This is a genomic window from Marinomonas posidonica (assembly GCF_043643765.1).
GTDB classification, from domain to species: Bacteria; Pseudomonadota; Gammaproteobacteria; order Pseudomonadales; family Marinomonadaceae; genus Marinomonas; species Marinomonas posidonica_A.
In genome coordinates this window covers 171186-228856 of record NZ_JBHZSP010000005.1, presented here as the reverse complement: position 1 = coordinate 228856, position 57671 = coordinate 171186, and the positions used below count along the sequence as shown (strand labels likewise).

The following is a 57671-nucleotide window of genomic DNA, read 5'->3' as shown; positions in this document are numbered from 1 at the left end:
GATGTCTTTAGCGGCAGCCTCAACTTGCTCTTCCTTACGAAACAACTGTAAAGTCCCGCCTTGACCATTATCGTAACGAATACCAAGTTCCTTACGCAAAGCAATAAATTGATCGCGACTGTACTCAGCAAGAGCCATCATACGGGATTTATTAGTGTTGTATGCTCCCTCAGTACACTGCGACAGCATCTTCCCCATCCACAGTAGCTTTTTCATTTCTGGATCAGGACTAATTTTCAGCGGCGCGTGTTTTTGCATTAACCATTTAATGGCTTTAAGCGGCACTCCTGGCGCCGCCCAAGGCGCAGAATACCCTGGCGAAATTTGCCCCGCATTCGCAAAACTGGTTTCCAATGCCACACTAGGCTGACGATCAATTACCGTCACCTCAAACCCTTTTTTCGCCAAAAAATACGCAGATGTTAAGCCAACAACACCCGCACCTAATACGCAGACCTGCATACCGCCTCCAATAAATCAATAAGTCGTTTAGACTATAATCACACACAAAAAGCAGTTTTATAATCCATTTTAATAGCAAATTAAAGACAAAAGAACCAAAAAAACAATAATTAAAAGACATATAAACTATTATATTAAGTGAATTTAGTTGATGACAATGGCACAATGCCAAAAACACAGAAGACAAGACTATGAACACGCCACAATTAACGACTTATGACCATGCCTTACTCTTATTAAATCAGAGAGAGCACGCTTGTGCCGAGGTCGCCGCTAAACTAAAACAAAAAGGACATTCAGAAGAAGATATTGATAACGTCATTAAGCAATTAAAAGAATTGAACTATTTAAATGACGAACGATTTGCGGAAATTTATGTGAGAAGCAAAGCCAACCGATCGCTTGGCCCCACTCGAATCAGACAAGAGTTAATACAAAAAGGGCTTTCTAATGAGATCGCTAAAAATGCCCTAGAAGAAGCAGAATGCGATTGGTACGAATTAGCCAAAGACGCAAAAATTCGAAAATTTGGCGAACAACCACCTCAAGACTTTAAAGAAAAATCAAGGCAAATGCGCCACTTACAATACAGAGGCTTCGATTATGACCAAATACAATATGCAATGTCATAATCCGATCTAGAAAACTAGCAATCAAAGACGCTAAAGGAGCTTTCAAAAATAGCACTAGAGAACCAGAAACCTAGAAACCTAGAAACCTAGAAACCATCTTCACCGGCCATAATCGCATTGAGGTATTTTTCCTCCATCTCGACATAACTTTGTTGAACTGAATCAATTTTTTTGTCCAGCTCATCTACCTTATGACGTAATTTAGAGAACTCTTCCGTTTGTGCCTGTCCATCATACAGCTCGGTAATTAAGCGTTTTCGCTCGACTTCAAGCTCGTCATTTATTTCTCGAAGGTTCTCAAGCTCTTCTAGCTCTTTTTCTAATAGAATATCGCTATCCTGAAATTCTGGATTTACCAGTGACTCAGGGTGACTCAATTTATACTCAAGGTTTTCGCGAAGCACTCGTGCCTTCTCTAAATCCCGCTCCAAAACCTCAACATAAAGCTCTGAATCATTTACCATTTGCCGTAGCTCTTTAATTTTTAAAGCTTGCTCCGTTGCGAACGCATCGGATACTTCCGTTAAGTCCCCTTGTGAAAGCAAGTCTTCCATATTTCTCATGGTGCTTAGCTCTTCATCGATGACACTGTAAATATCAGTTCCACTCGATTCACTCCCTGCTAACTGAGCTGTCTTCTGCGCCAGCGCTTCATCTCGCTTAACAAGATCAATATTTAAGTTATGTTTGATATTATGTAGATTTTCAAGCTTTGACTCTAAACGCTTAATCACTCGACTACTTTCCAGCAGAGACTTCTCAAGTCTAGCCATAGCAATATCATACTCACCAATATGGTGATCTCCATTGCCTTTAAGCTGACGCATTTGTGCTTTCAATTCTTCAATAATGGCTTTCTGGTTAACAGCAAGCAGCTTAAGATCCGCCACCTTGTCATCCATTTCAGAACCGACTGCATTCAGAAACTGCGATTCATCAACACCACCTAAAAAGTCCTCCAGAGCCTCTATGTATTCAGGCGCAACACCACTTTTTTTCACATCTTCTAGGTGATGTTTTAGACGCTCGGCCAACTCAAACATACTGGCAATCTCAGATCGTAATAAACCTAAAGATTCATCTAACTCCGCTTCTTTTGCGAGTTGTGCCTGTAACTTATCCAGTTGAGCGTTTAAATCAGCGGTAATATTGACATGATTAAAAATTTTATCACCAGTTCGTTGAATAACTTTATTCAGCTCACGTAGGACGGTTTGATTCACTTTGAGGGATTTCAATAAAGCATCAATCTCTTGAGCCTTGTCTATCTTATCGAGGATATTCTTGAAAGCACTAAGTAAGGTGGTGACCTCTATATCATCCAACCCTTCTTCGATAATTTTAATTTCTACATCTAAAAAAATCGACCAACAGGATAAAGAAGCTCGTCCTTGAAAATCCTCTTTCGCCAACTTAGTTAACAACTGGCCACAGATTAATTTTTGCTGATTCAGTAACGCCAACCACTGTTCTTTTTCTGAAGCTTGAGCAGGATCTGAGGGCAACATGATATCACTTTCATTATCCCCCTCCCCTTCATTGACATTGTCAGTATTTAGTTGCTTTTTTAGTGATAAATAGCGAACCACAAGCACCACAAAAGCCACCGCGAACATCACACTGGTTGCAATTAATCCCCACTGCCAAACCAACATAGCACAATCTTCCTATTTATCAGTGAATAACCCCTATTACTTATCATAGAAGTTTATGACTCATGACACCATAAAACCTACATTTCTTAACTCATCTACCGTAAAAAACAAAAAAGCAGGCACTTGGGCCTGCTTTTCTTAACAATACTCAAACTTCACACTAGAAATCGAGCTGTTCTGCTTCCTCTTTTTCACTGGTCGCATCTTCTGCTTTAGTACGTTTTGGCAGCAACTCTTCACGAATCTTAGCTTCAATTTCTGCCGCAACCTCAGGATTGTCAGATAAATATTGCGCCGCATTCGCTTTACCTTGACCGATTTTATTCCCACCGTAAGCATACCAAGCACCAGATTTATCCACCAAACCTTGTTTAACACCAAGATCAATAACTTCACCCATACGATAAATACCGGCACCGTACATAATCTGGAATTCTGTTTGTTTAAATGGCGGAGCTATTTTATTTTTCACTACCTTCACACGGGTTTCATTACCAATGACTTCATCACCCTGTTTAACAGAACCAATACGACGAATATCCAAACGAACAGAAGAGTAGAATTTCAGCGCATTACCACCCGTCGTCGTTTCAGGCGAACCAAACATCACACCGATCTTCATGCGAATTTGGTTAATGAAGACCACCAAGCAGTTAGCGTTCTTAATAGAACCCGTCAATTTACGCATGGCTTGAGACAATAGACGTGCTTGAACACCAACGGATGAGCTACCCATTTCACCTTCGATTTCAGATTTCGGCACCAAAGCCGCGACCGAATCGACAATCACCACGTCAACACTGTTTGAACGCACTAACATGTCAACGATTTCAAGTGCTTGCTCACCAGTATCAGGCTGGGAAATCAACAAGTCTTCCAGATTAACACCCAGTTTTTCAGCATAAGAAGGATCCAAGGCGTGCTCAGCATCAATAAAGGCACACGTCTTACCTTGTTTTTGCGCTTCGGCAATCACACTTAGTGTTAATGTGGTTTTACCAGAGGACTCTGGACCATAAATTTCACAAATTCGACCAAAAGGAAGACCACCAGCCCCCAAGGCAATATCCAAACCCAAGGATCCAGTTGACACTGTCTCGATGTCCATCTTAGTGCCTTCACCCATTTTCATGATGGCACCTTTACCAAATTGACGCTCAATTTGAGACAGCGCAGCGTCTAGCGCCTTTTTCTTGTTATCTGCAATAGATGACATAATGGAATCCTTAATGACTGAATGTTCAATTTTAATGCTGGTAACTTTATCGTTTTTTTTTCCGAACCTCAAGAAAATACTGTATAAAAAAACAGTAATATTATCTTTCCATTAAAATACAATCTATCACCCCTTGTAACGCCTCCAACACGGCCTTTTGCCGTATCTCTTTTCGACTCCCTGAAAATTGAAAACGCACAACCTTGGCTTCATTTCCCAACAACTGCCAACCAATATAAACGCAACCCACTGGTTTTTCTGTCGAACCACCACTGGGACCAGCAACCCCACTGACAGCAACCGCCACATCACCGCCCAACAGCAATGCGCCACGACACATTTCCTTTACCGTTGCTTCGGATACTGCTCCGTGTTCTGCTAACGTAGCTTCGACAACAGACAATCCTTTTACTTTTGCCTCATTAGCATAACTAATAAGCCCACCAAAGAACCAAGCAGAGCTACCAGACAATTCAGTGCAAGTCGCACCAATCAACCCACCAGTACAAGACTCAGCCGTCACCAGCATACGTCCATCTTGTATTAACAATTCTGCTACCTGCTGCGCTCTTTTCAGCATTTCTTGCTCATGATTCATTGTGCTTATCTCTTAAAACCTAGACGAATATCCCGTAGAATAACCCTCAATTTTTTGGATCACAATTGAGCAGTTTAAATGAGCAAAACATCAGCCGATAATCATACCCCCATGATGCGCCAATACTTTGGCCTCAAGTCACAACATCCAAATCAGCTGTTATTTTATCGCATGGGGGATTTCTACGAGCTCTTTTACGATGACGCCAAACGCGCCGCTCAATTACTCGATATTACCTTAACGGCTAGAGGCCACTCTGGCGGGCAGCCCATCCCAATGGCGGGCATCCCCTTCCATGCCGCCGAAAACTACATTGCTCGCTTAGTTCGCATGGGCGAGTCAGTCGTGGTCGCCGAACAAACGGGGGACCCAGCCACGAGCAAAGGGCCGGTAGAGAGACAAATTGCTCGCATTGTCACCCCTGGCACCATCAGTGATGAAGCCTTCCTAGAGGAAAAGCGTGAAAACCTTCTGCTGTCGATTGCTCATCAATCTCGTAAAGGTTTAGACATTTTTGGCTTTTCTTATCTCGACATGGCCAGTGGTCGCTTTTGCCTGTTTGAAGTAGATGGACATGAAGCTTTAGCAAATGAGTTACAGCGACTGTCCCCAAGAGAAATTCTCATCTCAGAAGACTTTCCAGCTCGAAAAACACTGCAACTAGAGAAAGGCATTGCGGAACTTGGCCCATGGCACTTTGATTACGAATCCAGTTACCGTCAGCTTATTCAGCAATTCAATACCAAAGACCTTTCCGGCTTTGGTTGCGAAGCCTTAACCGCAGCCATTGCATCGGCTGGTGCTCTTTTACAATACGCAAAAGACACACAGCGTTCAGCTTTGCCGCATATACAAGCCATCATGGTTGAACATAAAGACGATTCTGTTTTGATTGATGCCGCCACACGACGTAACCTAGAAATCGATATCAATTTAACAGGTGGCACCAGCAACACACTTAGCCAAGTGCTAGACCAATGCGCAACCCCAATGGGCAGCCGACTATTAAAACGCTGGCTTCATACGCCGGTAAGGGATTTGAATGAAATTCAATCTCGCCAAAGCGCTGTTGCAGAATTAAAAAGCCAATTTTACTACCAACCTTTAAACAGCGCTTTAAAAAAGGTCGGAGATTTAGAACGCATTCTGTCTCGCGTTGCCCTTCGCTCTGCACGCCCGAGAGATCTGTTACGCTTAAGATTCGCATTAGAGATGATTCCACTGATCAACCAAGATTTAGAAAAGGTTAACTCAGCTCGATTGAGTCAATTAAATCAGCGCATTAAGGCACAACCCGAGCTCACCGAGACACTGACTAAAGCCTTGGTTGAAAACCCACCATCCGTAGTAAGAGACGGTGGTATTTTTGCGACTGGCTACGACCCAGAATTAGACGAGCTACTATCTCTATCGACCAACGCAACGGACTTCTTAGCGGAAATGGAACGAAGCGAGAAGGAGCGCACTGGTATCAGCTCACTCAAAGTTGGCTTTAACCGAGTACACGGCTATTACATTGAAATTAGCCGTTTGCATTCAGAACAAGCACCAGTGGAATACATTCGTCGCCAGACCCTTAAAAATGCCGAGCGTTTCATCACACCAGAGCTAAAAGCTTTCGAAGATAAGGCTCTTAGTGCCAAGTCCAAAGCACTTGCTCGTGAAAAAGAGCTTTACGAAACCTTATTAGACCTGTTGAACCAGCATTTAGGTGAGCTACAAACCACCAGCCAAGCACTCGCACAACTCGACGTTCTAAATAACTTTGCAGAACGTGCTGATCAACTCAACTTAACACAACCGGAGCTCCACACAGGACGCGGCATAGATATCACCGCAGGACGTCACCCTGTGGTCGAATCGGTCATTTCAGAACCCTTTGTACCGAACGATTTGACCTTAAACGATCAACGATCTTTATTAATGATCACCGGCCCTAACATGGGTGGTAAATCCACCTATATGCGCCAAATTGCCTTAATCACTTTATTGGCACATACCGGTTGCTTCGTGCCTGCTGAAGCCGCTTCGATTGCGATCGTCGATCGTATTTTTACACGTATGGGATCGTCTGATGACTTAGCCGGTGGTCGCTCTACCTTTATGGTAGAAATGACGGAAACCGCCAACATTTTGAACAATGCCACACAAAATAGCTTAGTTCTAATGGATGAAGTTGGACGCGGCACCAGTACTTTTGATGGCTTGTCATTAGCTTGGGCGGCAGTTGAATATTTAGCACAAAAATTAAAGTGCTACGTATTATTTGCTACCCACTACTTTGAATTAACCGGCCTTGCAGAGCAGTTAGAGAATGCTGAAAACGTTCACCTCACGGCCACAGAATATGAAGATGAAATTGTCTTCCTTCATAAAGTTCATAGCGGTCCAGCAAGTCAATCATATGGACTGCAAGTAGCTCAGCTAGCAGGTGTACCGAAAAATGTTATTCAACAAGCCAAATATAAACTTAAAGAATTAGAAACGGTTACAGGAATTGAATTAGACGATACGACGCAAAACTCTGTAGCAAATAACCAAACGAGCTCAGCACCGCAAACGATGATGTCCAATCACTCCCCACTACAAGCTGATTTATTTGTACAGGCCGAGCAGGATGGTCTAAAAGACAGCATTGCGTCATTGGATTTAGACAACATGACGCCAATCGAAGCCATGAATCAGCTATATAAACTAAAATCAACGCTATGAGCATCGAAACGCGGTATAAGCTAATACCAGATAAATTTAGTCTATTTGGGATTCTGACTTGCCGCCAAACAGCCTATGCCACTAAAATAGGCGGCAATATTTTTTGTAAAGCTTGTGAGGAGAAGTCGAATGGCTTTCATCGTTACTGATAACTGCATTCGCTGTAAATACACCGACTGTGTGGAAGTCTGTCCAGTAGATTGCTTCTATGAAGGGCCAAATTTTCTGGCCATTAACCCAGACGAATGCATTGATTGTGCACTTTGTGAACCAGAGTGCCCCGCCAATGCTATTTTCTCAGAAGATGAATTACCAGAAGAGCAAGAAGTGTTTGTTGAACTGAACAAAGATCTTGCCATGATTTGGCCAAACATCACAGAGAAAAAAGATGCGTTAAGCGACGCAGCAGAATGGGATGGCGTAGAAGACAAATTGGAACATCTTGAGCGCTAGAGCTACATTCTAGAACGAAAAAAAGCGACCACGGTCGCTTTTTTAATATCCTATTATTGACATCCAGTCTCGCCAAATCCCTGTTGGCCAATCATCCTTCTGGCCTAATCCTTTCTGGCCATATGCAACATCCTGTCTGACATCCTTCTCGTAAAAAAGACAGCCTAGGCTGCCCTTTTTATGCTTAATTCCGTTTAAGCCACTCTTCCGATGAGTAAAACATCACTGTCTGTTTCATCATGAAACCCAAACAATCCTTAACACATGGTGCGATCCTGAACCACAATATCCATTAGAACCATCCGTTGTTCTGAACATCCTAGTTCTGTCCTAAACGCCATCAATGGCATTTTGCACCTCAATGTGCTGATCATCCTTGAACGCTGTTTGGATAAGACTAATTTACCACTTATTTAACTAATTACAAATTTTTACATTTAGCAAAAAATTAAAAAAATAACATTAAAATTCAATTGCTTAGACTATTTCCGGTAAGAAACATTACATTACAATACAGTATAAAGAGAAAAGACCTACAGGCTTGTAGGGAGTTCCCTACATAAATAAGAAATAAAAAGAAAAAGGGAGGTTAAATTTGAGTTAGAAACTCATCCGACCATTTCAAAGCCGCTAAATAAGTGCCTTTCAGATCATTAAGATCCTGATCATGTTCAATGCTACGTTGGTTAGAATATCTGTCCACCAAATCCAAGGTCTCTCCAACACGTCCAACCCGATGAACAATGGCATTGATAAACTCATTAGGTAACGGCAGATCCCCTAAAACCTCTTCTAAAGGCATGCCTGTGCACACATCCATCATGGATAACATGCCTGCTAAAAAGTATTTATCTTGATTGTCATAAGAACGGTATATCGCCATTAGCTCAGCGTGCTTGGCTCGAATAATAATCTGCTCAAGCAAAGCGTGTTGTTCGCCAACCATTTCTGACATCAAAAGCAGATTAGTCAGTGCCTTAAGTTTTTCAACACCAATTAACATAATGGCTAAACGAACAGAGTCAACTGACGCCACCAAACCTGTCATAGGTGAGTTCAAATACCGAAGTAACTTATGCACAAGCCCTGCGTCTTGGCTGACAATTTGCTCAATATCATCCACATTTAGATTACTGGTATCTAAGAGTGACGACATCAATCTCAGCAAGGTCATGCTGTTCACACGAGACGACTTAGTCGTCATCAATTCAGGCTTTTCAAAGAAGTAACCTTGAAAGTACTCGACGCCTAACAAACGGCAAAATTGATAATCTTCCCAAGTCTCCACTTTTTCCGCTATCAACTTAACGTCAAATCCTCTTAGCGCTTCGACTTGCTTGTGAAAGCCATCATGACCTAAGGATAAAATATCCAGTTTGACGTAATCGACCAGCTCAACAAAAGGGGTTAACTTACTTTCAAACACAAAGTCATCTAATGCCAGTGAACAACCAGCACTTTTCCAACGTCTTAACGCGGCTAATAAATTGGCATCAAAGCCAGCAGTTTCAAGCACCTCAACAACAAGGTTTTCACGACCAGTAGGGATGCCATTAGCACTTAATAAATAGGAGCGAGGGAAATTCACAAATGCTTTGTTGCAACCCACTAAGTTTTCCATGCCCAATTCAAATAAACTGGCCGAAATGACTTGGGCGGTCGCCCCTACCTCATCGACTACGTCTGCGTGATGGGCAAGCGCACTCTTACGATACAATAGCTCATAGCCCATGACGGCTAAATGCTCGTCCACGATCGGCTGTCGTGCTACAGCAACGTCAGAATAAACATAGGTTTCCTGCTCTGCCATACTTAATCCATCAGTTTCAATTTAGCTGGTGTAAACTCACAGTGTCTCAATATTGTCGCAAAATTGCCATTGGGTGAAGACAATAATCTTGGTAAGATGGTCGGCTATATAAAGAAAAAAATCCTGTGGGGAAAATAATGCCAGTCTACCGTTCCAAAACAACCACCTCTGGCCGTAATATGGCTGGGGCTCGCGCTCTTTGGCGTGCAACCGGTATGAAAGACGACGACTTTCAAAAGCCTATTATTGCCGTTGCTAACTCATTTACGCAATTCGTACCCGGTCACGTCCATCTAAAAGACCTAGGACAACTAGTCTGCCGAGAAATTGAAGAAGCCGGCGGCGTTGCCAAAGAATTTAACACCATTGCGGTAGATGATGGTATCGCGATGGGTCATGATGGCATGCTATACAGTTTGCCATCACGAGATCTAATTGCAGACTCGGTTGAATACATGGTCAATGCGCATTGTGCTGACGCGCTCGTCTGTATTTCTAACTGTGACAAAATCACCCCTGGAATGTTAATGGCCGCTATGCGCCTTAACATTCCTGTTATTTTCGTCTCCGGCGGCCCAATGGAAGCGGGTAAAACCAAACTGTCAGAACATAAGTTAGACTTGGTTGATGCCATGGTCATTGCTGCCGACTCCTCTGCTTCAGATGAAAAAGTCGCGGAATACGAACGCTCTGCTTGTCCTACCTGTGGTTCTTGTTCTGGCATGTTTACAGCCAACTCTATGAACTGCTTGACTGAAGCATTGGGCCTAAGTTTGCCGGGTAATGGTACTACCTTGGCAACTCACTCAGATCGTCATCGTCTATTTGTTGAAGCGGGTCGTCGCATTGTCGAGATTACCAAACGCTATTACGAGAATGATGAATTGCATTGGGCTCCTCGCGCCATTGCCAGTTTCGAAGCGTTTGAAAACGCCATGACACTAGACATCGCTATGGGTGGGTCCACCAACACCATTTTGCACTTGTTGGCGATTGCTCGTGAAGCGGGCGTAAACTTTACCATGGAAGACATCGACCATTTATCACGTCGAGTTCCTCAGCTTTGTAAGGTGGCTCCGAATTCACCTCAATACCACATTGAAGACGTTCACAGAGCAGGCGGTATTTTCGGTCTGTTAGGTGAAATCGATCGCGCTGGTTTGCTGCACAACCAATGTCATACAGTGCATGCAGAGACAATGGAGAAAGCACTTCAAACTTGGGATATTATGCGTTCTCCCACCCCAGAAATTGTTGAGTTTTTCAAAGCCGGTCCGGCTGGCATTCCAACTCAAACCGCGTTTAGTCAATCCACTCGCTGGCCAACACTGGATGGCGACCGTGAGAATGGCTGTATTCGCTCACTTGAAAATGCCTTTTCACTAGAAGGTGGCTTGGCGGTATTGTATGGCAACATCGCTCTAGACGGTTGTGTGGTTAAGAGTGCCGGTGTTGATGAATCCTGTTTGGTTTTTGAAGGGCCAGCACACATTACCGAATCACAAGACGAAGCGGTTAAGAACATTCTTGATGACAAGGTGAAAGCAGGCGAAGTCGTGATTGTTCGTTACGAAGGACCAAAAGGCGGACCTGGCATGCAGGAAATGCTTTACCCTACGTCTTACATCAAATCTAAAGGCTTAGGCAAAGCTTGCGCCCTACTAACGGACGGTCGCTTCTCTGGTGGTACATCCGGTTTGTCGATTGGTCACGTTTCGCCAGAAGCGGCCGCAGGTGGAGCCATTGGTTTGGTGGAGAATGGTGACATCATTCGCATCGACATTCCAAATCGTACGATCAATGTAGTGCTTAGTGACGAAGAACTCGCTGCACGTCGCGCAGCGATGGAAGCCAAAGGCGCCAACGCCTGGAAGCCTGCACAAGAGCGTCCACGTAAAGTATCACCGGCTCTAAAAGTCTACGCACACTTTGCAACCAGTGCAGACAAAGGGGCCGTTCGAGATCTGAGTCAACTCGACTAACTGTCTATCGACTCGTTTAAGGCCGCTTTGCCAATGTCACGGCGGCGGCCTTTTTTAATCAATTAGGAAACAACATGCTGAGTTATCGCCATATATACCACGCGGGCAACCATGCTGACATTTTGAAGCACATTACGATGAGCCAGATTTGTCGCCATTTCATTAAAAAGGATTCGCCTTTCTTTTACTTGGACACCCACGCAGGTATTGGTCAATACGAGCTTAATTCAGAACAAGCCCAAAAAAACAAAGAGTATCACTCTGGCATCAGTAGACTATTTTCAGAGTCAGCCGTACCGGAAGCCGTCGAAGGGTTACTGGAAATTGTCCGGGACATGAACCCAACGGATCAATTAGAATATTATCCAGGCAGCCCAAAAGTCGTGGATTATTACACACGACAAAAAGACAAGCTTCACCTATGTGAATTACATCCCAACGACTATCCTTTATTAGCAGCATTGTTTCCCCAGAAAAGAAAAGCCAATGTGGTAAAAGAAAATGGCTTCGCGGCAGTTAAAGCTATGCTGCCGCCGCCACAAAAACGCGGCTTTGTCTTGATGGATCCGCCTTATGAGGTCAAAAAAGACTACCAATTTGTTGTGAAGTCATTGGAAGAAGGCTATAAACGTTTTCCTCAAGGCACATTTGCCATCTGGTATCCGGTACTAGGTCGCCAACAAGCTGACCATTTATTAAAGTCAGTGAAAGCAACCAACATTCGCAACATCTTGCTATTAGAACTCAACGTTCGTGATACAGAAAAAGAGCGCGGCATGGCTGGAAGCGGTATGATCATTGTGAATCCACCGTGGACACTCGAACAAGACGCTAGGGAGTTTATGCCATTTTTGAGCAAAACACTGGCAGAAGATCAAGAGGCGAATTATCAGATTACATGGATAACGCCTGAATAAACTGATTTTGCATAAGGAGAGCGTCAATGAGCAACGCTTTTGAACAAGCTTTCAAGCACATGCCAACACCGGCTTTCATCATCGAAAGCCGTACTGGGCATTTAATTTCTTACAATCGAAACTTTGAAGTATTGTTTGAAAACTGGAATGCGACACCACCAGACTCTTGGTTAAACTTAAGTGAAGAAGCCAACTCTGATGAAGACTGGCAGAGCCTAGACCATAAGATACAACAAGGCAGTATTGAGCGTTGTGAGACATTAATTCGTGTCGGTGACAAACTCATCAATATTCAGCTTGAATTACAACACTTAGGACAATCCGTACTAGCTTGTGTCTATCATACGGATCATATGGATTTGTCCGCGGCTGAGAATACTCTCCTAAAATTTGCGTTAACAGAATCCTCTGCAGGCTTGTGGATATGGGAAACGGAATCCGACCTTGTTTCATGCTCAAAATCCATCGCTAACCTATTAAAATGCAGCGTGGAAGACACACCACATTCTACGGCCGATTGGCACAAATTAGTTCACCCTGATGACGTCCAGCAGTTAGCCGCCGTAGTGAATGAACATGTGGCTTTAAATCAAGATTACTATGAAGCCGAATACCGTATTTTGACTGGCAACCAAGACTACCTGTGGGTCAAAGAGCGTGGCCGAACTTACACCAAGACACCTGATAGTAAGACCAAGAAGGTCATAGGTTTCGTGGTTGATATCAGCCATCAAAAAGCTTTAGAAGAGCATTTACGTAACCAAGCCACTTTTGATGAGTTAACGGGGTTATTGACTCGAAGCTCCGCCCTGACGCACTTTAAAAAACAACTTGGCTTAGCAAAACGTCAGTACACGCCATTAACCATGGCAAAAATTCATTTGGATGCGAATGACAGGTTGAGCCGTTTACCAATGGAATCTCGTAACATCGCCATTCAAACCTCAGCACGATACATTTATAAAAAAATTCGTGAAGCAGACGTACTGGCTCGAGTAGAAGCAGACAAGTTATTGTTACTTTTACCTAACACCAGTGTGAAAGATGCCAATAACTTATTAACTAATCTGATCAACCCAAAAGAAGATGAAAGCGCAATTTTGTCAGAAGGAAATTCAGATCCTGCGGATTTCTGCATTGGCATTGCAGCCTTCCCTGAAGATGGTGAAAGCATCGAAGAACTCGCCTTAAGTGCCAATCAGGCGGTAGAAGAAGGGCAAAAAAAATGTGCTCAAATTGTCGTCAATTAAACGTCCAATAGCAGCAAAAAAAACGTCACCGATCGGTGACGTTTTCATATTCATTCACACTTGCTAAGACTCACCCTGCAGAGTCAATACCAATCGACGAGCACCGCCATAATCCCGATGCTCACCGAGGTAAATCCCTTGCCAAGTCCCTAAACGCAATTGTTGATTGGTGACTGGAATAGTCAAAGAGGACCCTAGCATGCTGGCTTTTATATGCGCAGGCATATCATCGCTGCCTTCATATGTATGCTCATAGTAAGGCTGATTTTCTGGCACCATATGAGAAAAATGTCTTTCCATATCACGGCGCACCGAAGGATCGGCATTCTCATTGATCGTCAGAGACGCTGAAGTATGTAAGAGTTGAAGATGTAACAATCCTACCTTTACCTGAACTAAATCAGACAAGGCCTCTTCAATATCTTGGGTAATCAGGTGAAACCCCCGTCGATAAGGCGGTAATTTCAGCTCAACTTGTTGCCACATGATCCACTACTCTGCACTGGTTCTTTGATAAACTGAAAAGCGATAGTCATAAGGATTGTGTCCTTCTGCTGCGAAACTTTCTTCGGCCAGTAAGGTAAAAGATGGCCAATCCACTTCAGGAAAAAAGGCATCCCCCTCAACGTCAGCGTCCACGTGAGTAATGTATAATCGATCGACTCTTGGTAATGCCAATTCATAAATCTGCGCACCGCCAATGACCATCACTTCTTCTTGCCCATTCACTAGACAGATGTCTTCCCCCAAAGCAATCGCTTGCTCCAACGAAGACACCACATCAATACCATCAGCCTGAAAATTCGCATCGCGAGTAATCACAATGTTACGGCGTCCTGGTAATGGCTTACCAATGGACTCAAAGGTTTTACGGCCCATCACAATTGGCTTGCCCATAGTCGCTTGCTTGAAATATTTAAGGTCATTTGGCAAATGCCAAGGCAGCGAATTATTAATACCAATGGTACGGTTCGTAGACATAGCAACAATAAGTGACAACATATATGGATACCTTCTCAATCTATGCTCGAATAGTCCAATCCAAGCCTGATATAATCTGTGCCAAACATTATACCTATGGCGACGTAGAATGCATTGTTCCTCAACTTTGCCAGTCACCGTCATAGACCAACGAGAGTACATGGTATGAAGCAATATTTAGATCTGTGCCAGCGCATCGTCAACGAAGGTGAGTGGGTCAACAATGAACGAACCGGCAAACGCTGCTTAACTGTCATTAATGCTGATCTTACCTATGATGTCAGCAAAGGCGAATTTCCACTTGTAACCACACGCAAAAGTTACTGGAAATCGGCCATTGCAGAAATCATTGGTTACTTACGTGGTTATGATAATGCGGCAGATTTTCGTGCTCTGGGTACAAAAACATGGGATGCGAATGCCAATGAAAATCAGGTTTGGCTAAATAACCCTCATCGTAAGGGTAAAGACGACATGGGGCTTTGTTATGGCGCCATTGGCCGCAACTTCCCTAAGCCAGATGGTGGTCATATTGATCTATTAAAACAAATTATTGATGATCTAAGTCGTGGTGTGGATAACCGAGGGGAAATCCTCACCTTTTATCATCCTGGCGCCTTTCACATGGCTTGTCTTCGCCCTTGTATGTACAGCCATCACTTTTCATTGCTTGGCGATACACTTTATCTAAACAGCACGCAACGCAGCTGTGATGTGCCACTTGGCCTGAACTTCAACATGGTTCAAGTGTATGTATTGCTTGCCATTGTTGCGCAAATTACAGGAAAAAAACCAGGACAAGCTTTTCACAAGATAGTGAACGCTCACATCTATGAAGACCAGCTAGAACTAATGCGTGACGTTCAACTAATGCGTGAGCCTTACCCATTACCGACATTAAAAATTAACCCAGACATCAAATCTTTAAAAGACATAGAAACCTGGGTGACCATGGACGACTTTGAAGTAGAAGGCTATCAGTTCCACGAACCTATCGCTTACCCATTTTCAGTCTGAAATCAGTCTCATACGCAATCAATCCAAATAAAAACGGCGAGTAATCTACTCGCCGTTTTTATTTCATCAGGTGACTGGCTTTTCTAGCTCTTGGATTAAATAACCTATCTCTTCGGTTTTCTCGAGCAAAAGTTGACTGGCATCGGCTAACCCTTTGTTATAAAAATATGGGCCTATCTCTTTGCTAAAAAACGTCAGTAAAAACTCCGCTTCAAAACCGCCAATGTCTGAATCCAACTCATCCGTAAAATACTTTTTAATTTTACTAACGATTACGTCTGTCTCTTGTTGAGTAAATTCCACCGCCCTCTCCTTGTATCGGATTGTTTATTTTTGAGGATACAGGTTACGTTTGAAGCCCATTACCAAAAGAGCAGCCCCCAACACGACCATCGGCAAGGATAATAATTGACCTTGCGTTAACCAGCCCCAAGCAAGGTAACCAATTTGCGTATCCGGTTCACGAACAAACTCGACCAAAATCCTGAATACGCCGTAACAGAGTAAAAACAGACCAGAGACACAATAACGAGGTTTGGCACGTTGTGAGAAGAACCAAAGAATAGCAAACAGCGCCACACCCTCGAGTGCAAACTGGTACAACTGAGAAGGATGACGAGCTAGCTGCAATGGATCATGCGGAAAAATCATCGCCCACGGCACATCAGTTGGTTTACCCCAAAGTTCACCACCGATGAAATTACCAATACGCCCAGCACCTAAACCAATTGGCACAAAAGGCGCCAAAAAATCTGTCACGTCCACCAAATGCTTCTGGTATTTTCGAGCAAACACATACATGGCCACAATCACACCCAACAAGCCACCATGGAAAGACATGCCGCCTTCCCAAATGCGTACCATAATCAGCGGATTATCCACAAAGGCTGGAAATTGATAGAACAAGATATAACCAATACGGCCGCCTAAAATCACACCAAGCGCACCATAAAATATCGCGTCACTGACCATATCTTTGGTCCACAAACCATTGGAACGTTTGGCTCGATATACACCAAAAGCATACGCACCAGCAAAACCAATCAGGTACATAATGCCGTACCAATGCACAGCAATTGGCCCAACCGAAATGGCGACAGGATCAATATTTGGATAGGAAATCATAGAAAAGTACCAAACCTCTGGTAAAACTAGCCCACTCGAGTGGTCTTGGATGGTCGGATTAAACGTTCAATATTCGCTTCACGCATCAAGCGAGTCATGGTTTGCACCACGGTTTCAGCGTGTGACAAGCTCATCACTTCGTTTAACATATCTTGTGATTGTGACAGGGAAATATTGCGAATAACCGCTTTCACCTTGGGCAAACTGGTAGAGCTCATGGATAGCACGTCATAACCCATCGCCATGAGCAAAATGGCCCCCATTGGATCACCGGCCATCTCTCCACAAACACTTAAACCAACCCCTTCGTCCTTCACCTGGTCAACAATACTGGCTAAGGCATGCAATACCGAGGGGTGGAAAGAGTTATACAAATCGGCAACACGAGGATTATTACGATCAACCGCCAATAAGTACTGAGTTAAATCATTACTACCCACCGACAGGAAGTCCACCATTTTCGCCAAGGTTTTGGCCTGATAAACAGCAGCTGGTATCTCAATCATAACACCGACTTTCGGCATCTTAACGTCATAGCCTTCTTCTTTGACTTCCGCATAAGCACGACGAATTAGCGCTAACGCCTCTTCCACTTCGGCCACATTAGAAATCATCGGCAACATAATTTTTAAGTTATGCAACTCTGCGCTGGCTTTAATCATGGCACGAATTTGCGCCATAAAAATTTCCAAATGATCAAGCGTAACCCGAATACCGCGCCAACCTAAGAAGGGGTTCGCCTCGGTAATAGGAAAATAAGGTAAGGCTTTATCACCACCAATATCCAAAGTCCGTACTGTCACTGGAGCAGGCGCAAAGCCCTCGAGCTGCTGACGGTAGATAACCACTTGCTCTGCTTCAGTCGGAAAACGATCCCGAACCATAAAAGGTACTTCAGTTCGATACAAACCGATGCCTTCAGCACCACGATCTAATGAACGCGCAACATCTGCTGATAAACCCGTATTCACAAATAAGGACAAGCGCTGACCGTCTAACGTTTCACAAGGTAAGTCTTTAAGACTTTCATACTCTTCTTCCAGCAAACGTTCTTCATCAACAATTTGCTGATAGTTATCAATTAACGCTTCAGAAGGGTAAGTAAAGACCTGGCCTTGGTAACCATCAACGATCAAATCGGCTTTGTCCAATTGAGCATAGGGAAGATCTAACGCGCCCATCACCGTCGGTATGCCCATAGCACGAGCTAAAATCGCCACGTGGGAGTTCCCTGATCCCATCACAGACACTAAACCTTTGATCTTATCAATGGGTATCTCTCCTAGCATCGAAGCGGTCAGTTCTTCACCAATGATAATGGCTGGCTCACTGAAACGTTCAACGATATTAGGGGCTTTTTCTTGCAAATGAGACAGAATACGACGCCCCAAATCTCGTAGATCCGACGCTCGTTCACGTAGGTATGGGTCGTCCATGCGATCAAATTGAAGAATGTGAGCTTTAATCACTTGGCGTAATGCACCTTGCGCCCACTGACCTTCTTTGATCTTCTTAACGACTTCTCCGGCAATTGAGTTATCGTCTAAGATTTTTAGATAAACATCGAATAATGCTTTTTCATCCGCCGATAAATGCTGGCTAATGCGATTACTGGCCTCTCTGATATCACGCCTAACAGCGTCCAGAGCCTGATAAAAGTCATCAATCTCTTGTTCTGGGTGAGTGGTTTCTCGATCAGGAATCACATCCAGATCCGCAGGTGGAAACACCACCACACCACGACCAATCGCAACACCAGAGCTGCCAGGAACACCTTTATATCGAAAATCCGCGCCACGTGGTGTTGCATTAGAATTTAGATTGCTAATCGCACCCGTTGCTTCGGCGTGGGCAATGACACCCGCTAATTGTGCTGACAAGGTGATTAGAAAAGCTTCTTCCCCCTCATCGAAACGACGCTTTTCTTCATGCTGAACCACCAGCACACCGAGAACTTGTCGATGATGAATGATAGGCACCCCCAAAAAAGAACGATAACGCTCTTCTCCTGTGCCTTGAAGATAATGGAAAGAAGGGTGAATATGAGCGTCTTCTAAGTTAACAGGCTCCGCTCGACGACCGACTAAACTAACCAGACCTTCGTCTGACTTTAAACTCACACTACCGGCCATATCAGCGTTTAGGCCTCGGGTTGCCATCAAGACATATTCCGAAGTATTGCTGTCCACTAGATAAATTGAACAGACTTCAGCACGCATAGCACGACGAACACGACGGACAATAATATCCAACGCGGCAGACAAAGACTGTGCAGCCGTCACCTCTTGTGTGATACGTCTTAATAAACCTAGCATAGCTCTCCCATTGCGCTGATTATCTCCTCTAAATGATACACTTCATCACTTATCTAACCGTCGATGCGCACTTTGACTGAGCTCTTTAAGAGCTCGCCTGTAAACATCTTTTTTAAATGCGACTACTTGTCCAAGTGGGTACCAATAACTTACCCAGCGCCAGCCATCAAACTCAGGGCAATCTGTTCCATCCACACATACCGACGCATCAGGGCATCGAATAGAGAGCAAAAACCATTTCTGTTTTTGTCCAATACACAAAGGTTTACTATTGTGTCTTAACATGCGTTTCGGGAGACGATAACGTAACCAACCCCTTGTTTTTCCGATAATTTCAACCTGATCTGGATTGAGACCTACTTCTTCTTTCAGTTCTCGATACAAAGCTTCTTCAGGAGTTTCATCAGATTTGATACCACCTTGGGGGAACTGCCACGCATTTTGTCCTACGCGTCTCGCCCAAAGAAGTTGGCCACGCTCGTTCATCAGTATGATGCCCACATTCGGTCTATATCCGTCTGCATCAATCACGAGCTATCACCTTCTAATATAAGAATAAATTAGATTCATTGTTCCATAATTCGCCCATTCGCACAATTAAGACTAATGTTATTTATTGTCTCTAAGGCTATAATTTCCGCACTTCATACCAATTAAGGACCAACCGTGACACTCGCAATCTTTGATCTAGATGGCACCCTACTCAGTGGTGACAGTGATTATTCTTGGGGACAATTTTTAGTTGAAAAAGGCTTAGTGGATACACAAGTCTACCAGGCCGCTAATGACAAATTTTTCAAACAATATCAAGCTGGCACGCTGGACATACATGAGTATCTCGCCTTCAGTTTGGCGCCTTTAAAGGATTTCTCAGCACAAGAGCTAACGCAATTACACCATGACTTCATGGTTGAGAAAGTACAGCCAATGATGCAACAGAAAGCCGCTGAATTGCTGAAACAACACAAAGAACAAGGACATTTCTTACTACTGATTACCGCCACCAATCAGTTTGTCACCGGTCCAATTTCCGAGGCCTTGGGGATGGATCACATCATCGCCCCGGTACCAGAAGTCATAGAAGGTCACTACACCGGCAAAGTCGTTGGTGTGCCTAGCTTTCAAGCCGGTAAAGTCACTCGCCTTAATGCGTGGCTAGCAGAGACAGGTCACAGCATGGAAGGCAGTTATTTTTACAGTGACTCGCGAAATGACTTACCACTCTTAGAGTTAGTGACTCACCCTGTGGCGGTCGATGCTGATGACACCCTCAGTCAAATTGCCTCAGAGCGTGGTTGGCCACACATTTCTCTACGCGACTAAAGCCACTTAGAGATAAATAAACACCAATAAAAAAGCGCCTTTGAGGCGCTTTTTTATGCGAACTTACAGCCCCATATTATTGTGGATGCGATAAAACAAGGCTTTTAAATACTCAGTTTCCGCAATGGCTGGGTGAACCGGATGATCTGGCGCTTGGGTACCACGGTAAATCAACTGTGAAAAACGCTCTAATTGACGACTGTTGCTGCGCACAATGTCATGCAAACGATTGGTTTCCAAGTGCATTGAGCAAGAGCCCGTCACCAACACCCCACCTTTTGCCACCAAACGCATCGCCAACTGATTGGCTCTATGGTACGCCCCTTCTCCGGCTTTTATGTCTTTACGACGAGCAATAAAAGCTGGCGGATCCATAATCACCACATCAAAACGCTCTTTGTCTTCAATCAAGGATTGCATGGCATCAAACGCATCACCTTGCATCAAATTGGCATCGCCTTCATATTGATTCAGCTTGAGGTTCGCATCGACATGGCTTAAAGCACTTTCAGAGGCGTCGATGAAAGTCACCTCTGTAGCGCCAGCAGAAGCCGCCTGTACTCCCCAACCACCAACATAGGAAAAGACATCTAAAACACGCTTTCCAGCACAAAAGTCCTGCATAGTCTTACGATTTTCCCTGTGATCATAAAACCAGCCCGTTTTTTGACCATCCCAAACCGGCGCTTGAAACAATACATCATTCTCTTGCAAAAAAACCACTTCAGGCACGGTACCAAAGGCTTCTTCAACATAAGAGTCTAGTCCTTCGATCTGACGCATCTTACCGTCATTTTTTACCAAAATAGCGGTCGGCTTGACCACATCTTGTAACGCTTCGATGATTTCAGACTTAACGCGCTCCATCCCTGCCGTCGAGATTTGCACCACTAAAATATCAGCAAAACGATCCACCACTAAACCAGACAAGCCATCAGAGTCACCAAACACCAAACGGTAATAAGGCGCTGGATAGATCATTTCACGCAACGACAAGGCAATTTTAAGGCGATGAACTAGCGTGGATTTATTCAATACGGTATCTGTGCTTCGGCTAATTAAACGACCACAAATCAGCGTGTTAGGATTAATCGTTGCAACGCCGAGTGGTTTACCCTGAGCCGATTCAACAACCACTTGATCACCAGGCGAAAATTGCTTTAATGGCGTCTGCGATGTATTTACTTCATTACTATAAATCCATTGATGCCCAGCTCTAATACGTCTGTCTACTTGACCTTTTAGTCGAATTACGCTCAAAATGCTCACCTACGTTGTTTAAACGATTATTTAAAAACCGCTATTATAGTGACTCTAGGCGCAATTGCTATGGAATAGACGCCTAACGTTTGCTTTACCTTATATAGCACCGTTGTAAAGAAGTTCGTATGACATCATCTGTTAATGAAAACCAGCTAGGACGCATACTTCGAGGTATTAGCATTCCGCCACAACCTCAGGTAATGGTCGATCTTCACATGGAACAGGCGATGCCAGATCCCGATATGGAACGCATTGCAGACATCATTGCGCAAGACGTAAGCCTCTCCGCCGCCGTTCTAAAATTGGTGAACTCTAACGCCTTTAATATCGAGCAAAAAATCGCATCCATTCAACAAGCCGTCACTTTGCTCGGCACCGACAGTGTCACTAACTTGGTTAATGGTCTTGCCGTGAAAAGTGAATTAACCGATGACGCTATACAAGCTTTGCACAGCTTTTGGGATACTGCCACCGATGTGGCCGCCATCAGTTCCAGCCTGGCCAACCAACTCAACTTTAAATATCAAGATGAATGCTACGCGTTAGGCCTTTTCCATAATGCAGGTATGCCATTGATGATGAGTCGCTTTGAAAATTATCAAAGTATCATTGAGGAAGCCTACCAAACTGCCGAATTCGCTTTAACGGATGTCGAAAACAGAGCCTTTAAGACCAATCATTCTGTCATCGGTTATTATCTGGCAAAGTCTTGGGGCTTGCCAAAAAGCTGTTGTGTGGTGATTGCAGAACATCATAGAGTTGATCACTTATTCCGTAATCGTCTACCTGGGAGTCGTCTGCATTTGTCTTTCGCGGCGATTTTAAAAATGGCGGAGCACATCGCTTCCGCTTATCAGCATCTTGGTGGTGCTGACGAAGACCATGAATGGAACCGTATCAAACATTATGCTTTAGATCACTTCGAACTCACTGAGTATGACTTCGATGGCTTGATCGAAATCTGTCACGAGCAAGGTCTTGGTTTAAACTAATACTCAATGATATCAGCGACTAAACATCACCAGATGATCGAGATGAATGGTCAAACCAATGCTTTGGCCAATCGAATGATTATGATGTGAAGACGCAAAACAATAGACCACCTTACCAGAAGCCAGACTCACACGGTAAAGGAAATGTGAGCCTCGAAACCACTTACTTACTATGGTTCCCACAAACTCACTATCATCATCATGCAAGATGTCATCCGGCCTGACTAGCAAATCCACTTCGACCTGATCAGCAAAACCATGATTTAAATTCCCTTGAATTCTGCCTAAGTCTGAATGAACACAATTTGGTCCACATACCGTCGCAGGCAAGAAGTCCCCATGACCAATAAAGCTGGCAACAAAGCGGGTTGCAGGCTTGTGGTAAATTTCATAGCAGGTGCCGGTTTGATGAATCTCACCATCGGACATGACAGAGACTTGATCTGCCATAGCAAAAGCTTCCATTTGATCATGTGTCACCAAGATTGCACTCATTTCTTCATGCAATAGGATGCTCCGAATGTCTGGCACTAGCTCTTCTCTGAGTTTAGCGTCCAGCCCTGAGAAGGGTTCATCCATCAATAATAACGTTGGTTTTGGCGCCATCGCCCGGGCTAATGCCACTCGCTGCTGCTGCCCGCCAGAAAGAGAATGAGGGTAACGAGATTGAAAGCCCGCCAGCCCCACCAGCACCAAGAGTTCATCCACTCTGGCTTGTGCCTGTGGCTTGGTCCAAGAAGTTAAACCGAAGGCGATGTTTTCCCCCACTGTAAGATGCGGAAACAAGGCAATGTCTTGGAACACCATACCGATTTGGCGACGTTCTGGCGGCAAATTGGTTTGCGCTGTTGAGATAACCTTCCCTGCCACTTCAATCTGGCCAGACATCAAAGGTTCGAAGCCAGCAATGGCTCGTAACAAAGTGGATTTACCACAACCACTTGGCCCTAGCAGACAACCAATTTCACCCGCGGCTAAATGAAAACTTGTGGAGGCGACAATTTGTTGACCATCATAGCCAACCGTCACATTCGAAAGCGTGAGATCAGATGCCATATTTGAAGAAGATTCCTGAGTCATGTGAAGACCTACTTAGACGATGCAACATCAGATGAAATGGAGCGACTTAATAAAATGACGGGGACAAGACTAACCAATACGATCATCAGAGATGCCGGTGCAGCGTCCACCAAACGTTCATCTGAAGCCAATTCAAACGCCCGCACTGCCAAAGTATTAAAGTTAAACGGGCGCAATACCAAGGTCGCTGGAAGCTCTTTGAGTACATCGACAAAAACAATTAAAATGGCCGTTAAAATAGACCCTTTCAGCAGCGGCAAATGAATGCGAGTTAATACTTTCCATGAGTTCATGCCTAAGGTTCGTGCTGACATGTCCATACTGGGTTTTATCTTTCCTAAACCATTCTGAACGGCCCCTAATGACACCGCCATAAAACGCACCGTATAAGCGAACAGTAAGGCAAATAAGGTTCCAGATAATAACAAACCGATTTTTTGCCCCGTATAATGTTTTACCAAATCAATGATTTGATGATCTAACCAAGCCAATGGTACTAAGGTACCAATAGCAATAATGGTCCCCGGCAATGCATAACCTAAACCAGACAAGCCCACAGAAGCATGAACGGCTTTATGTTTATACAAGCGTCCAGCGTAACTTAGCACCAAGGCCAAACTAACTAATATTAATGCGGCTAATGCAGCAAGGTAAAAAGAGTTCCATGCCAATTGAAGGAAACGGTCAGCGATAAATTCCGCCTTAAACATCGCCCAATACGCCAACACTAAAGCAGGAATCAAAAAGCCCAGTAAAATTGGCAAGAGACAAAAAAGCAAAGCACAAACACCTTGCCATCGTCCCAATGGAATCCGCCGACTACTGGCTTTTTTAATGCCCGAATTATGATATTGAATACGATGTCTTGAATACCTTTCTAACACAATTAATACCGTCACAAACAGCAACAAGACACCCGCTAACTGAGATGCCGCAGCCACATCCCCAAAACCATAGAAGGTTCTCAGAATGCCTGTAGTGAAGGTATTTACACTGAAATACTGAACTGTCCCATAATCGGCGAGCGTTTCCATTAAGGCTAAGGTTAATCCTGTCACAATCGCAGGACGAGCCAAAGGTAGAGCAAGTTTGCGAAAGGCTTGAGGATTCGAATAGCCTAAAGTTCGCGCCACCTCTAAGCTATTGGCAGATTGTTCTAAAAACGCGGCGCGACTCATCAAGTAAACATAAGGGTACAACACGAGAATCAACATGGTCATGGCGCCCCCTAGGGAACGTATTTCAAAAAACCAATAATCCCCATATCGCCACCCCGTCAATTCTCGAATAAAAGTTTGCACTGGCCCAGCAAAGTCCAATATACCTGTGTAGGTATAAGCAATGATGTAGGCTGGAAAAGCCATCGGTAATAATAAGGCCCAAGCTAAAAACTGACGGCCGGGGAAGTTGCACATACTGGTTAACCAGGCAGCAGGTACTCCAATACACAACACGCCGATCCCAACACCAACCATAAGCAGCAAAGAATTATGAACGTATTCAACCAAGACCGTCTGATACAGGTGTTGCCAAACCTGACCATCTCCGATCACCACATTGACTAGAACCACCAGGATAGGCAAAGACAACAACGCAGCGATAAATATCGCCGCGCCGGATAGGAGGGAAAAATTCAATTTTTTAAACCAGTTCAATGACTCGTTACAACCTGTGATTAGTTCAATTCAAATAGGCGGTTACTTCCAACCGCCAATGTCCATGAGCTCAACCGCTTGACGGTTATTCTCTCCCAATTTACTTAACGACAGGCTATCAGCATGAAACGTACCATAAGGCGCTAACATCTCAGGTGCACCAATCCCCTTTACAACTGGGTATTCGTTATTCACATGAGCATACCATTCTTGTGCTGTTTGACTGGTTAAAAATTCAAGTAACCGCTTTGCATTTTCAACATTTGTCGCGGCTGAAGTCAGACCAGCACCGCTCACGTTAACATGAGCGCCACGTTCAGCTTCGCCTTGATTCGGCCAGAAAGGTTTTACTTTGGCATAGACTTCGCGATCGCTTGCTAAATCACTTTGCCCTAAGCGACCATAGTAGTAAGTGTTTGCCAACGTCACATCACACACCCCTGCAGCAACCGCTTTTAGTAGATCCACATCTCCACCAAACGGCGGACGGGCAAGATTGGCCATAAGACCTTTAATCCATGTTTGCGTCTGCTCAGCGCCATCGGCCTCAATCATCGACGCGACTAATGATTGGTTATAAATATTGGCAGAAGAACGCACGCAAACGCGACCTTTCCATTTAGCATCGACCAAGTCTTCGTATCGAGATAGCTCGCTAGAATCCACAGTTTCAGGGTTATAAAAGATGACACGAGCACGTTGAGATAAACCAAACCAATAGTTATCTTTGTCTCTCAAATGACTTGGAATATTGGTCTCGAGAACCTCACTTTGTAATGGCTGCAACACGCCTGCCGCTTTAGCGCGATGTAATCGACCAGCATCGACGGTAATAAAAACATCCGCAGGGCTAGCATCACCCTCTGCTCTTAAACGACTTAACAAGGCATCAGCTGAACCTGTGATCAAATTGACAACCACATCATTCTGCTCAGAAAAAGTCTCCAGAATAGGTGCAATTAACGACTCTTTGCGAGCCGAATAGATATTCACTTCACCTTCAGCTTGGGCGCTCACAGGCAGCAAAAATGAACATGAAAGCAGAGCTAAACCTGCATTTTTGATATAAGAAACGAGCTTTTCGCGCTTCATAGAGCGCTGAAAAATAATTGCCATTATTCACCTTCCAAAACTTGAAAACATTTTCTCGTATCTAAGATACTTCCGTGCATCAAAGCAAAGAAAATAAGGCCTTTGAGGACTTGCTAAAAATTGAAAAAAGAAATTAGCACAAGCTCAGCACAAACACTAGCGATTCTCATTCCATTGAGTCTAAGTAATGTATGTAAAAAAACAGATTTATACCAAAAGTTGGTTTAAACCATCGCCAATAATTAAAGCATCATCCAGCTCAAATAGAATACCTTCTCCTAAGCCTGCACTTTTCGCAACCGCCATAGGAAACCCCTCTCGAACCAGATCGGAATCCCGATCATTACGAATACATGCATTTAAATAGCATGCAATATTGAGTACACAAGCTAACGCTTGAGGCTCATCATTCATAAACGGACGCTTGTGCTGCTGTACGGCATCGCCCATAGCAACAGGAAACTTCCACATATCCATCAAGGCTTTACCTGCATCTTGTGTGGTAAAGCCTAGGAGATCCTGCTCGGCTTTTACACGGCTAGCTTTGCGATTATTCACTAACGTCTGGATCTCAAGGGCAAGGTCTGGCTGAGTAAGATGCAGTAAAAGACGTCCAATGTTATGGACAATCCCGACGGTAAACGCTTCGTCTTCATCCACCAGCTCTGTTCGCTTCGCAACCCACTTCGCCAACTCTGCGACCCGAAAAGAATCTGCCCAGAAAGCAGGTAAATTAATGCCCTCTACTTTCTCAACGGAGCTTGAAAAGCCGGAGGCAATCACCAGTGTTTTTAATTTAGACATACCAAGCAAAACAGTGGCTTCATCAATCGACGAAATCTTACGAGACAAACCAAAGTAAGCAGAATTCACCATACGCAGAATTTTCAGCGAAATGGTTTGATCATGGGCCACTCGTTGACTGATGTCAGAATAATTAGCATCAGGATCATTTAGCAGTTGAATAAGCTCACGAACCACATCCGGGACATTAGGAAGTTTATCGGTTTGCTTTAAAAGCGCTTCTATACGCATAGGAGGCAACCCTTCAGTAATCAAAAAAACACCATTAAGCAGGATAAGGTAGCCAAATGTTTTTGCAACTGGAAATAAGTAGCGTTTTGAAAAGCCTGTCCTCTGTTTCCGCAATGATTAGGAAAAAGAAGACAAACCGGCCGCACGAGCCACAACCTTCTCTTTTAGAAAACGACTTTGATTAAAGCGCTTCATTCCCATATTACGAATTCCCACTAACGCGGGATGATGACTTGTAAACAAACGTTTGAAGGTTTCCATTCCAGCCGCCATCGCAATATTATCTAACATACGAGCACGTTGATAACGTCGTAATACCTTTAGTGACCCTAACGCTTCTCCGCGACGCTGTGCTTTGGATAATACTGCCACTAAAGCCTTTACATCACCAAACCCAAGGTTGGCACCCTGACCAGCCAAAGGGTGAATGGTATGAGCCGCATCACCGATCAAGGCCAAACCAACCTTCACATATTGTTTAGCATGACGTTGGCGTAATGGAATCGCTTGGCGTTCACGAGTCACCGAAAGAACATCAAATTTACGATTAATCGCATAGTGTAAGCGTTGACAAAATGCCTCATCCGACAAGGCCATTAAGGTTTCAGCATCACCAGGAGGAACAGACCAAACAATGGAAATATACTCTTTACCATCCACACTGGGCATGGGTAAAAAGGCCAAAATACCTTCTTCACCAAAACTTTGCCACGCGGTATTTTGATGGCTTTGACCTATTTCTATGGTAGCGACGATGGCCGTATGACCATAATCCCATTCGATCGTATCAAAGTCATTGTCTTGCCTTAACTTAGACATAGCGCCATCTGCAGCGATGATGGCCTGAGCGTTCAACTGATGGCCAGAGGTCAAACTTGCCGTCACCCCAGCTTCGTTTAGTTCATAGCTGTCTAACTGATCACCCAAATAAAGATCCACATTCGCATTGTCTTTTAGGCGTGCCATTAGCTGATCATTTAAGACCGCGTTTTCAACTAAGTGCCCTAATTCCGGCATGTCGCTATTATGGGCATTAAAGTCGACCATGCCCTCACCCAAGCCATCCCATACCACCATGTTGTCATAGGAAGCAATTCGGTTTTTAGGAATGTTTTGCCACACTCCCGCGTCTTCTAATAATGTTTTAGATTGACTGGAAATGGCACTGACTCGAGCATCGTAGGCGGGTGGTGTTGAAAGTGTGTATAACCCAGTGTGCTTATCCACAAGCGCGATTCGCAGGGACGACTTTGCTAACAATATTGCAGATAAGCCGCCAACCATACCAGCACCAACGAGGATCAGATCATAGGATTTTGCCATCACACTTACTCCAATTAACTAATAGAATGAGCCTCAGCCATTAAAGCTTCGATCTCACTAATCTCTTTCGCTAAACCATGGGTTAGAACATAAGGACCCGATGCGGTAATCAACACATCGTCTTCAATACGAATACCAATGCCACGCCACTTTGGCTCTACCTTTAGATTGTCTTCTGACACGTACAAGCCTGGCTCTATGGTTAATACCATCCCTTCTTCTAAGGCACGCGATTCCCCTGCCAGTTTATAAGCACCACAATCGTGTACATCTAATCCTAACCAGTGCCCTGTATTGTGCATATAAAAATCGCGATATGCCTTGCTTTCGATCAGGGTATCCACCTCTCCTGACAACAATCCCAGCTGCACCAAACCTGTGGTTAATGTTTTCACCGCTGCATGGTGACAAGCTTCATAAGGATTGCCCACCGTCAGCTCTTTCATGCCATCGTGATAGGCATCAAGCACCAATTGATAAAGCGCCGCTTGTGGCTCAGTGAATTTGCCATTTGCCGGAAAGGTTCGTGTGATATCTGACGCATAACATGACAACTCAGCACCTGCGTCAATTAATACCAAATCACCGTCTTTAATGGTTTCGTCATTTTTAATGTAATGCAAAACACAGGCATTTGAACCAGACGCCACAATGTTGTTATACGCAGGCTGGCGGGCACCAGATTTCATAAACACATAATTAAGTTCGGCTTCTAACTGATACTCTTTCATACCTGGTTTCACTGAGCGCATCGCTTGCTTATGAGCGTCAACACTGATTTGTGCGGCGGCTTCCATGATTGCAATTTCTTCTGCATCTTTACGCAAACGCATTTCTGCCACATAGTTTGTAACGTCCAGCAATTGCCCAGGCGCTTTCGCACCCAATCGAGCACGCGCAGCCAAACCATCACGACATACTGCTAGTTGCTCACGTAGTCTTTGATCAGCAAAACAATATGCTAGGCAATCCGCACCATCCAACGCCGTCGCTAAGGTCTCATCCAGTGCCTCTAAAGCAAAGGCTTGTGTTGCGCCAAATGCCTGAATGGCACCCTCAATACCGTAACGAAAACCATCCCATTGTTCTTTTTCAGTGTCTTTTGGCAAACTCACTAGAGTCAAATCACCTTGCCCAGAGATAATGGCGTACGCACTGGGCTCTGGAAACCCGGTCAAATAATAGAAACGGCTGTCAGGTCGAAATTCGTAGTCACAATCATTATTGCGCACCGCCAACTCGCCATTACGAATGACCACTACACTGTTATCAGGCAAAGACGCCATTAAACGTTCACGACGGGATTGATAGGTTTGCAAAGTGATGTTCATAGTGACCTCATTTCATCTGTATCAAGTTGTCCATTAACTGGGTATTAATGAAGCGCATTTTGCTTCGAATGATCGGCATCTGGATTAATATCATGATGTTCTGAGTACATCATCATGGCAGACAAACGAACGTACTCAACCAATTCGGTCAGATCCGCTTCATTATCATTGTTCTCTTCAAGGCTGCGCATGTCAGACTGCATTCCCGAAATGTTAGCGAAGTCACGTAATATCTGCTTGGTCTCTTCTGATAAGTCTTTTTTCTGACCAGATAAACCATAGCCCGCCAAGAAACCATGAGCCCATTGAGACAAAGTCACACCACGCTCACATAATTCGGCATCGTCATCAGCAATGCTGGGGACAAGAGCATATTCACCATTTTGGAATAAGGTTAACGTAGCGTTATATAAGTCAACAATGGCGACTCGACTAGCGTCTTCTTTCCAGCTTTCGATATCACAAAACTCCACCACCATGGCGAGCCAATCTTCTAGTGGCAAAGTCACTCCTGAGGCTAAATAGCCACATAACTGACCATGCAATTCTGCTGGTGATGCCGTAATAGACTCCGACACAAACACGTCCGCAATGAGATCAAAATCCAATGCGTCTTTTAACATTTCTGTAGACATAGCCTACCTCGTATCATCTCTACTCTGCTTAAAAAAAGAAGCCGCACCTATGACAGTGCGGCTTGGTCGTTCAATCTATCGTTTTAGGCCAGTTGTTTCAAACCCGATTCTAAGGTTTGCAAAATAAGCGTATTAATTGTCATTGGGCCAACACCGCCAGGCACAGGCGTATAAGCTGACACTCGATCAGTAAGAGGGCCGAGTTCAATGTCGCCAACACCACCTGGGTGATAACCCGCATCCACCACTACAGCACCGTCTTTAATCCATTCCGCTTTAATGAATTCTGGCTTACCAACCGCACCGACAATGACGTCTGCTTGTTTGACGAAATCAGACAAATTCTGTGTACGAGAGTGACAAATGGTCACGGTCGCATTGGCATTCAACATCATCATGGCCATAGGCTTACCTAAAATCGGACTACGCCCAACGACCACCACATGCTTACCTTCCAAGCTCACATCGTACTCCGCTAACAGGCGCATGATACCAGCTGGTGTGGCCGCGCCATAAGCAGGCTCTTGCATCGCCATACGCCCAAAGCCAAGACAAGTCACACCATCAACGTCTTTGTGTGCCGCAATCGCATCAAAACACAAACGCTCATCAATTTGTTCTGGTACCGGATGTTGCAACAAAATACCGTGCACATCAGGGTTATCATTCAACTCATGAATCTTGCTTAATAGCTGCTCAGTAGTGGTGGTTTCGTCGAGTTCAATGGCCATTGAATCCATACCAACACGACGACAAGCATTGCCTTTCATTTTTACATACGTCGCTGATGCAGGGTCAGCACCAACCAAAATAGTCGCTAAAATCGGGGTGCCGCCAGTACGCTCTTTAAGCTCCGCCACTTGAGCCTGTAAGCGAGTTTCGGTTTCTTTGGCGCATAATTTGCCATCAAGAACCAATGCTGTCATGAATGAACTCCAGTTTAATTAGGTGATGTTTGAGGGAGGCACATTGTACCTCAAGTTTGCATTCGATGGGCAACCAATGGCGGTATTTGTTAAGCAAATTTAAACGTCATTAAACCACTTCTAGGTAATCCACTAGCAATTGTAAGTTGCGTTGACCACGGAACTCATTGATATCCAATTTGTATACTAAACGCACTTGGCTGGCTTTTTCATTCGGCCATTTATCCAGATCCACAAAGAAACTAATCGCATCCAGCAACACGCCACTGTTAGGTTCTCGCACCATCAATTTTAAGTGTTTTTCTCCGACAAGGCGCTGCTGTAACACATCAAATACGCCATCAAAGCAAGGCTCAGGAAACGCTTGCCCCCAAGGACCGGACAATCTCACCAATTCAGCAAAGCTCAAGCTGAAATCTTCGGCGGCCAATTCGCCGTCCGTCATGATCCGCGCCTCTAACTGATCAGCCGTTACCCACTCTGCGATGATGGCATCAAATGCTAATCGAAAAGCGTCATAATGAGACTCTTTAATGGACATGCCAGCCGCCATCGCATGGCCACCAAATTTGCTTAACAACTGAGGATAGCGCTTGGCCAAAAGATCCAACGCATCTCGGATATGAACACCTGGAATGGAACGAGCAGAGCCCTTTAACTCATCCTCACCCACACGGGCAAAAGCAATCACAGGGCGATGGCACTTTTCTTTCATGCGGGACGCCAAAATGCCAATCACTCCCTGATGCCAATCCGCATCATAAAAACACATACCATGAGGCATGCTCTGTTCATCGTCTAATAATGATTCAAGCAGTAACTCGGCCTGCTCTTTCATATCGGACTCAATGGCTTTGCGCTCACGATTAAACTGATCTAATTGTTGAGCATACTGTTGTGCCTGATGTGGTTGAGTTGCCAGCAAACATTCAATCCCTACTGACATGTCATCCAACCGGCCAGCCGCATTCAACCTTGGCCCCACCACAAAGCCAAGATCAGAGGCTTTGAGCTGACGATAGTCACGACGCCCTACTTCCAATAAAGCCAAAATACCAGGACGCGCCAAACCGGCTTGAATACGCTTAATCCCTTGCTGAACCAAGATTCGATTGTTGTTATCCAGCGGCACCACGTCGGCCACTGTACCCAGCGCCACTAGATCTAAAAAATCCGCCATTTTAGGTTCAGGAATATGCTGCTCAACAAACCAATTCCGCTGATTCAACGCTGCTCTTAAGGCCGACATAACATAAAAAATTACCCCAACACCGGCTAGATTCTTACTCAAAAACTGACAATTAGGGTGGTTTGGATTCACAATGGCATCCGCGTTTGGCAATTGATCTCCAGGTAAATGATGGTCGGTGACCACCACTTTCATGCCATGAGATTTTGCTGCCTGAACACCATCAATACTGGCAATACCATTATCAACCGTCACCAGCACATCAGGGGAATACTGTTGCGCAACGGCTACAATTTCTGGCGTCAATCCATAACCAAATTCAAAACGATTGGGCACTAAGTAAGTCGGTTCGACGGCCCCCATCGCTTCTAACGCCAAAATGCCTAAGCTAGTGCTGGTTGCGCCGTCCGCATCAAAATCACCGACAATCAGAATTTTTTCACCTGCCACAATGGCATCGGCTAAAATAGAGGCCGCCTTAGGCAAATCAAACAAGGCATTCGGTCTCAAAAGATGAGGCAAGCGATAGTCAATTTGCTCCGAACTAAAGACCTCTCTCGCCATAAAGATACGCTGTAAACTGACGGGCATACTGGTAGGAAATTGGCAAGGTGCCGACGGCACTAGACGACGCTCGATACGCATAAGGTCACTCAAAGAAAATCACTGAGGCGCAAGAATAACACGAATTAATTTAAGGCAGGCAAAGACCGTCAAATTAGTCTTTACGAGTTTGATTTCGACCGGCACGCTTAGCATTGTACAAATGACTGTCTGCTAAGGTAATCGCTTCACGTAAAGAAACCGTCTCATTCATCGTTGCGACACCAAAGCTCAGAGTAACGCGGAAACTTTGCTCCCGATAATTGAATTCATAGTCGGCCACCAGGTTTCGAATAGACTCTGCTATTTCATAAGCTTCATGAGGAGAACAATCAAATACCGCAAGAAGAAACTCTTCGCCACCCCAGCGTGAAGACAAAGCCCCTTTGGGCAATCCAGACTCAATGATTTGGGCAATTTTCTCCAACGCATAATCCCCAGCATCATGCCCATACTCATCATTTACTCGTTTAAAAAAATCCACATCTGCTAATAACAAATAAGCGTGTTGTCGTTGCTCAAGCTTTTGATAAATACCGCGACGGTTCAAGAGGTTCGTTAACATATCGGTATAAGCCACCAATTTTAGCTTCGCCGACGTGCGCTTTAATTCATCATTAAAACGAGACATAGAGAATTCATAAATACCGGATAAAAAGACCACAACAGCAAAGGCAAATAAGATCCGAGACTTTAACGATGGGTGATAACCAAACTCTAAAAAATGGTTATCCGTATAAAACATCAGCGCGGTTAATAGCAGAGTAAAGACAGCAAGTTCAATCAACCCCTTCTTTAAACCATGTAGAAACAACGCCACAGCGGGTACACAAAAAAGCCAAACATGTCCTGTTCCATTCACGCCGCCCGTGTAAATCAGGTAAAGCATTAAGGCATATAAAGGGTATATCACAAAATTACCGGACATAGCGTGATGATGAGTACGCCTGAGGTAAAGATGGTTAGCGGCATACAAAAAAGCAATACTGATTAGCACGACGCCTAACAGTAACTTACCCTGAAAAAATGAAGCAATACCCAAAGGAAAGGTAAAAAGAATGCCAACGCTAGCAAACAGGTTAATGATCAACACTCGACGTACATCATCTGGAGACAACGTAGATACATCGCCCACATAAAAGCGAGTAATAAAATGAAGTTTTGCCTTTAAACTTGTTGGTCGCTGTAAAGCAGTTGGATCTTTATCTGACATGCCGTAACCCTGACTTATTACCCTTAATCTAGTTAAGGTTATTTAAGAAAGATATTACCCTAAAGACCCAAACACCTCTTCCCAAAAAACACTTTAGTTACAAATAACAACAATTGAAGAAATTTAAGTTAAATATAAGTAAGATTAAGAGATTAAGCTGGATATATACGAGACAAAAGAACAGGGACAACCGTTTCTACTTTCAAAATTCGCTCACCCAAATGCACACTCGACATCCCAGCGTCTAACCACTTACTGACCTCAAACTCGTTCCAACCACCTTCTGGCCCCAACGCCAATACACATGGCACCTGCAAATCTATTGGACACGATTTAGCTTGATAAGGGTGAGCCAATAGGCCTAATTTCCCACTCAATATATGTGGCAATTGGTCTTCCACAAAAGGACGAAATCTTGGCACCATAGTATAATTTGGCATGATGGTATCTTTAGCCTGCTCAAGCCCCTCTAACAAAGTCTGGCGAATTGACTCCGGCTGCAATACAGGGCTTTGCCAATAACTTTTTTCTACTTTGGATGAATGGATTAAATACAGTTCTTTGACGCCCATTGCCGTAATATTATGCAAGGTGCGCTTCAACATATTAGGACGAGGCAAGGCCATTACCAATACCATAGGCAAGGCTTTAGGTGGCTTTTGCGTAAGCTGCAAAGAATGAATGTGCGCAGGTAAATCGGCACTTGCCGCTTGATACACGCCTTCCCCTAAATTGCCACCTAATAGACCCACTCGTAATACATTCCCCGATTCCGCCTTAATCACTTGATTAATATGCGATTGTTGACGTTCCGTCAGTGCGTAACGCCCTTCAGACAAAATCAAGGCAGGCTCTAGTAAAATCAGATTCATATAATAAGGTTTAGACTAAGAGATAGGATAAAAGATCGCGGTCAAAACTTGACCGCGATAACAAGGCAATTAACGACTTTACTTAGATGCGATCAGCGACAAAAGACTGCACTTGCACCAGTTCATTGTCCAACACAGAATAAGACTCTTCACGCTCAAACAAGTCTTTCATATGTTCTGGCAAACTTGGTGATTCACAGCCTGCTTTTTCCACCGCTTCAGGGAACTTCACAGGATGCGCTGTCGCCAGAGTAATCATAGGCACAGACTTATCCTTCCAACATTGGCGAGCCGCTTCTAGGCCAATCGCCGTATGCGGATCCAACAAATACTGGGTACTAGCATGAACCTCGGCAATGACGTCACAAGTACGCTTGTCATCCACTTTATAGCTGTCAAAGTTATCCTTAACATAAGACCAAGCTTGATCATTTAGCGACACATCGCCTTGATTGAAGCGCGCCATCAATTCATCAATGGCCGCACCATCACGACCGTGAGCATCAAACAATAGACGCTCAAAGTTACTTGATACCATGATGTCCATGCTTGGCGACAAGGTTACATTCAACGATTGGCGACTCATGTCGTTTTCAGCAATTACACGATGCAAAATGTCATTCTGGTTAGTCGCAACAACTAGCTGATCCACAGGCAAGCCCATCTGCTTAGCTAAATAACCTGCAAAAATATCACCAAAGTTGCCTGTTGGAACCGAGAAAGACACCTTACGGTGTGGCGCACCAACCGCCAGAGCCGAAGAGAAGTAATAAACAATTTGAGCCATAATACGCGCCCAGTTAATCGAATTCACCGCACCAAGTTTCCCACCTTTCAAGAAAGATTGATCCGCAAAGCTCGATTTCACCATGCCTTGGCAATCATCAAAGTTACCTTTCACCGCGATATTGAAAACATTGTCATCAATCACGGTTGTCATTTGACGACGCTGCACCTCAGAAACACGCTGATAAGGGTGCAAAATAAAGATGTTTAGATGCTCTGAGTGACGGCAACCTTCAATCGCCGCCGACCCTGTATCCCCTGATGTGGCACCAAGGATAACCAATTTCTCTTTACGTTCTGACAGAACATAGTCCATCAAACGACCAAGCAATTGTAAAGCAAAGTCTTTAAAGGCCAAGGTTGGACCACGGAATAATTCCAGTATCCATTCATTATTACCGACCTGAACCATAGGCGCGATAGAAGTATGATTAAAGCTTGCGTAAGCCTCATTAATCATCTCCTTAAAAGCATCAGCCGGAATGTCACCTTCAACAAAAGGCCACATTACTTTGAAGGCTAAGTCTTGGTAACAAAGATTCGCCCAAGACGCAATCTCTTCTTTACTGTAATGAGGTAGACTTTCTGGCACATACAAGCCACCATCGTTTGCCAAACCGGCCAATAAAACGTCACCAAACGATAAGGCAGGTGCTTTACCACGAGTTGAAATGTATTTCATATAATTCTCTCTTAAGCCAAGTTTTCAACACGAATACGTTGCACAGAACCCGCAACGTCCGGCAAGGCTTCAATGGCTGCAATCGCAGCATTCATATTGCGTTCTTTTACTTCATGAGTCATAACAACCAAAGGCACAAGATCACTGCCTTCACGCTCACGCTGGATCAAAGATTCGATGCTAATACCATTATTGGATAAAATTTGTGTAATGTTTGCTAACACACCGGCACGATCTTGAATCGTCATATTAAGGAAGAAACCACACTCGATTTCTTCGACGGGCAGCACTTCAACATCAGACAAAGCATCCTCTTGGAATGCTAAATGCGGCACACGATTCGTAGGATCTGCAGTCAGCGTGCGCGCCACATCGATCACATCCGCCACAACAGAAGAGCCAGTTGGCAACGCCCCGGCACCGGCACCATATGTCAATGTCGGACCAACCGCATCCCCCTGCACCATAATGGCATTCATTACACCATTTACACTCGCCAACAGTTGTTTACGTGAAATCAGCGTCGGGTGCACGCGTAACTCAATGCCTTGTTTAGTGCGACGAGCAATACCCAAATGCTTCACCGCATAGCCAAGTTCACTAGCAAAAGCGACATCTTCAGCCGTTACACGACTGATCCCCTCGGTATACGTTTTTTCAAACTGTAACGGAATACCAAACGCGATGGACGCAAGAATGGTCAGCTTATGAGCGGCATCAATGCCCTCTACATCAAACGTTGGATCCGCTTCGGCATAACCTAACGCCTGAGCTTCAGCAAGAACATCATCAAAGTTGCGCTGCTTTTCGCTCATTTCGGTCAAAATGAAATTGCCAGTCCCATTGATGATGCCAGCCAACCAGTCAATGCGATTCGCAGACAGTCCTTCACGTACCGCTTTGATAATCGGAATACCTCCTGCAACCGCGGCTTCAAAGGCGACAATGACGCCTTTCTCTTGCGCTTTTGCAAAAATCTCATTGCCGTGCTCGGCAATTAAAGCCTTGTTCGCTGTAACAACGTGCTTACCATTTTCAAGCGCCGTCATCACCAATTCTTTCGCGACACTGGTGCCACCAATCAATTCAAGAACAATATCAATCTCTGGATTGTTAACCACGTCGAAAATATCACGTGTTACGTTAATACCTGTGGTATCACATGCATCATTGTCACGACGAGCACCCACTTGCTCAATAACAATGCTACGTCCAACACGTCGCGTAATTTCTTCTGCGTTTTTCAAAAGAATATTAAAACTACCGGATCCTACTGTTCCCAGCCCACAAATTCCGACTTTTACCGGTTTCAAAACGTTACCCCACAGAGATGATTTAATTATTTGTTATTTCGCCACTAAAAACGCTTCATTATAACGCCTGAACCACATAAACCCAACGAAGAAAAGGCTGAACTAGACTCATGTTAAGTGGAATATTTTGCAATAAGACTATAACCCAAGCTTACTGGCCAACTCTTTCGGTGGCAGATAACCTGGTAGAAACACACCATCTTTGGAAATAATGGTCGGCGTGCCTCGAACCCCCAGCTCATTCCCTAACTGATACTGATCCGCTACAGGGTTCACACATTTATTTTCAGGCACATCGGCACCAGTTTTCGCTTCTGTCATCCACTTTTTAGGATCATCAGAACACCAGATACTGACCATCTTGCGATAAGAAAAAGAACCGACCCCGGCTCTTGGATAGGCCAAATAGCGCACCGTAATCCCCATTTCATTCAGACTTGGGACATCGTTGTGCAACATACGACAATAACCACAGTCAACATCCGTAAAAACGGTGATGTGTGTTTTTTCATTTTCTGCCTTAAACACCACCATGTCAGACTCTGGCAAAGATTCCACCCTAGCACGTTTAGCTTGCTCGGTTTCGTTCACCAGACCATCCGCATCTATACGATATAAATCACCGACAACAAAATATTGAGCATTTTTTGTTACATAAAGGGTTGGACCACCCTCCACTTCCGCTGAGTACATACCCGCCGGTTCATGCCATTCTATCGAGCCAATAGTATATTGAGGTAGCGCTGTCTGTAGGGATTGACGAACTTGGTCTTGATCGGCAAAAGTAGAACGAAAAGGAAGCATGAGTCCAGCAATACAAAATGCACGGACCAAGAAGGAAAAGGTGTGTTTCATGGAAACCTCAAAGACGAATGAATTCGTCTCTATTAGGCCATACGAAAGGGAGTTAGTTCCACAAAAAAAGGCGACTTACGTCGCCTTTTTAAGGAAGATAAATTAGCGTTTAGCCAATTTCTCTTTAATACGTGCAGATTTACCAGAACGCTCGCGTAGGTAGTAGATCTTAGCTTGACGCACGTCACCGCGGCGTTTCACTTCAACACTCTCAACCAATGGGCTGTATGTTTGGAAAGCACGCTCAACACCAACACCGCTCGAAATTTTACGAACAGTAAATGCTGAGTTTAGACCACGGTTACGCTTAGAGATTACAACACCTTCATAGGCCTGTAGACGCTCGCGTGAACCTTCTTTAACTTTAACTTGTACGACAACCGTGTCACCAGGACCAAATGCTGGGACTTCTTTTGTCATCTGTTCAGCTTCTAATTGCTGAATCAGTTTAGTTTTATTACTCATGGATGTGACTCCTAATAATATGGTTTCTTATCAGTCCGAAGGTTCTTCTATCTGATAAGCTCGCAATTCCTACTCTGCCGAGGTTGAATCTTCAGTTTCGCGAATAAACTCTTCTAACAACTTCTGCTGTTCCTTGTCCAACTCAAGGTTCTGCAAAAGGTCTGGCCGGCGTTGCCAAGTTCTTCCGAGCTTCTGCTTTAATCGCCAGCGCCTTATCTCCTCATGGTTGCCGCTAAGTAGTACCGGTGGCACAGGCTCACCGTTAAGCACTTCGGGGCGAGTATAATGCGGACAATCCAACAAACCATCAGCAAATGAATCTTCCTCTGCTGAAGCTTGCTTTCCTAGCACTCCTGGCACCATCCGAAAGACAGAATCCATAAGCACCATAGCCGGCAACTCACCACCACTTAGGACAAAATCACCGATCGACCATTCTTCATCAATCTCAGATTGAATCAAACGCTCATCGACGCCTTCATAACGACCTGCTACCAGAATAAATTCTGCTTGTTTAGCAAGTTGCTGCACACCTTCTTGCGTCAGTGTACGCCCTTGAGGGGATAAAAAAATAACTTTTGCGTTGGGCACTTTTTGCTTAGCGCACTCAATCGCATCTTTGAGAGGTTGAACTTTCATCAACATCCCAGGACCACCACCGTAAGGTCGATCATCCACAGTCTTATGCTTATCCTGAGTAAAATCACGGGGATTAATATAATCCACCTCAACCAACCCAGACTTAATGGCTCTGCCCGTTACACCGTATTGGGTAATGGCTTGAAACATTTCCGGAAAGAGCGATATAACGCTTACCTTCACGTGATGACCTCAGCTTGTTAGTTAAAATTCCGGATCCCAATCAACGACCATTTCCTTTTGCTCCAAATCGATGTTTAGAACATAAGTTTCTGGTACGTAAGGAATCAGGCGTTCTTCACGATCAAAACTGCCTTCACACGCACTGACAACCACAACATCATTCGCACCGGTTTCCATAAGTTGCGAAACCTTCCCCAAGAGGACACCCTCTTTGGTAATTACCCTTAGACCTTCTAGCTGACTCCAGTAATAATCACCGTCATCCAACTCAGGAAGATCCTGCGCATCAATGTAAATATCCAAACCACAGATCTCTTTAACTTGATCTCTGTCATTATAGCCATTCACCGATGCCACCAAACCTCGCCCTTGCAAGCGACCTTGGCTTAACTCTACAGTTTTCCACCCACTTGGGGTTTTCAACCACCAATGCTTGTAATCAAAGATGCCTTGCATTGGGTCGGTGTGCGAATACAACTTCACCCACCCTTTAACACCATAAACAGATGTAATGCGTCCAACCACAAGGGCTTGCTCAGGAGCGGCCGCTTGCTTTACTTTAGACATAGCACTACCTCTGAATTAAGCGTTTTTGCTAGCTTCTTTAACAAGCTGAGCAGCACGGTCAGATAGCTGAGCGCCTTGGCTAACCCAGTGATTTACACGATCTAAATCGACGCGTAAACGTTCTTCTTGACCACGAGCAACAGGATTAAAGAAACCCAAGCGCTCGATATAACGACCATCACGAGCACGACGGCTATCAGCCACGTTCAAGTGATAGAATGGGCGCTTCTTAGAGCCACCACGAGAAAGACGAATAGTTACCATATGATTGGTTCCTTATTGCTTAACGAAACACCTCTTGCCGAGTCGATTTTTGACTCATACTACAAGAAGGCGGCATATTCTAGTCGATAAACTAGAAAAACGAAAGGGCGAATTGCTCGCCCTTTCAATAAAATCGGCACTTTTTTTGCTAATGCCTGCAAAAACAACTAAATAGTTATAGCTTAGGGAATCCGCCGCCGCCAGGAAGACCACCAGGCATCATACCGCCCAGTCCACGCATCATTTTTTTCATGCCGCCCTTGCTACTGAACTTCTTCATCATCTTTTGCATTTGTTTGTGCTGTTTCAATAATCGGTTCAGATCCTGGATCTGCAAACCCGCACCAGTGGAGATACGTTTTTTACGAGAACCATTAATCACATCGGGATTGCGGCGTTCCGCAGGCGTCATGGAATTAATCAAAGCCTCCATACGCACAAACATTTTGTCATCAACTTGATCTTGAATATTACCTAACTGCCCCATGCCTGGCAGCTTATCCAACATGGAACTCATCCCGCCCATGTTTTTCATCTGCTGCAGCTGCTCTTTAAAGTCTTCTAGGTCAAAGCCCTTACCTTTCTTTAATTTACCAGCAAGCTTTTCAGCTTTGTCTTTATCAATTTTTTGCTCAGCTTCCTCGATCAAGGACAACATATCGCCCATGCCTAGAATACGAGATGCCAAACGATCTGGATGGAACGGCTCTAAAGCGTCAGTTTTCTCCCCAACACCCAAGAACTTAATCGGCTTACCGGTAATATGACGCACAGACAACGCAGCACCACCGCGAGCATCACCATCGGTTTTCGTCAAAACGACACCGGTCAGTGGCAATACATCCCCAAACGCCTTAGCCGTATTTGCCGCGTCTTGACCCGTCATGGCATCCACAACAAATAAGGTCTCAATTGGATTAATGGCCCCGTGAAGCGACTTAATCTCGGCCATCATGTCTTCATCAATCGCTAAACGACCAGCGGTATCGACAATAACAACGTCTTTATGGGCTTTCTTAGCGTAATCAATCGCATTATTTACAATGTCGATTGGCTTTTGTGACAAATCACTCGGAATGAAATCTACATCAATTTCATTAGCCAGTGTTTCCAACTGTTTGATCGCTGCTGGACGATACACATCAGCACTGACCACAGAAACAGACTTTTTCTCACGCTCTTTTAAATACTTAGCCAGTTTAGCCGTCGAGGTTGTTTTACCCGCCCCTTGCAAACCCGCCATTAAGATGACAGCTGGACGCGCTACACGCAGATTCAAGCCATCATTGGCTTGCCCCATGACCGCTTCCAGTTCCTGTTTAACGATTTTTAAGAAAACCTGCCCAGGACTCAGGCTTTTTGAAACTTCCGTACCAACGGCGCGTTCTTTTACGGCCGCAATAAAGTCTTTGACAACAGGAAGAGCCACATCAGCTTCTAATAAGGCCATGCGCACTTCACGCAACACATCTTTAATGTTGTCTTCGGTTAATTTAGCTCTTCCTCGAATTCGATCAAGGGAGGAGGTTAAGCGTTCTGATAAACTGTCGAACATATTGCCCTCGAATTTGGCTCAAAAATGGAAAAAAACTGACACTATCAGTTTATCCAAGGTGAAATTGGTTTTATTATAACGGATAAATGATTATCACCCTATACCTTTACTAAGCGGACATCCTAGTTCATGACTCAAATATCGCTTTGGTTAGCTTTCACCGCATGTTTAATTGCTGGTGCGGTTTACTTTTTTCGTCCTCACAACCGCTTCACACAGCTGATTGGCGCGCTTGCCGTTGCGACACATACTTTTTCACTAATGCAGTTATTGCTTAACCGTGATGGTTTCAATTTTCTTACCATTGGCTTATTAATCGCCTTAATTGGCAATACTTTGCTGTGGTTTAGCAACAGAGACAAAGACTTATCCCTGCTAATCGGGACAGCGTTTCCTCTTAGCGCCATTATTTTAGCTCTCAATGCCATCGAACCTTGGGATTTGAAACAACTTCACAGTAACTCTTGGGGAACAAGCGCCCACATTTTAATTGCTTCTGTCGCTTACAGTCTCTTCGCCACCGCTTGTGGCGTGGGTATTTTATTAGCAATGCAAGAATATCAGCTTAAACATCACAAACTAAAACAACTACTGCGCGTCCCACCACTACAGATACTAGAAAGCCTGATGTTTGAATTTATTTGGGCCGCTTTCATCTTACTGACCATTACCATACTGACCGGCTTCTACTTTATAGAAGATATGTTTGCTCAACACCTAGTACATAAAACCTTTTTCACCATAGCCTCTTGGTTCGTGTTCGCAGGACTATTACTTGGTCGACATTTAGCAGGCTGGCGCGGGCAATTGGCCGTCAAATTAACCCTTAGCGGCTTCTTCTTATTAATGCTAGGCTACTTTGGTAGCCGCATTGCATTACAAATCCTGTTGCAATAATGGTCGAATTCACAAAGTATGTTTGACAGTCGGTTCGTAAGAACTAATAATTCCACTATCTAAATTATTGAGGCGCTCCCTTTTTGAACGAAGTTCCCTTAAGTATCCTCGGCGGAATACTGGCTTTTCTCATTCTATTTTCTGCTTTCTTTTCAAGCTCAGAAACAAGCATGTTGTCTTTAAACAAGTACCGACTAAAGCATCTTGTGAAAAATAAACATAAATCAGCGATCAAAGTCAGTTCTTTGCTTGAACGTCCGGATCGTCTTATCGGCGTTATTTTAATTGGCAATAACTTTGTAAACATCCTCGCTTCCGCCATTGCCACCATTATTGCGGTAAGATTATGGGGAGACGCTGGCGTCGCCATTGCGACAGCGGCACTCACCCTGGTTATTCTTATCTTCGCTGAAGTCACACCTAAAACATTTGCGGCTTTACACCCAGAAAAATTAGCCTTCCCATTTTCATGGGTACTCGCTGTTATCCTAAAATTACTTTACCCATTGGTATTACTCGTCAACACTCTATCCAATGGATTATTACGTCTGTTTGGGGTGCAAGCTCATCACAGCAATCAAGACACTCTAGATTCAGAAGAACTCAGAACGGTCGTAAATGAAGCCAGTGGTTTGATCCCAGCAGCCCACCAAGACATGCTGATCTCCATCCTAGATTTAGAAAAAGTCTCTGTGGAAGACATCATGATTCCGCGAAATGACGTTGTTGGCATCGATATTGAAGACTCTATCGAAGAGATTATTGAGCAAATCTGTCAAACACGCCACACTCGCATGCCCGTCTACAATGGCGAAATTAATAAAGTCATTGGTATTTTACACGCTCGTCATGCAGCCATATTTTTACGTGATCCAACACCATCCAAAGCCGCATTACTTAAAGCGACGGTTGAACCCTACTTTATCCCAGAAAGCACTTCACTCAACACAGTGCTTCTAAACTTCCAGAAAGACCATCAACAGATGGGTATTGTGGTCGACGAATACGGTGACGTTCAAGGCATAGCAGCATTAGAAGACGTTCTTGAAGAAATTGTTGGCGAGTTCACCCCACCAACCCAAGACGAAGAAGAAGAGATTCAAACACTGGATGATGGCGCCTTCCGTATCGAAGGATCAACTCACATTCGAGAAATCAACAAAGCACTAGATTGGCACTTGCCGACCGATGGACCAAAAACCCTAAACGGTTTGATCATTGAAACACTTGAGTTTATCCCTGAGCACCCGATCAGTCTTTGGGTAGACCACTACCAAATTGAAATCCAAGAAATTGAAGACAAGGTTGTGAAATTCGCCAAACTTCAGTTAAAGCGGTAAAGGATACGTCATGAGATACTGCCCTAAATGTGGTCACCAAGTTGAGATGACCATCCCACCAGGTGATAACCGCACACGAGCAGTCTGTCCGCATTGCGCTCATATCGATTATGACAACCCAAGACTAATCACTGGCACGATTCCACTCTATCAAGACAAGATCCTCCTATGTCGTCGTAACATAGAACCACAGTTTGGGTTTTGGACCCTACCTGCTGGCTTCATGGAAAATCAAGAAACCACCAGTGAAGGCGCTCTTCGCGAGACATTAGAAGAGTCCGGCTCGGTAGCCAAATGCCAGCAAGCCTTTAGCATGATCAGTATCCCAAGAATTAATCAAGTGCACCTTTTTTATATTGCTAAATTGGAAAAAGACGACTTTCACCCAACCGAAGAAAGCTCTGAAGTCGCACTCTTCGACTTGAAAGACATTCCATGGGAGGAATTAGCCTTTAGTAGTGTCACGAAAACACTTGAGTTCTTTATTGAAGACCACCAAAAAGGACAATATGGTTTTCACGAAGACGTCATTCTGTTTAACTCTGTACCAGATTAAACAAACACCTTAAGATTCAACTCTAATTAAATGATAAGCCACTTCTTCATAGGGGTGAGCTAAACGCAAAGCGGCAATAACCGCCTCCTTACACTGTTCCAAAAGCACCATCTCTACTCGATACTCTTCAACCTGCTCCGCTTCACCCACGTCACCAAGAAAAGGTTGAGCGCCATCTTGGGGACAGAACTGCCCTTGTCCAAGCACCTGCCAGCAACACGCCTCATAATTTCCCATTCGACCAGCACCAGCAGCAAAAACCGCACTCTTTACCGCCTCAAGATGAGTTGCTGGAACATAAAATACTAACGAATACATAAAACTTCCTTTGTGTCTATTACAGCATGAACAACTAAATCAAGCTCATTTGCTCTAACGTATCAGGCAAAATTAGCTGCTTAGAAGACAAAGCACCATTAGCCACTAGCTTATCATCCAACCAAGACGCCAATGTTGGCGCCGCAATATTGTCGGAAGAATGCACAAAAACAATAGGGCTTAACCCCTGCTCTAACCATTGCTTTATTTTGACCGCCCACTGATCCAGCCAAACATGATTACGCGGCAGATTAGGGTGACCAATATAGCGAACGATGGGAGTGGCTGCCGTCGCAACGGGGTGACAAGGTACTCTTGGCTTCTTTTGTTGAGCATCCAGCAGACTGTCATTGTAGGCAGGCGTTGAAAACACAGGGCGAGAATCCATGACAACTCGATCAACTTGACGTTCAGACAACGCCTTCAAAAAATCCGTTTCGCACTCACCCTTATCAAAAAAATCCAAATGGCGAACCTCAACACTCAAGGGTGTGCTCAATTGCCACTCATCCATTAAGGCCAAAATATAAGGCAAACGCTCCCCTGCCAATCGACCAGGAAGTTGCAACATAGTAGGCCCTAACTTAGCAGTAAGCGGTGTTAATGTTTGCTGAAAAGCCAACCAATCATCGCGCACTTCTTGCCATGAGCGTTGCGCTGATGCATGCGAAATCTGTTGTGGGACTTTAAAACAAAAGCGAAACTCCGCGTCAACCTGTCGGTACCAGCGCATTAATTGCTCATCCGCTACTGGTGCGTAAAAGGTACTGCCCACCTCCACCGAGGAAAAAACGTTGGCATACTCTGCCAGCCGCTCACCACTAGGCACCGCAGACGAATACAGCCAATCGATCCAAGCCGGATGCTGCCACTGCGCCATGCCGTACAAAATCGTCATAAATTGACCGGACGATATTCAACACACTCAATGAAGTAGAGTTTTTCCCCTTGAGCCCGACGAATCATGACCTCATCACCCTCTTCTTTTTTCAGCAAAGCCTTTGCCACTGGCGAGTCCATGCTGATGTAATCGGCTTGATGATCCAACTCATCAGGCCCGACAATACGAAAACACTCTTGTTTCCCGACCTCATCCTCTAAAGTGACCCAAGCCCCGAAGAACACCTTGCTCTGATCATCTGGAATGCGATCAACCACTTTACAATGATCCAAACGCTTTTCTAAATAACGTACTCGACGATCAATTTCACGCAGCTGCTTCTTTCCGTATATATATTCTGCATTTTCCGACCTATCCCCTTGAGCTGCGGCTTCACGAACCGATTCCGTGACGGCGGGGCGTTTTTCTTTCCATAGATATTTGAGCTCCGCTAATAATATTTGCGAGCCCTCATAGGTAATATAATTCGATTTAGGTGGTGCAGGAGGTCGATAACGACTCATGTAAAAGCCTCAAATGAATAACAGCGGCCATAAAAAATGCCGCTAAGTAACAATACTTAGCGGCATTCTAATCTTAATAAGTAAAAAAATTAAGATTCTTGTTTGTGAACATGCACATCCATTTGTGGATATGGAATACCAACCCCTTTCTCATCAAAGGCATATTTAATCTTCTCTAGCAGATCGGCTCTCACATTCCAATAATCTGCAGACGCCACCCAAGGACGTAAATTAAAGTTTACGGAACTGTCTGCCAATTCCGCGACGGCAATCACACAAGCAGGGTCTTTCAGAATGCGCTCATCAGCTTCGACAAGCTCTTCCATAATCTGCTTTGCCAAACGAATGTCCGCATCATAGCTAATACCAACCACGAGATCTAAACGACGAGTCGATTCACGAGAAAAGTTCACGATAGCACCGTTCATTATCGCCGAATTAGGTACAATAATGACACGATTATCCGGTGTGGTTAGATGCGTATGGAACAACTCGATACGATTCACCGTTCCCATTTGACCGCCCGCGTCCACAAAATCACCTGAACGGAATGGGCGCAATAGAATAATCAACACACCAGACGCAAAGTTAGATAGAGAACCTTGCAAAGCCAAACCAACAGCCAGACCTGCAGCACCTAGGATAGCGATAAAAGAGGTCGTCTCTACCCCAATTTGCCCCAACGCCATCAATACAACACCAGCAAACATCAAGGCATATAAAATGCTTGAGGCAAAACCGGCAACAGCTTTATCCACGGAAGATTTCAGTAAACGCTTTTCACACCAACCTGAAATCTTTGCCGCAATAAATTTACCCACAAAGAAAATAACCAAGCCAACGGCTAGATTAAGCGCACTGTCCATCACCCAAGGCATCCACTCAGCACCCTGATCAAATACCGCCTGTATATCATTCATAATCCCAAACCCTATCCTTAAAAATTACATCAGATCAAATAATCTGCTTTATGCTGCCACTCATCCAACAATTTTTCTAATTCTTTCCGCCCTTTGTTACTAAAAGATACACAAAGGCGACCATTTACCAGCTGAGTTCCTTTCGTTTCGAATTCATCAATCCAGCAACATCGCTCCCGAAGAGTGTCTAAGCTTTCGTTATCACGGATACTCAAACCAATAAAAGCATACCACTCAAACTCAGGTAGATTTCCGGCAAGCGCTTTTTCTAACATAGCGACACAATCCGCCTGACTTTGTCTGTAATAAGGCAATTTAGACTGATGACGAACAAAGAACATCATCAAGCCCATCAATAAAACAAAGAAAACAAACGCAGAAATCAAGAGCTCTAATATCATTCCGAAAAATCAAACGCTAACAATGATGCTTTGGCCTTTTTAAGGTCATCCAAATGAACTCTCTCATAACCATCCATTTCTTTTTGAAATTTATGTTTAGCTTGTTTCGGCAAAGATCGCCATTGTTCATGGGTTGGAATATGTTCGGTTTTCTCAGTGACTAGATAAAAGACCGAAATGTCTTCATGCTCCGATAAATCAATACTCAGTCTATCTAATAAATTTTTAATTCGAATACTTGCCTCAATCCAATTCACTTCATCCGTACCCGCCACTTTCAACAAGACTCGAATACTATCCACAGCTTTCTGACGCTCTTCTTGATAACGCGCCTCACCCGCCTGAATACGCTCCACTCTCAATCGATTGGCCTGTAATTGTAGGCGAATAAACCAAAGCGAAACGCCCATTACAACAACACAAGCGAATAACACTAAAAAAAATACGGTAAGAGACATACAGAACCTTTAAACTCAATTTATTCAAATAAAACACCCAATTATGTCAATCCAAACACAACTGGGTAACATTCCACCAAACTCTTGTCGCTTACTGGTTAAAGTAACGCCTTTAAATCATCATACAAATCAGGCGTCGCCACCAACAACCCTTCACCATTCACGGCCTCAGGCCAAGCCACCTGAGCCACAGAAAAATAGCCCAACTGAGCGCCAGCTTCTTCCGCAATTAAAGCACCAGCCGCCATATCCCAAGGCTTCACTGTCTCGTAATAAGCATCTAATCGACCCACCGCCACCCAGCACAAATCCAATGCTGCGGACCCATTTCGCCTGACATCCTGACACGCATGAAGCACTCGGCTTAAACGCTCAATCAAACTTGGCAATGATGTTTTTTGATATGGAAAACCTGTCGCCACTAAGGCATTACGAAGCGTTGAGGCTCCTGACACAGTAATTCTCTGATCATTACAATACGCCCCACTTCCTCGTAAAGCGAAATAACACTCCGCTAAAAACGGCGCATGAACCACGCCTAAAATACGCACCGTACCGATAAATAGACCAATTGAAACTGCCACATGATGATGACCATGAGCAAAATTGACCGTACCATCAATCGGATCAATCACCCAAACAGGCACATCCTCGATCAAGTTATCAACATCAAGCTCAGGAAAAGACTCTTCTGAAAGAATTTTATGTTGTGGAAAGGCCGCGGCAATTTTTTCACATATAAAAGTATCCACCGCGATGTCTGTCGAAGTTACCAATTCATGATGTAACTTATAGTTACGATCAAACATCGCCGTTTCACGAGCCTCAACGATGAGCTTGCCCGCGTCTTGAGCTAACAGTTTGGCAAAATCCAACCATTGTTCATATTCAGACGACATACCACTTCCTTCCACTTTTATCCTAACTGCGCATTAAGCCAAGCTGAAATGTCTTGCACCTGATCTGGGCAAACTGCATGAGGCATATCATAGGTTTGATAAGTAACAGAATAGCCTTTAGACATTAAGTTAGCTTGCGCTTGTGCCCCCAAAGTCGGTGCAACGACTGGATCCTGAGAGCCATGATGAATTAAAAATGAGGTGTTTCCATTGGGACAAAACTCAGCCTGAGACACCTTATCACTGTTCACTAAATAGGTAGACAAAGCCATTACACCACCAAGTACATGAGGCGTGTGAAGCCCCACCTGATATGCAATGACGCCGCCTTGTGAAAAACCAGCCAAAATAATGCGCTCAGCAGAGATCCCTTTACTCATTTGATCTTCAATGAGGTCTTCGACTTGCTGCGCAGACTCTTGAATATTCGCCATGTCGACTTTGCGCTCCAACGTCATTTCCAAAATATCATACCAAGCACGCATTGGCATACCGCCATTAATGGTCACAGGGCGTTGTGGCGCATGAGGAAACACAAATCGTACCGCCAAACCGTCTTGCAAAGACAAAGCGGGCACCAAGGCTTCAAAATCATGACCATCCGCCCCCAATCCATGCAACCAAATTACCGCAGCATCCGGTTTAGCGGCAGTTTCTACTTCTACAACTGGCAGCAAATCTGTCATTCTTTAAACTCTCCCAAAAAGCATCATAAAATGTTAAATGTAAAAAATGGTTCAAACATCTCGACCAAAAAAATAGGCTATCGCGAATCGCTATAGCCTATCATATTGATGCTCTTATCGTGCTGATTAAGGCATTTTTTAGTGTTCAGTTGGATACCGAACTTCTTGCACACCTTGATTTTCATCCAGACGCATCAGCACATCTGCTCGCCCTGGCATCACCGCCAACATATGGCGAGTAAGGCGCTCATAATATTGCATAAAACCTTTTAACTCTTCTGGCGACATGACTTTTAAATCTAAGGTATCTAAAAGTACACCATGAATATCATGCAAGTGCGCCTCCAATAGCCGTTCTTGCTTATTGCGCCATTCATAGACGATGTCATAATTTGGCGCCTGCATCCAAACCATTAAGTCCAACATGGAAAATAATTCGCGATAGTCATTTTTTAATAACTCATTCACAGACTGTCGCCAAACCTCCTGCTCATCTCTATCACGTTCTAGGGCATTCAGTGGGGAATGCAGATCCCCCATCATCTCGGGCGCACCGACACACCAACCTTCAAATAAAATCACATCAATCGGTCCCCGAACCTCTTTCCATAGGTGTACAGGTTTTCTTTCATCAATGGACTTATCGAAGCATGGAAACATCATCACTTCACCATCTTTTAATTGCCTCGCGCGCTGAAATAGGTTCATCGCCAAGGTGACATCGTGCGTCCCCGGTACTCCGCGCACGGAAAATAACGATGTAGTCTGACTGGCAAAATTCAATCGATCGTGACGGGTACTGTACAAATCGTCCAAACTGATCACCACCGCATTCAAATCAAACCCTTTCACCAAAATCCGACTGACAATGCTCGCAAAAGTGGTTTTACCGCAACCCTGTGCACCGCCAAGTCCCACTATCATAGGCCCTTCTCGACGACCCACTTTGTTACTTAACCAACTCGCAAAAGGCAAATACAAACGATCAATCTGATCAATTAAGGACACATCGGCATACAATGCATGTAATGTTTGCTCAACTTCGAATCTCAAACGTTGGGATAAAGGATCAGGCAAGCTGGAATGAATCACATGAGATTTTGTCTGCTGCTCTAACATAATAAACACCTCCATACCGTTGGCCTTAAAGTATAGACAGAGATAGTCAGGACTGTACAAAATTTACACAAAAATTAAAAAGGCAATAATAATTGCGAAGACATCACATTAGATAAACGATAGCCAACGCCAATCAAACGCACAGGCCGCTTGGAGCGGGAGTGAGCTTGCTGCAATAGCTCAGCAAAAACCGCTGTAGACAGTTTTTTTTGGATCGGTTGCTCTATTGTGGTTTGTTTAAAATCATCAAACTTGAGTTTTAAGTAATACTTACTCAAACGTGCTTCATATCCTCGCCCGGCCATACGCTTTTGCAATGCGTCAATCAGTTTAGGCAAGACGTTCAAACAAGGTTCAATGCCGGTTAAATCCTCCGCAAAAGTATGTTCAACAGAGATACTTTTTCGCTCTCTCGACGTTTGTACAGGACGTTCATCGATGCCTAACGCTAATTGAGACAAACGAAACGCCATACTACCAAAACGTTTTTGCAATACCGAAAATTCCACCTTTTGAAGATCTGCACAGTAATACACCCCAAGTTCAGCCAGTTTTTGCTGAGCCACTTTACCAATCCCAAAAATGCATTTAACAGGAATGGCCGCAACAAAATCCGCTTGTTGCTCAGGTGTCACAAGTGTAAGACCATCAGGCTTATTCCAATCACTAGCCACTTTGGCAATAAATTTATTCGTAGCAATGCCAGCTGATACTGTGATTCCAACCGTCGATAGAATTTGTCGACGGATACGATCAGCCATAAGGGTCGCACTGCCTTGGCACTGTGTTGACTGAGTCACATCCAAATAAGCTTCGTCCAAAGACAAAGGTTCAATAAGGTGAGTATATTGTTTAAAAATGCCATGCATTTGCTGAGAGGCAAGACGATACTTTTCCATACACCCAGGTAGGATGAGTAAATCAGGACACAAACGTTTCGCGACAGCCACAGGCATCGCCGATCGAACACCATAGGAACGAGCAGAATAATTGGCAGTGGATAACACGCTACGACGCTCAGACGAACCGCCAATAGCCAAAGGTCGATCCCTCAAGGCCGGGTTATCGCGCATCTCAATGGCCGCATAAAAACAGTCTGCATCAATGTGTATAATTTTACGTTCTGCTAGTGTCATGATAGAAATCACAAAATACTGTATATAAAAACAGTATACACAGCAAAGCACCCTCAAACAACGCAATGTAAATACTATGATCAAGCCTACGAGACCTGATAGAATCAAAAAATAACCGTAAAAATACCAGTCGAAAAACGTCAACCAACTGCTAAGTTGTTATTTTTGCCATATAAAACAAAGAAAATCGTCGATTTGAGACTGTAAAAATAGACGCTAACACGTAAAATAGTTTACATTTTATCCATGAGACAGAATGTCTTGAACAGGAAGCGAACCTTCGTCACTGCGAATGCAAGGATTCATTTCAAACCGACAAGGTAAAAGTGAAGAAACTCTGACACTTGCCGACAAGAAAAAGTAGAGACTACTACACAAAGGGCACCACCATGACACACGTAATTCGCATTCTTTTGATTGCAACAGGGGCAATCCTACTAGCAGGTTGCCAAAGCCTAAGCCAAACCAGTACTGCTGGAACAGGCACCTGTACTTCTGTGGCACCCTGTAACGGTAATCAGGTTGGTCCCTCTGGCGGCGCTTTAAACTATGGTCATACAGGTGCCATCAATGCAAACAATACGATCGCCGTCATCAAACAAGAACCTATCATAGTAACCGCTACGGGTTATGCGGCTTTGACAACCAACAAGCGATTAACCAAATCACAAGCTCGCATCATGACCTTACGCAGCTCTATGTTAGATGCTTACCGCAACCTTTCTGAACGTGTTTACGGTTTAAAAATCGATGGTTCAAGTTCTTTAAGCAATATGGTCATTCAGAATGACGAATTACGCACATATGTTGATGCTTATTTAGTCGGCGCAAAAGTCGTGTCTCAAAGAGAACACGAAGATGGCACTTTCGAAACCGTTGTTGAAATGGCACTGCAAGAAAACTTCCGCCAATGTATTTCAGCCGCTCATGGTCATGGTATTGCCAACGACCCTAATTGCCAGATTCAACCAGGTTACCGTGCCGTCAACGTACAAAGTGCAACACCGACAACTAACTTTTACAGCATTGAGTGATGACATTGCGACTCAACAAACGATTTTTAAGCCTTGTGTTATTAGTTTTATCTAATGCAACGTTTGCTGTCACCATTGACGCTGTTGGCGAAGCCGTCATCTATAATAACGACATAGCAGATGCACGCTATCGAGCAACAGAACAGGCTATAAAGCAAGCGGTGCTAGAATCTGGTTCACGGGTAAATGTAAAAGATGAAATGACCAATGGTGAAGTAAATTCGAGCATCGCTATTCGTAGTTCAAGCCATGTTCAACGAGCTAAAATCATTTCAGAGGAGCAAACCGGCAACTTTTTAAAAGTTATTGCGCGTATCGATGTCACCCCAGACTCTCAATGCAGTACTGGACCAACAAGCTATTATCGGAAAACAGTTGGGGTAACCGGCTTTGATCTACAAATTCCGCAACAAGCTCAACTTGGCGCAATTAATAACATTTCCCGAGAACTGCCCAAGAACCTAGCAGACGAAATCAATAAACAAGGGTATTTAAAAGCATTAACCGCCACTAACATTTCGATTTACCCGGACTTAATTAATGCCCCCTCTTCCACCAATTACGATGGCTCTCTTACCAATGTCACTCGCATCAGCGAGCGACTTGGCGTGCAATACATCATCAGTGGAGTTATTCGCGACATTGGCGAGCTTTACCAACGACATCCCAACAACAAAACCATCACCCCCCCCTTAGCTGCTGAAAATAAAGAAAGAAACTTTGTGGTCGATATCTATTTATACGACGGTTTCAGTGGCGCCTTATTGTTTGAGCACAGATACAATGAAATAGGTCATTGGGATATAGCAGATAATCAGCGCGTTGGTTTTGGTAGCGCAAAATTTTGGACCATAAATTATGGCAAAGTGGTTCAGCAAGCACTAAAACAAAGTGCTATAGATACTAGCGAACAGTTGCGTTGCCAACCCTTCATTGCCAATATATTTCGCACAGAAGGCAATCGCATCCACATTGCAGCAGGGTCCATCGCGGGGATTAAAGTAGGAGATAAATTTAACGTATATCGTCGTTACGAAGTATTTAATCAGCTACAGTCCGCTCAGACTCAGCTGAACAATGCCAATATCAGTGTTACAATCAAACAAGTACAACCTAATTTTTCGGTAGGCGAACTTGTTGTTGACTCACACATATTGAATGTCCAGCAGCAAGATGTTGTCATTGCTTGGTAAACTGACTCTCTTTAAAACACACGCTCAACATCAGCGATTACACTTATTTTTTTAGGATTTGATTATGAACAACGAACTACTTCATCACTTAGAACAACGCATTAACGAAGCGGTTGAAGAAATCAGCTCTCTACGCAAGCGTATTGGCGACTTAGAAATGCAAAATTATGAGCTCAATGAAGAAAAATCCGAACTACAAAACACGCTAGACCAAACCAAAGAACAGCAATCAAATTGGGAAAGTTCGCTCTCTCAAATGCTGAGCCGATTAAATCAAATGGACAATAAACAATGAGATCCTTACTACTAGCAGCACTGATGTTAGTCAGTGCTCATACTTATGCTAATGACCAAGGCGGTCAAATTGCTAGCTTAATCACCTTTGAGTCTGCTGCTGCTCGCCCAGATGGCCGAGATGGAAAAGACAATGTCACCTCCATCTTAAATGCTGGGATGGAATTCACTACACCTGAAAACATTTCTTTTCATGGTGGCTTTACATTCGTTTTAGGCGAAACATTTGAAAGTGCCATTCATTTAGGCACGCGCTTTTACAGTGCTAGTCCAGCATTACAGATTTTCCCTGGGTTGCCTATGTGGTCCTATATTGGAGGTGGCATATCGTTTCTAGATGAGACCGTATTCTACCCAGAAGCCGGCTTTCGTATCGCCACGTCTGACGTATCCCGTGTCGATGTATTCATTAAAATACTTAACAGCGATGACGAAACCTATGACAAACACATTATGGTTGGCGCAGGATTAACGTTTTAAACAAGATGAAATTTGCACCATTTATCATTGCAGGCTTTTTGATAACAACAACCTACATTTGGTGGCAAAGCAACGAAGGTATTACCATCACCTTGCCAAATGAAACACAAAAAAAAGAAATGCTTGGTACCAGTAGTACCCGAAGCATTCCATTAAGCCCAATACAAAACTGAGCCTCGTGTTTATGGAACATTTAATTGCCCAACTCGAAGCAAGGATTGACTGGCTGACAAAACAGCTAGAAGATGCTAACGAGGAGATACAACAGCTAAAGGATGGCAAACCAAGTACCACTGAGCACAACGCCTCAATGGACTTACTAACACAAATGGAAAGTCGCTCCACCGAAGATCGTCTGCAATTTTATATTGCAGACTCATTAGACCTTCTGGAAACCAAAACCACAGCAGCGGCCCCACAACCAAAAGCAAGTCCAGTAGTTGAGCAACAACTCAACTTTGACTTACTGTACGAAGGTGTTGAAACTAACACCACCAATACGACAACTGAACAGACGAATTACATGACTACACAACAATCAGAGCCTAGTAAGCTAGCGGAAGAAGATAAGCAAACTGATGTCAATACGACGCCAAGTGACACGCCTACTCAACAGGAAGCCACTATGACAGCGGAGCAACGAAGACGTCAGCGCAATCAAAAAAATAACCGTCGTCTTATTAAGATGTTGGAAGACCGCTATCCGAAAGCCTTCAACTGGAACCAACCTAAGCCTCTGAAAGTAGGCATAGACCAAGATATGGTTTTAGATGATGACTTTAACGCCAGCAAACAAAAACGCGCGCTTGCCGCCTACACACGCTCAGACAGATATAAGAAATGCCTTTTGTCTGGCCAGCCTCGCATTGATTTAGAAGGGGTCGCCGTAAACGACGAACCAGCCCTACCAGAATCTATGATGCCGCGTAAACCAAAGGCGACAACAAATCGTCCGAACAAAGACAAAGCGCCACGCCCCAATAAGGCCAAAGCAAACACAAAAAGCCAAACCAATAAAAAGCCTAAGAAAGTTGCTCCAAAGGCAGACAGTCAATACGACAATCTATCACCTGAAGATCGAATGAAGGCCAAACTGGAAAAATTGTTAAATAAATCTTAAAAAACAGTTTACATCCCTGAGCGCGGTATATATCATATGCCGCGCTGCTGTGGAGGGGTTCCCGAGTGGCCAAAGGGAGCAGATTGTAAATCTGCCACGAAAGTTTCGGTGGTTCGAATCCACCTCCCTCCACCATTTCTCTTTTTACAAGATAACATCTTGTTTCTTATATAAAAAATTCCTCAATATCTTAGATACGACTCAAAGCCACAAAACAAATATTATCCAAGCAACATCCATTTAATACAAACAACAGCTCACAATAATTTAAGTCAATAAAATCACCTCTTGATATACAGCAAGCTCAGAACACTACAGAGCTCAGCACAGCATTAAATCGCACTAAACGACACATAGCTTAGCAAAAGCAAACAACCACCTCACAAGCAAGTTCACGACCACTCACACGACACAAAAACCAATACAACTCAAAAAAGTACAGCACAAGCT

59 protein-coding genes and 1 tRNA gene (1 of these 60 only partly in view) are annotated in these 57671 nt (G+C 44.2%); 19 read left to right on the top strand and 41 right to left on the bottom strand.

Annotated elements, in window-relative coordinates:
* Positions 1-462 carry the 5' portion of a D-amino acid dehydrogenase gene (locus ACHUFM_RS07905; protein ID WP_394181197.1) on the bottom strand. Its footprint begins 792 nt before the window's first position, so the window shows 462 of its 1254 coding nt (coding positions 1-462); the start codon lies at positions 460-462; its stop codon lies beyond the left edge, outside the window.
* A gap of 191 nt (positions 463-653) precedes the next feature.
* Here ACHUFM_RS07905 and ACHUFM_RS07900 point away from each other — a divergent pair, with 191 nt between their 5' ends.
* Positions 654-1094 carry a regulatory protein RecX gene (locus tag ACHUFM_RS07900; protein ID WP_394181195.1) on the top strand — a complete coding sequence of 147 codons (441 nt, stop codon included), beginning with the start codon at positions 654-656 and terminating at the stop codon, positions 1092-1094.
* A gap of 86 nt (positions 1095-1180) precedes the next feature.
* Here the strand turns inward: ACHUFM_RS07900 and ACHUFM_RS07895 are convergent, their stop codons facing one another.
* From ACHUFM_RS07895 to ACHUFM_RS07885, 3 genes are all read right to left on the bottom strand, one after another.
* Positions 1181-2749, bottom strand: a complete 1569-nt coding sequence (locus ACHUFM_RS07895) for a coiled-coil domain-containing protein (RefSeq protein WP_394181193.1) — start codon at positions 2747-2749, stop codon at positions 1181-1183.
* Positions 2750-2909: 160 nt separating this feature from the next.
* Positions 2910-3965, bottom strand: a complete 1056-nt coding sequence (recA, locus tag ACHUFM_RS07890) for a recombinase RecA (RefSeq protein WP_394181191.1) — start codon at positions 3963-3965, stop codon at positions 2910-2912.
* Positions 3966-4065: 100 nt separating this feature from the next.
* Complete coding sequence (locus ACHUFM_RS07885) at positions 4066-4563, bottom strand: CinA family protein (RefSeq protein ID WP_394181189.1); 498 nt, start codon at positions 4561-4563, stop codon at positions 4066-4068.
* A 78-nt stretch (positions 4564-4641) separates the two neighbouring features.
* Here ACHUFM_RS07885 and mutS point away from each other — a divergent pair, with 78 nt between their 5' ends.
* Both mutS and fdxA read left to right on the top strand, forming a co-directional pair.
* Positions 4642-7275 (top strand): DNA mismatch repair protein MutS, encoded by a 2634-nt coding sequence (gene mutS, locus ACHUFM_RS07880; protein WP_394181187.1) that lies wholly within the window; start codon positions 4642-4644, stop codon positions 7273-7275.
* 129 nt (positions 7276-7404) lie between these two features.
* Positions 7405-7728 carry a ferredoxin FdxA gene (fdxA, locus tag ACHUFM_RS07875; protein ID WP_063331490.1) on the top strand — a complete coding sequence of 108 codons (324 nt, stop codon included), beginning with the start codon at positions 7405-7407 and terminating at the stop codon, positions 7726-7728.
* A 589-nt stretch (positions 7729-8317) separates the two neighbouring features.
* Here fdxA and ACHUFM_RS07870 read toward each other — a convergent pair.
* Complete coding sequence (locus ACHUFM_RS07870; protein WP_394181184.1) at positions 8318-9538, bottom strand: EAL and HDOD domain-containing protein; 1221 nt, start codon at positions 9536-9538, stop codon at positions 8318-8320.
* A 137-nt stretch (positions 9539-9675) separates the two neighbouring features.
* Between ACHUFM_RS07870 and ilvD the strand changes: the two genes are divergently transcribed.
* The 3 genes from ilvD to ACHUFM_RS07855 all read left to right on the top strand — a co-directional run bounded on the left by ilvD (position 9676) and on the right by ACHUFM_RS07855 (position 13687).
* Positions 9676-11520, top strand: a complete 1845-nt coding sequence (ilvD, locus tag ACHUFM_RS07865) for a dihydroxy-acid dehydratase (RefSeq protein ID WP_394181182.1) — start codon at positions 9676-9678, stop codon at positions 11518-11520.
* Positions 11521-11594: 74 nt separating this feature from the next.
* Positions 11595-12437 carry a 23S rRNA (adenine(2030)-N(6))-methyltransferase RlmJ gene (locus ACHUFM_RS07860; RefSeq protein WP_113875373.1) on the top strand — a complete coding sequence of 281 codons (843 nt, stop codon included), beginning with the start codon at positions 11595-11597 and terminating at the stop codon, positions 12435-12437.
* A gap of 26 nt (positions 12438-12463) precedes the next feature.
* Positions 12464-13687, top strand: coding sequence for a sensor domain-containing diguanylate cyclase (locus ACHUFM_RS07855; RefSeq protein WP_394181180.1), 1224 nt, complete (start codon positions 12464-12466; stop codon positions 13685-13687).
* A gap of 63 nt (positions 13688-13750) precedes the next feature.
* Here the strand turns inward: ACHUFM_RS07855 and ACHUFM_RS07850 are convergent, their stop codons facing one another.
* Positions 13751-14173, bottom strand: coding sequence for a secondary thiamine-phosphate synthase enzyme YjbQ (locus tag ACHUFM_RS07850; protein WP_394181178.1), 423 nt, complete (start codon positions 14171-14173; stop codon positions 13751-13753).
* A 6-nt stretch (positions 14174-14179) separates the two neighbouring features.
* Entirely contained in the window at positions 14180-14689 is a 510-nt protein-coding gene (locus ACHUFM_RS07845) for a dihydrofolate reductase (protein ID WP_394181176.1), read from the bottom strand.
* A gap of 144 nt (positions 14690-14833) precedes the next feature.
* Between ACHUFM_RS07845 and ACHUFM_RS07840 the strand changes: the two genes are divergently transcribed.
* Positions 14834-15685, top strand: a complete 852-nt coding sequence (locus ACHUFM_RS07840; protein WP_394181174.1) for a thymidylate synthase — start codon at positions 14834-14836, stop codon at positions 15683-15685.
* A 66-nt stretch (positions 15686-15751) separates the two neighbouring features.
* On the opposite strand, the gene ACHUFM_RS07835 is transcribed toward ACHUFM_RS07840, so the two are convergent.
* From ACHUFM_RS07835 to ACHUFM_RS07820, 4 genes are read right to left on the bottom strand one after another with little or no spacing between them, the layout of a single operon-like run.
* Positions 15752-15988, bottom strand: coding sequence for a DUF2164 domain-containing protein (locus tag ACHUFM_RS07835; RefSeq protein ID WP_394181172.1), 237 nt, complete (start codon positions 15986-15988; stop codon positions 15752-15754).
* A 24-nt stretch (positions 15989-16012) separates the two neighbouring features.
* On the bottom strand, positions 16013-16810 hold the full coding sequence (lgt, locus tag ACHUFM_RS07830; protein WP_394181170.1) for a prolipoprotein diacylglyceryl transferase: 798 nt from the start codon (positions 16808-16810) through the stop codon (positions 16013-16015).
* 26 nt (positions 16811-16836) lie between these two features.
* Positions 16837-19125 carry a phosphoenolpyruvate--protein phosphotransferase gene (ptsP, locus tag ACHUFM_RS07825; protein ID WP_394181168.1) on the bottom strand — a complete coding sequence of 763 codons (2289 nt, stop codon included), beginning with the start codon at positions 19123-19125 and terminating at the stop codon, positions 16837-16839.
* A gap of 45 nt (positions 19126-19170) precedes the next feature.
* Positions 19171-19656: an RNA pyrophosphohydrolase gene (locus tag ACHUFM_RS07820; RefSeq protein WP_063331501.1), complete on the bottom strand. Its 486-nt coding sequence runs from the start codon at positions 19654-19656 to the stop codon at positions 19171-19173.
* Between the two features lie 135 nt (positions 19657-19791).
* Between ACHUFM_RS07820 and ACHUFM_RS07815 the strand changes: the two genes are divergently transcribed.
* Positions 19792-20448, top strand: coding sequence for a histidinol-phosphatase (locus ACHUFM_RS07815; RefSeq protein ID WP_394181166.1), 657 nt, complete (start codon positions 19792-19794; stop codon positions 20446-20448).
* A gap of 63 nt (positions 20449-20511) precedes the next feature.
* Here ACHUFM_RS07815 and ACHUFM_RS07810 read toward each other — a convergent pair whose 3' ends face one another.
* A complete protein-coding gene (locus ACHUFM_RS07810; RefSeq protein ID WP_394181164.1) occupies positions 20512-21708 on the bottom strand; it encodes a class I SAM-dependent rRNA methyltransferase in 1197 nt (398 codons plus the stop codon).
* Positions 21709-21836: 128 nt separating this feature from the next.
* Here ACHUFM_RS07810 and ACHUFM_RS07805 point away from each other — a divergent pair, with 128 nt between their 5' ends.
* Positions 21837-22703, top strand: coding sequence for an HDOD domain-containing protein (locus tag ACHUFM_RS07805; RefSeq protein WP_394181162.1), 867 nt, complete (start codon positions 21837-21839; stop codon positions 22701-22703).
* 12 nt (positions 22704-22715) lie between these two features.
* Here the strand turns inward: ACHUFM_RS07805 and ACHUFM_RS07800 are convergent, their stop codons facing one another.
* The 19 genes from ACHUFM_RS07800 to ffh form a co-directional block, all read right to left on the bottom strand.
* Positions 22716-23783: an ABC transporter ATP-binding protein gene (locus ACHUFM_RS07800; RefSeq protein WP_394181160.1), complete on the bottom strand. Its 1068-nt coding sequence runs from the start codon at positions 23781-23783 to the stop codon at positions 22716-22718.
* 8 nt (positions 23784-23791) lie between these two features.
* Positions 23792-25420, bottom strand: a complete 1629-nt coding sequence (locus ACHUFM_RS07795; protein WP_394181158.1) for an ABC transporter permease — start codon at positions 25418-25420, stop codon at positions 23792-23794.
* 60 nt (positions 25421-25480) lie between these two features.
* Complete coding sequence (locus ACHUFM_RS07790) at positions 25481-26554, bottom strand: Fe(3+) ABC transporter substrate-binding protein (protein WP_394181156.1); 1074 nt, start codon at positions 26552-26554, stop codon at positions 25481-25483.
* 183 nt (positions 26555-26737) lie between these two features.
* On the bottom strand, positions 26738-27565 hold the full coding sequence (locus tag ACHUFM_RS07785) for an HDOD domain-containing protein (RefSeq protein WP_394181154.1): 828 nt from the start codon (positions 27563-27565) through the stop codon (positions 26738-26740).
* A gap of 117 nt (positions 27566-27682) precedes the next feature.
* Positions 27683-28888 carry a UbiH/UbiF/VisC/COQ6 family ubiquinone biosynthesis hydroxylase gene (locus ACHUFM_RS07780; RefSeq protein WP_394181152.1) on the bottom strand — a complete coding sequence of 402 codons (1206 nt, stop codon included), beginning with the start codon at positions 28886-28888 and terminating at the stop codon, positions 27683-27685.
* Positions 28889-28902: 14 nt separating this feature from the next.
* Positions 28903-30219 carry an aminopeptidase P N-terminal domain-containing protein gene (locus ACHUFM_RS07775; RefSeq protein WP_394181150.1) on the bottom strand — a complete coding sequence of 439 codons (1317 nt, stop codon included), beginning with the start codon at positions 30217-30219 and terminating at the stop codon, positions 28903-28905.
* A 44-nt stretch (positions 30220-30263) separates the two neighbouring features.
* Positions 30264-30854 carry a UPF0149 family protein gene (locus ACHUFM_RS07770; RefSeq protein WP_394181148.1) on the bottom strand — a complete coding sequence of 197 codons (591 nt, stop codon included), beginning with the start codon at positions 30852-30854 and terminating at the stop codon, positions 30264-30266.
* Between the two features lie 83 nt (positions 30855-30937).
* Complete coding sequence (gene folD / locus ACHUFM_RS07765; protein ID WP_394181146.1) at positions 30938-31780, bottom strand: bifunctional methylenetetrahydrofolate dehydrogenase/methenyltetrahydrofolate cyclohydrolase FolD; 843 nt, start codon at positions 31778-31780, stop codon at positions 30938-30940.
* A gap of 109 nt (positions 31781-31889) precedes the next feature.
* Complete coding sequence (recJ, locus tag ACHUFM_RS07760; protein WP_394181144.1) at positions 31890-33614, bottom strand: single-stranded-DNA-specific exonuclease RecJ; 1725 nt, start codon at positions 33612-33614, stop codon at positions 31890-31892.
* 73 nt (positions 33615-33687) lie between these two features.
* Entirely contained in the window at positions 33688-34785 is a 1098-nt protein-coding gene (locus ACHUFM_RS07755; RefSeq protein WP_394181142.1) for a GGDEF domain-containing protein, read from the bottom strand.
* Between the two features lie 152 nt (positions 34786-34937).
* Positions 34938-35657 carry a 16S rRNA (uracil(1498)-N(3))-methyltransferase gene (locus tag ACHUFM_RS07750; protein WP_394181140.1) on the bottom strand — a complete coding sequence of 240 codons (720 nt, stop codon included), beginning with the start codon at positions 35655-35657 and terminating at the stop codon, positions 34938-34940.
* A gap of 82 nt (positions 35658-35739) precedes the next feature.
* Positions 35740-37125 (bottom strand): threonine synthase, encoded by a 1386-nt coding sequence (gene thrC, locus ACHUFM_RS07745; RefSeq protein WP_394181138.1) that lies wholly within the window; start codon positions 37123-37125, stop codon positions 35740-35742.
* An 11-nt stretch (positions 37126-37136) separates the two neighbouring features.
* Entirely contained in the window at positions 37137-38438 is a 1302-nt protein-coding gene (locus ACHUFM_RS07740) for a homoserine dehydrogenase (RefSeq protein ID WP_394181136.1), read from the bottom strand.
* Between the two features lie 138 nt (positions 38439-38576).
* Positions 38577-39293, bottom strand: a complete 717-nt coding sequence (locus ACHUFM_RS07735) for a thioredoxin fold domain-containing protein (RefSeq protein WP_394181134.1) — start codon at positions 39291-39293, stop codon at positions 38577-38579.
* Between the two features lie 102 nt (positions 39294-39395).
* Positions 39396-39758 (bottom strand): 50S ribosomal protein L19, encoded by a 363-nt coding sequence (rplS, locus tag ACHUFM_RS07730; RefSeq protein WP_113875398.1) that lies wholly within the window; start codon positions 39756-39758, stop codon positions 39396-39398.
* Positions 39759-39827: 69 nt separating this feature from the next.
* The gene (gene trmD / locus ACHUFM_RS07725) at positions 39828-40580 is read right to left on the bottom strand and encodes a tRNA (guanosine(37)-N1)-methyltransferase TrmD (RefSeq protein ID WP_013795137.1); all 753 of its coding nucleotides are present in this window, start codon (positions 40578-40580) and stop codon (positions 39828-39830) included.
* 21 nt (positions 40581-40601) lie between these two features.
* Positions 40602-41147, bottom strand: a complete 546-nt coding sequence (gene rimM, locus ACHUFM_RS07720; RefSeq protein WP_113875399.1) for a ribosome maturation factor RimM — start codon at positions 41145-41147, stop codon at positions 40602-40604.
* Between the two features lie 15 nt (positions 41148-41162).
* Positions 41163-41411, bottom strand: coding sequence for a 30S ribosomal protein S16 (gene rpsP / locus ACHUFM_RS07715; RefSeq protein ID WP_013795135.1), 249 nt, complete (start codon positions 41409-41411; stop codon positions 41163-41165).
* Positions 41412-41586: 175 nt separating this feature from the next.
* Complete coding sequence (ffh, locus tag ACHUFM_RS07710; protein WP_394181132.1) at positions 41587-42966, bottom strand: signal recognition particle protein; 1380 nt, start codon at positions 42964-42966, stop codon at positions 41587-41589.
* Positions 42967-43095: 129 nt separating this feature from the next.
* Between ffh and ACHUFM_RS07705 the strand changes: the two genes are divergently transcribed.
* From ACHUFM_RS07705 to ACHUFM_RS07695, 3 genes are all read left to right on the top strand, one after another.
* Entirely contained in the window at positions 43096-43863 is a 768-nt protein-coding gene (locus ACHUFM_RS07705; RefSeq protein ID WP_394181130.1) for a cytochrome C assembly family protein, read from the top strand.
* 83 nt (positions 43864-43946) lie between these two features.
* Positions 43947-45203: an HlyC/CorC family transporter gene (locus ACHUFM_RS07700; RefSeq protein WP_394181128.1), complete on the top strand. Its 1257-nt coding sequence runs from the start codon at positions 43947-43949 to the stop codon at positions 45201-45203.
* Between the two features lie 10 nt (positions 45204-45213).
* Positions 45214-45759: an NUDIX hydrolase gene (locus ACHUFM_RS07695; protein ID WP_394181126.1), complete on the top strand. Its 546-nt coding sequence runs from the start codon at positions 45214-45216 to the stop codon at positions 45757-45759.
* 9 nt (positions 45760-45768) lie between these two features.
* On the opposite strand, the gene ACHUFM_RS07690 is transcribed toward ACHUFM_RS07695, so the two are convergent.
* From ACHUFM_RS07690 to dinB, 10 genes are all read right to left on the bottom strand, one after another.
* The gene (locus ACHUFM_RS07690; RefSeq protein ID WP_394181124.1) at positions 45769-46077 is read right to left on the bottom strand and encodes a YqfO family protein; all 309 of its coding nucleotides are present in this window, start codon (positions 46075-46077) and stop codon (positions 45769-45771) included.
* Positions 46078-46111: 34 nt separating this feature from the next.
* Positions 46112-46975 carry a DUF72 domain-containing protein gene (locus tag ACHUFM_RS07685; RefSeq protein ID WP_394181122.1) on the bottom strand — a complete coding sequence of 288 codons (864 nt, stop codon included), beginning with the start codon at positions 46973-46975 and terminating at the stop codon, positions 46112-46114.
* Positions 46972-47481 carry a transcription elongation factor GreB gene (gene greB, locus ACHUFM_RS07680; RefSeq protein WP_394181120.1) on the bottom strand — a complete coding sequence of 170 codons (510 nt, stop codon included), beginning with the start codon at positions 47479-47481 and terminating at the stop codon, positions 46972-46974. The genes ACHUFM_RS07685 and greB overlap by 4 nt, the downstream gene beginning before the upstream one ends.
* Before the next feature lie 89 nt (positions 47482-47570).
* Positions 47571-48401: a mechanosensitive ion channel family protein gene (locus ACHUFM_RS07675; RefSeq protein WP_394181118.1), complete on the bottom strand. Its 831-nt coding sequence runs from the start codon at positions 48399-48401 to the stop codon at positions 47571-47573.
* Between the two features lie 29 nt (positions 48402-48430).
* A complete protein-coding gene (locus ACHUFM_RS07670; RefSeq protein ID WP_394181116.1) occupies positions 48431-48802 on the bottom strand; it encodes a hypothetical protein in 372 nt (123 codons plus the stop codon).
* Positions 48799-49260, bottom strand: coding sequence for a DUF2489 domain-containing protein (locus ACHUFM_RS07665; protein ID WP_394181114.1), 462 nt, complete (start codon positions 49258-49260; stop codon positions 48799-48801). The genes ACHUFM_RS07670 and ACHUFM_RS07665 overlap by 4 nt, the downstream gene beginning before the upstream one ends.
* Before the next feature lie 98 nt (positions 49261-49358).
* Positions 49359-50159, bottom strand: coding sequence for an inositol monophosphatase family protein (locus ACHUFM_RS07660; protein ID WP_394181112.1), 801 nt, complete (start codon positions 50157-50159; stop codon positions 49359-49361).
* Positions 50160-50176: 17 nt separating this feature from the next.
* A complete protein-coding gene (locus tag ACHUFM_RS07655; protein WP_394181110.1) occupies positions 50177-50845 on the bottom strand; it encodes an alpha/beta hydrolase in 669 nt (222 codons plus the stop codon).
* Between the two features lie 138 nt (positions 50846-50983).
* Positions 50984-51964 carry a hypothetical protein gene (locus ACHUFM_RS07650; RefSeq protein ID WP_394181108.1) on the bottom strand — a complete coding sequence of 327 codons (981 nt, stop codon included), beginning with the start codon at positions 51962-51964 and terminating at the stop codon, positions 50984-50986.
* 74 nt (positions 51965-52038) lie between these two features.
* On the bottom strand, positions 52039-53100 hold the full coding sequence (gene dinB, locus ACHUFM_RS07645) for a DNA polymerase IV (RefSeq protein ID WP_394181106.1): 1062 nt from the start codon (positions 53098-53100) through the stop codon (positions 52039-52041).
* A gap of 389 nt (positions 53101-53489) precedes the next feature.
* Here dinB and ACHUFM_RS07640 point away from each other — a divergent pair, with 389 nt between their 5' ends.
* The 7 genes from ACHUFM_RS07640 (at position 53490) to ACHUFM_RS07610 (ending at position 57356) form a co-directional block, all read left to right on the top strand.
* Positions 53490-54134 (top strand): LPP20 family lipoprotein, encoded by a 645-nt coding sequence (locus tag ACHUFM_RS07640; RefSeq protein ID WP_394181104.1) that lies wholly within the window; start codon positions 53490-53492, stop codon positions 54132-54134.
* 35 nt (positions 54135-54169) lie between these two features.
* A complete protein-coding gene (locus ACHUFM_RS07635; protein ID WP_394181102.1) occupies positions 54170-55327 on the top strand; it encodes a flagellar assembly protein T N-terminal domain-containing protein in 1158 nt (385 codons plus the stop codon).
* Positions 55328-55391: 64 nt separating this feature from the next.
* Entirely contained in the window at positions 55392-55622 is a 231-nt protein-coding gene (locus tag ACHUFM_RS07630; RefSeq protein ID WP_394181100.1) for a cell division protein ZapB, read from the top strand.
* A complete protein-coding gene (locus ACHUFM_RS07625) occupies positions 55619-56101 on the top strand; it encodes a hypothetical protein (RefSeq protein WP_394181098.1) in 483 nt (160 codons plus the stop codon). Before ACHUFM_RS07630 ends, ACHUFM_RS07625 begins: the two co-directional genes overlap by 4 nt.
* Before the next feature lie 5 nt (positions 56102-56106).
* Positions 56107-56274, top strand: coding sequence for a hypothetical protein (locus tag ACHUFM_RS07620; protein WP_394181096.1), 168 nt, complete (start codon positions 56107-56109; stop codon positions 56272-56274).
* Between the two features lie 11 nt (positions 56275-56285).
* Positions 56286-57221 carry a ProQ/FINO family protein gene (locus ACHUFM_RS07615; protein ID WP_394181094.1) on the top strand — a complete coding sequence of 312 codons (936 nt, stop codon included), beginning with the start codon at positions 56286-56288 and terminating at the stop codon, positions 57219-57221.
* A 51-nt stretch (positions 57222-57272) separates the two neighbouring features.
* Positions 57273-57356 (top strand) — tRNA-Tyr (locus ACHUFM_RS07610).
* The last annotated feature ends 315 nt before the right edge of the window (positions 57357-57671 follow it).

What these genes read in the sequence shown, in the direction of transcription:
- ACHUFM_RS07845 (WP_394181176.1), bottom strand. Translation starts at nt 14,689, where the DNA reads ATGTTGTCACTTATTGTTGCTATGTCTACGAACCGTACCATTGGTATT.
- rpsP (WP_013795135.1), bottom strand. Translation starts at nt 41,411, where the DNA reads ATGGTAACTATTCGTCTTTCTCGTGGTGGCTCTAAGAAGCGCCCATTC.
- ACHUFM_RS07770 (WP_394181148.1), bottom strand. Translation starts at nt 30,854, where the DNA reads ATGTCTACAGAAATGTTAAAAGACGCATTGGATTTTGATCTCATTGCG.
- recJ (WP_394181144.1), bottom strand. Translation starts at nt 33,614, where the DNA reads ATGCGTATCGAGCGTCGTCTAGTGCCGTCGGCACCTTGCCAATTTCCT.
- ACHUFM_RS07640 (WP_394181104.1), top strand. Translation starts at nt 53,490, where the DNA reads ATGACACACGTAATTCGCATTCTTTTGATTGCAACAGGGGCAATCCTA.
- ACHUFM_RS07665 (WP_394181114.1), bottom strand. Translation starts at nt 49,260, where the DNA reads ATGTCTCTTACCGTATTTTTTTTAGTGTTATTCGCTTGTGTTGTTGTA.
- ACHUFM_RS07675 (WP_394181118.1), bottom strand. Translation starts at nt 48,401, where the DNA reads ATGAATGATATACAGGCGGTATTTGATCAGGGTGCTGAGTGGATGCCT.
- ffh (WP_394181132.1), bottom strand. Translation starts at nt 42,966, where the DNA reads ATGTTCGACAGTTTATCAGAACGCTTAACCTCCTCCCTTGATCGAATT.
- ACHUFM_RS07660 (WP_394181112.1), bottom strand. Translation starts at nt 50,159, where the DNA reads ATGTCGTCTGAATATGAACAATGGTTGGATTTTGCCAAACTGTTAGCT.
- ACHUFM_RS07670 (WP_394181116.1), bottom strand. Translation starts at nt 48,802, where the DNA reads ATGATATTAGAGCTCTTGATTTCTGCGTTTGTTTTCTTTGTTTTATTG.
- ACHUFM_RS07790 (WP_394181156.1), bottom strand. Translation starts at nt 26,554, where the DNA reads ATGGCAATTATTTTTCAGCGCTCTATGAAGCGCGAAAAGCTCGTTTCT.
- ACHUFM_RS07775 (WP_394181150.1), bottom strand. Translation starts at nt 30,219, where the DNA reads ATGAACATCACTTTGCAAACCTATCAATCCCGTCGTGAACGTTTAATG.
- ACHUFM_RS07870 (WP_394181184.1), bottom strand. Translation starts at nt 9,538, where the DNA reads ATGGCAGAGCAGGAAACCTATGTTTATTCTGACGTTGCTGTAGCACGA.
- ACHUFM_RS07780 (WP_394181152.1), bottom strand. Translation starts at nt 28,888, where the DNA reads ATGGCAAAATCCTATGATCTGATCCTCGTTGGTGCTGGTATGGTTGGC.
- ilvD (WP_394181182.1), top strand. Translation starts at nt 9,676, where the DNA reads ATGCCAGTCTACCGTTCCAAAACAACCACCTCTGGCCGTAATATGGCT.
- ptsP (WP_394181168.1), bottom strand. Translation starts at nt 19,125, where the DNA reads ATGCTAGGTTTATTAAGACGTATCACACAAGAGGTGACGGCTGCACAG.
- ACHUFM_RS07705 (WP_394181130.1), top strand. Translation starts at nt 43,096, where the DNA reads ATGACTCAAATATCGCTTTGGTTAGCTTTCACCGCATGTTTAATTGCT.
- ACHUFM_RS07625 (WP_394181098.1), top strand. Translation starts at nt 55,619, where the DNA reads ATGAGATCCTTACTACTAGCAGCACTGATGTTAGTCAGTGCTCATACT.
- ACHUFM_RS07655 (WP_394181110.1), bottom strand. Translation starts at nt 50,845, where the DNA reads ATGACAGATTTGCTGCCAGTTGTAGAAGTAGAAACTGCCGCTAAACCG.
- dinB (WP_394181106.1), bottom strand. Translation starts at nt 53,100, where the DNA reads ATGACACTAGCAGAACGTAAAATTATACACATTGATGCAGACTGTTTT.
- ACHUFM_RS07695 (WP_394181126.1), top strand. Translation starts at nt 45,214, where the DNA reads ATGAGATACTGCCCTAAATGTGGTCACCAAGTTGAGATGACCATCCCA.
- ACHUFM_RS07885 (WP_394181189.1), bottom strand. Translation starts at nt 4,563, where the DNA reads ATGAATCATGAGCAAGAAATGCTGAAAAGAGCGCAGCAGGTAGCAGAA.
- ACHUFM_RS07750 (WP_394181140.1), bottom strand. Translation starts at nt 35,657, where the DNA reads ATGAATCTGATTTTACTAGAGCCTGCCTTGATTTTGTCTGAAGGGCGT.
- ACHUFM_RS07855 (WP_394181180.1), top strand. Translation starts at nt 12,464, where the DNA reads ATGAGCAACGCTTTTGAACAAGCTTTCAAGCACATGCCAACACCGGCT.
- ACHUFM_RS07850 (WP_394181178.1), bottom strand. Translation starts at nt 14,173, where the DNA reads ATGTGGCAACAAGTTGAGCTGAAATTACCGCCTTATCGACGGGGGTTT.
- ACHUFM_RS07755 (WP_394181142.1), bottom strand. Translation starts at nt 34,785, where the DNA reads ATGTCAGATAAAGATCCAACTGCTTTACAGCGACCAACAAGTTTAAAG.
- recA (WP_394181191.1), bottom strand. Translation starts at nt 3,965, where the DNA reads ATGTCATCTATTGCAGATAACAAGAAAAAGGCGCTAGACGCTGCGCTG.
- ACHUFM_RS07650 (WP_394181108.1), bottom strand. Translation starts at nt 51,964, where the DNA reads ATGTTAGAGCAGCAGACAAAATCTCATGTGATTCATTCCAGCTTGCCT.
- ACHUFM_RS07900 (WP_394181195.1), top strand. Translation starts at nt 654, where the DNA reads ATGAACACGCCACAATTAACGACTTATGACCATGCCTTACTCTTATTA.
- ACHUFM_RS07690 (WP_394181124.1), bottom strand. Translation starts at nt 46,077, where the DNA reads ATGTATTCGTTAGTATTTTATGTTCCAGCAACTCATCTTGAGGCGGTA.
- mutS (WP_394181187.1), top strand. Translation starts at nt 4,642, where the DNA reads ATGAGCAAAACATCAGCCGATAATCATACCCCCATGATGCGCCAATAC.
- ACHUFM_RS07840 (WP_394181174.1), top strand. Translation starts at nt 14,834, where the DNA reads ATGAAGCAATATTTAGATCTGTGCCAGCGCATCGTCAACGAAGGTGAG.
- greB (WP_394181120.1), bottom strand. Translation starts at nt 47,481, where the DNA reads ATGAGTCGTTATCGACCTCCTGCACCACCTAAATCGAATTATATTACC.
- ACHUFM_RS07895 (WP_394181193.1), bottom strand. Translation starts at nt 2,749, where the DNA reads ATGTTGGTTTGGCAGTGGGGATTAATTGCAACCAGTGTGATGTTCGCG.
- ACHUFM_RS07620 (WP_394181096.1), top strand. Translation starts at nt 56,107, where the DNA reads ATGAAATTTGCACCATTTATCATTGCAGGCTTTTTGATAACAACAACC.
- ACHUFM_RS07615 (WP_394181094.1), top strand. Translation starts at nt 56,286, where the DNA reads ATGGAACATTTAATTGCCCAACTCGAAGCAAGGATTGACTGGCTGACA.
- ACHUFM_RS07800 (WP_394181160.1), bottom strand. Translation starts at nt 23,783, where the DNA reads ATGACTCAGGAATCTTCTTCAAATATGGCATCTGATCTCACGCTTTCG.
- thrC (WP_394181138.1), bottom strand. Translation starts at nt 37,125, where the DNA reads ATGAAATACATTTCAACTCGTGGTAAAGCACCTGCCTTATCGTTTGGT.
- fdxA (WP_063331490.1), top strand. Translation starts at nt 7,405, where the DNA reads ATGGCTTTCATCGTTACTGATAACTGCATTCGCTGTAAATACACCGAC.
- ACHUFM_RS07860 (WP_113875373.1), top strand. Translation starts at nt 11,595, where the DNA reads ATGCTGAGTTATCGCCATATATACCACGCGGGCAACCATGCTGACATT.
- ACHUFM_RS07685 (WP_394181122.1), bottom strand. Translation starts at nt 46,975, where the DNA reads ATGACGATTTTGTACGGCATGGCGCAGTGGCAGCATCCGGCTTGGATC.
- ACHUFM_RS07785 (WP_394181154.1), bottom strand. Translation starts at nt 27,565, where the DNA reads ATGCGTATAGAAGCGCTTTTAAAGCAAACCGATAAACTTCCTAATGTC.
- ACHUFM_RS07735 (WP_394181134.1), bottom strand. Translation starts at nt 39,293, where the DNA reads ATGAAACACACCTTTTCCTTCTTGGTCCGTGCATTTTGTATTGCTGGA.
- rplS (WP_113875398.1), bottom strand. Translation starts at nt 39,758, where the DNA reads ATGAGTAATAAAACTAAACTGATTCAGCAATTAGAAGCTGAACAGATG.
- ACHUFM_RS07630 (WP_394181100.1), top strand. Translation starts at nt 55,392, where the DNA reads ATGAACAACGAACTACTTCATCACTTAGAACAACGCATTAACGAAGCG.
- ACHUFM_RS07805 (WP_394181162.1), top strand. Translation starts at nt 21,837, where the DNA reads ATGACATCATCTGTTAATGAAAACCAGCTAGGACGCATACTTCGAGGT.
- rimM (WP_113875399.1), bottom strand. Translation starts at nt 41,147, where the DNA reads ATGTCTAAAGTAAAGCAAGCGGCCGCTCCTGAGCAAGCCCTTGTGGTT.
- lgt (WP_394181170.1), bottom strand. Translation starts at nt 16,810, where the DNA reads ATGATTTCCTATCCAAATATTGATCCTGTCGCCATTTCGGTTGGGCCA.
- folD (WP_394181146.1), bottom strand. Translation starts at nt 31,780, where the DNA reads ATGACAGCATTGGTTCTTGATGGCAAATTATGCGCCAAAGAAACCGAA.